Origin of the sequence: Vibrio sp. YYF0003 (assembly GCF_036350715.1) — a bacterium.
In the GTDB taxonomy this organism is placed as follows: domain Bacteria; phylum Pseudomonadota; class Gammaproteobacteria; order Enterobacterales; family Vibrionaceae; genus Vibrio; species Vibrio natriegens.
Map to the genome: position 1 here is coordinate 490,575 of NZ_JAZDWA010000003.1, position 53,257 is coordinate 543,831.

The 53,257-nt window shown below is 46.8% G+C and carries 46 protein-coding genes and 5 tRNA genes (1 of these 51 running past the window's edge); 16 read left to right on the forward strand and 35 right to left on the reverse strand.

The genetic code is table 11. The features are described 5' to 3' along the window. The 13 genes in view from V1U08_RS12550 to V1U08_RS12610 are tightly spaced (at most 12 nt apart) and all read right to left on the reverse strand, a layout consistent with a single transcriptional unit that may run on beyond the window. Nucleotides 1-994, reverse strand: the 5' portion of a protein-coding gene (locus V1U08_RS12550) for a VWA domain-containing protein (protein ID WP_330470714.1). Its footprint begins 410 nt before the window's first position; 994 of the gene's 1,404 nt are visible here — the first part of the coding sequence; the start codon lies at nucleotides 992-994; its stop codon lies beyond the left edge, outside the window. Then, nucleotides 994-1,497 carry a hypothetical protein gene (locus tag V1U08_RS12555; RefSeq protein ID WP_014230488.1) on the reverse strand — a complete coding sequence of 168 codons (504 nt, stop codon included), beginning with the start codon at nucleotides 1,495-1,497 and terminating at the stop codon, nucleotides 994-996. Before V1U08_RS12555 ends, V1U08_RS12550 begins: the two co-directional genes overlap by 1 nt. 2 nt (nucleotides 1,498-1,499) lie before the next feature. Next, nucleotides 1,500-1,976, reverse strand: coding sequence for a TadE/TadG family type IV pilus assembly protein (locus V1U08_RS12560; RefSeq protein ID WP_014230487.1), 477 nt, complete (start codon nucleotides 1,974-1,976; stop codon nucleotides 1,500-1,502). Further along, nucleotides 1,973-2,743, reverse strand: a complete 771-nt coding sequence (locus V1U08_RS12565) for a tetratricopeptide repeat protein (RefSeq protein WP_330470715.1) — start codon at nucleotides 2,741-2,743, stop codon at nucleotides 1,973-1,975. The genes V1U08_RS12560 and V1U08_RS12565 overlap by 4 nt, the downstream gene beginning before the upstream one ends. Beyond that, nucleotides 2,740-3,660 (reverse strand): type II secretion system F family protein, encoded by a 921-nt coding sequence (locus V1U08_RS12570; protein WP_330470716.1) that lies wholly within the window; start codon nucleotides 3,658-3,660, stop codon nucleotides 2,740-2,742. Before V1U08_RS12570 ends, V1U08_RS12565 begins: the two co-directional genes overlap by 4 nt. A gap of 3 nt (nucleotides 3,661-3,663) precedes the next feature. Continuing rightward, nucleotides 3,664-4,563 carry a type II secretion system F family protein gene (locus V1U08_RS12575; RefSeq protein WP_065296093.1) on the reverse strand — a complete coding sequence of 300 codons (900 nt, stop codon included), beginning with the start codon at nucleotides 4,561-4,563 and terminating at the stop codon, nucleotides 3,664-3,666. Continuing rightward, complete coding sequence (locus tag V1U08_RS12580; RefSeq protein ID WP_330470731.1) at nucleotides 4,560-5,861, reverse strand: CpaF family protein; 1,302 nt, start codon at nucleotides 5,859-5,861, stop codon at nucleotides 4,560-4,562. Before V1U08_RS12580 ends, V1U08_RS12575 begins: the two co-directional genes overlap by 4 nt. 4 nt (nucleotides 5,862-5,865) lie before the next feature. After that, nucleotides 5,866-6,993 (reverse strand): AAA family ATPase, encoded by a 1,128-nt coding sequence (locus V1U08_RS12585; protein WP_330470717.1) that lies wholly within the window; start codon nucleotides 6,991-6,993, stop codon nucleotides 5,866-5,868. 3 nt (nucleotides 6,994-6,996) lie between these two features. Continuing rightward, nucleotides 6,997-7,554, reverse strand: coding sequence for a pilus assembly protein FlpD (locus V1U08_RS12590; RefSeq protein WP_330470718.1), 558 nt, complete (start codon nucleotides 7,552-7,554; stop codon nucleotides 6,997-6,999). An 8-nt stretch (nucleotides 7,555-7,562) separates the two neighbouring features. After that, complete coding sequence (locus V1U08_RS12595) at nucleotides 7,563-8,987, reverse strand: type II and III secretion system protein family protein (RefSeq protein ID WP_330470719.1); 1,425 nt, start codon at nucleotides 8,985-8,987, stop codon at nucleotides 7,563-7,565. 3 nt (nucleotides 8,988-8,990) lie between these two features. Next, nucleotides 8,991-9,881 carry a Flp pilus assembly protein CpaB gene (gene cpaB, locus V1U08_RS12600; protein ID WP_330470720.1) on the reverse strand — a complete coding sequence of 297 codons (891 nt, stop codon included), beginning with the start codon at nucleotides 9,879-9,881 and terminating at the stop codon, nucleotides 8,991-8,993. 12 nt (nucleotides 9,882-9,893) lie between these two features. Next, complete coding sequence (locus V1U08_RS12605; RefSeq protein WP_330470721.1) at nucleotides 9,894-10,334, reverse strand: A24 family peptidase; 441 nt, start codon at nucleotides 10,332-10,334, stop codon at nucleotides 9,894-9,896. Then, nucleotides 10,324-10,524, reverse strand: a complete 201-nt coding sequence (locus V1U08_RS12610; protein WP_020336259.1) for a Flp family type IVb pilin — start codon at nucleotides 10,522-10,524, stop codon at nucleotides 10,324-10,326. Before V1U08_RS12610 ends, V1U08_RS12605 begins: the two co-directional genes overlap by 11 nt. Nucleotides 10,525-10,791: 267 nt before the next feature. On the opposite strand from V1U08_RS12610, the gene V1U08_RS12615 reads away from it, so the two are divergent. Continuing rightward, complete coding sequence (locus V1U08_RS12615) at nucleotides 10,792-14,316, forward strand: hypothetical protein (protein ID WP_330470722.1); 3,525 nt, start codon at nucleotides 10,792-10,794, stop codon at nucleotides 14,314-14,316. Nucleotides 14,317-14,329: 13 nt separating this feature from the next. Beyond that, nucleotides 14,330-15,028, forward strand: a complete 699-nt coding sequence (locus tag V1U08_RS12620; protein WP_020336257.1) for a DUF1566 domain-containing protein — start codon at nucleotides 14,330-14,332, stop codon at nucleotides 15,026-15,028. An 87-nt stretch (nucleotides 15,029-15,115) separates the two neighbouring features. Here V1U08_RS12620 and V1U08_RS12625 read toward each other — a convergent pair whose 3' ends face one another. From V1U08_RS12625 to ftnA, 3 genes are all read right to left on the reverse strand, one after another. Next, nucleotides 15,116-16,309 carry an NAD(P)/FAD-dependent oxidoreductase gene (locus V1U08_RS12625; protein ID WP_020336256.1) on the reverse strand — a complete coding sequence of 398 codons (1,194 nt, stop codon included), beginning with the start codon at nucleotides 16,307-16,309 and terminating at the stop codon, nucleotides 15,116-15,118. Nucleotides 16,310-16,466: 157 nt separating this feature from the next. Further along, nucleotides 16,467-16,790, reverse strand: coding sequence for a universal stress protein UspB (gene uspB, locus V1U08_RS12630; protein ID WP_014230473.1), 324 nt, complete (start codon nucleotides 16,788-16,790; stop codon nucleotides 16,467-16,469). A 91-nt stretch (nucleotides 16,791-16,881) separates the two neighbouring features. Beyond that, nucleotides 16,882-17,409, reverse strand: a complete 528-nt coding sequence (gene ftnA, locus V1U08_RS12635) for a non-heme ferritin (protein WP_014230472.1) — start codon at nucleotides 17,407-17,409, stop codon at nucleotides 16,882-16,884. Between the two features lie 227 nt (nucleotides 17,410-17,636). On the opposite strand from ftnA, the gene uspA reads away from it, so the two are divergent. Together uspA and V1U08_RS12645 are read left to right on the forward strand one after the other, a co-directional pair. Further along, complete coding sequence (uspA, locus tag V1U08_RS12640) at nucleotides 17,637-18,062, forward strand: universal stress protein UspA (RefSeq protein WP_014230471.1); 426 nt, start codon at nucleotides 17,637-17,639, stop codon at nucleotides 18,060-18,062. Nucleotides 18,063-18,126: 64 nt separating this feature from the next. Next, complete coding sequence (locus V1U08_RS12645; RefSeq protein ID WP_014230470.1) at nucleotides 18,127-19,005, forward strand: carboxylate/amino acid/amine transporter; 879 nt, start codon at nucleotides 18,127-18,129, stop codon at nucleotides 19,003-19,005. 57 nt (nucleotides 19,006-19,062) lie between these two features. Here V1U08_RS12645 and V1U08_RS12650 read toward each other — a convergent pair whose 3' ends face one another. Both V1U08_RS12650 and V1U08_RS12655 read right to left on the reverse strand, forming a co-directional pair. Further along, entirely contained in the window at nucleotides 19,063-19,635 is a 573-nt protein-coding gene (locus V1U08_RS12650) for a hypothetical protein (protein ID WP_330470723.1), read from the reverse strand. Nucleotides 19,636-19,818: 183 nt separating this feature from the next. Next, on the reverse strand, nucleotides 19,819-20,598 hold the full coding sequence (locus tag V1U08_RS12655) for a class I SAM-dependent methyltransferase (protein ID WP_024372757.1): 780 nt from the start codon (nucleotides 20,596-20,598) through the stop codon (nucleotides 19,819-19,821). Between the two features lie 121 nt (nucleotides 20,599-20,719). On the opposite strand from V1U08_RS12655, the gene asnC reads away from it, so the two are divergent. Next, on the forward strand, nucleotides 20,720-21,184 hold the full coding sequence (asnC, locus tag V1U08_RS12660; RefSeq protein WP_024372756.1) for a transcriptional regulator AsnC: 465 nt from the start codon (nucleotides 20,720-20,722) through the stop codon (nucleotides 21,182-21,184). 75 nt (nucleotides 21,185-21,259) lie between these two features. On the opposite strand, the gene prlC is transcribed toward asnC, so the two are convergent. Continuing rightward, nucleotides 21,260-23,302 (reverse strand): oligopeptidase A, encoded by a 2,043-nt coding sequence (prlC, locus tag V1U08_RS12665; RefSeq protein ID WP_014230466.1) that lies wholly within the window; start codon nucleotides 23,300-23,302, stop codon nucleotides 21,260-21,262. Nucleotides 23,303-23,689: 387 nt separating this feature from the next. On the opposite strand from prlC, the gene V1U08_RS12670 reads away from it, so the two are divergent. Together V1U08_RS12670 and gorA are read left to right on the forward strand one after the other, a co-directional pair. After that, nucleotides 23,690-24,529 carry a 23S rRNA (adenine(2030)-N(6))-methyltransferase RlmJ gene (locus V1U08_RS12670; protein ID WP_330470724.1) on the forward strand — a complete coding sequence of 280 codons (840 nt, stop codon included), beginning with the start codon at nucleotides 23,690-23,692 and terminating at the stop codon, nucleotides 24,527-24,529. Nucleotides 24,530-24,791: 262 nt separating this feature from the next. Further along, nucleotides 24,792-26,147 (forward strand): glutathione-disulfide reductase, encoded by a 1,356-nt coding sequence (gene gorA / locus V1U08_RS12675; RefSeq protein WP_020336250.1) that lies wholly within the window; start codon nucleotides 24,792-24,794, stop codon nucleotides 26,145-26,147. A 191-nt stretch (nucleotides 26,148-26,338) separates the two neighbouring features. On the opposite strand, the gene hutX is transcribed toward gorA, so the two are convergent. The 3 genes from hutX to V1U08_RS12690 form a co-directional block, all read right to left on the reverse strand. After that, nucleotides 26,339-26,863 (reverse strand): heme utilization cystosolic carrier protein HutX, encoded by a 525-nt coding sequence (gene hutX, locus V1U08_RS12680; RefSeq protein WP_330470725.1) that lies wholly within the window; start codon nucleotides 26,861-26,863, stop codon nucleotides 26,339-26,341. Nucleotides 26,864-27,211: 348 nt separating this feature from the next. Next, nucleotides 27,212-27,826: a bifunctional 4-hydroxy-2-oxoglutarate aldolase/2-dehydro-3-deoxy-phosphogluconate aldolase gene (locus V1U08_RS12685; RefSeq protein WP_020336248.1), complete on the reverse strand. Its 615-nt coding sequence runs from the start codon at nucleotides 27,824-27,826 to the stop codon at nucleotides 27,212-27,214. A 9-nt stretch (nucleotides 27,827-27,835) separates the two neighbouring features. Then, nucleotides 27,836-29,212 (reverse strand): GntP family permease, encoded by a 1,377-nt coding sequence (locus V1U08_RS12690; protein ID WP_014230461.1) that lies wholly within the window; start codon nucleotides 29,210-29,212, stop codon nucleotides 27,836-27,838. Nucleotides 29,213-29,365: 153 nt separating this feature from the next. On the opposite strand from V1U08_RS12690, the gene V1U08_RS12695 reads away from it, so the two are divergent. Next, nucleotides 29,366-29,893 carry a gluconokinase gene (locus V1U08_RS12695; RefSeq protein WP_014230460.1) on the forward strand — a complete coding sequence of 176 codons (528 nt, stop codon included), beginning with the start codon at nucleotides 29,366-29,368 and terminating at the stop codon, nucleotides 29,891-29,893. Then, nucleotides 29,890-31,686 (forward strand): phosphogluconate dehydratase, encoded by a 1,797-nt coding sequence (gene edd, locus V1U08_RS12700; protein WP_330470726.1) that lies wholly within the window; start codon nucleotides 29,890-29,892, stop codon nucleotides 31,684-31,686. The genes V1U08_RS12695 and edd overlap by 4 nt, the downstream gene beginning before the upstream one ends. Nucleotides 31,687-31,748: 62 nt before the next feature. On the opposite strand, the gene V1U08_RS12705 is transcribed toward edd, so the two are convergent. The 6 genes from V1U08_RS12705 to V1U08_RS12730 form a co-directional block, all read right to left on the reverse strand. Further along, a complete protein-coding gene (locus V1U08_RS12705) occupies nucleotides 31,749-32,756 on the reverse strand; it encodes a LacI family DNA-binding transcriptional regulator (RefSeq protein WP_065297607.1) in 1,008 nt (335 codons plus the stop codon). Between the two features lie 226 nt (nucleotides 32,757-32,982). Further along, nucleotides 32,983-33,957, reverse strand: coding sequence for an SPOR domain-containing protein (locus V1U08_RS12710; protein ID WP_330470727.1), 975 nt, complete (start codon nucleotides 33,955-33,957; stop codon nucleotides 32,983-32,985). Nucleotides 33,958-34,113: 156 nt separating this feature from the next. Next, the gene (locus tag V1U08_RS12715) at nucleotides 34,114-35,058 is read right to left on the reverse strand and encodes an ABC transporter permease (protein ID WP_014230456.1); all 945 of its coding nucleotides are present in this window, start codon (nucleotides 35,056-35,058) and stop codon (nucleotides 34,114-34,116) included. A 2-nt stretch (nucleotides 35,059-35,060) separates the two neighbouring features. Further along, nucleotides 35,061-36,038: an ABC transporter permease gene (locus V1U08_RS12720; RefSeq protein WP_014230455.1), complete on the reverse strand. Its 978-nt coding sequence runs from the start codon at nucleotides 36,036-36,038 to the stop codon at nucleotides 35,061-35,063. Between the two features lie 176 nt (nucleotides 36,039-36,214). After that, nucleotides 36,215-37,768 carry an ABC transporter substrate-binding protein gene (locus tag V1U08_RS12725; protein WP_014230454.1) on the reverse strand — a complete coding sequence of 518 codons (1,554 nt, stop codon included), beginning with the start codon at nucleotides 37,766-37,768 and terminating at the stop codon, nucleotides 36,215-36,217. Between the two features lie 88 nt (nucleotides 37,769-37,856). Next, on the reverse strand, nucleotides 37,857-39,572 hold the full coding sequence (locus tag V1U08_RS12730; protein WP_020336243.1) for an ABC transporter ATP-binding protein: 1,716 nt from the start codon (nucleotides 39,570-39,572) through the stop codon (nucleotides 37,857-37,859). Between the two features lie 684 nt (nucleotides 39,573-40,256). On the opposite strand from V1U08_RS12730, the gene V1U08_RS12735 reads away from it, so the two are divergent. Further along, on the forward strand, nucleotides 40,257-40,982 hold the full coding sequence (locus V1U08_RS12735; protein WP_014230451.1) for an HAD family hydrolase: 726 nt from the start codon (nucleotides 40,257-40,259) through the stop codon (nucleotides 40,980-40,982). Between the two features lie 270 nt (nucleotides 40,983-41,252). On the opposite strand, the gene V1U08_RS12740 is transcribed toward V1U08_RS12735, so the two are convergent. The 5 genes from V1U08_RS12740 to V1U08_RS12760 all read right to left on the reverse strand — a co-directional run bounded on the left by V1U08_RS12740 (nucleotide 41,253) and on the right by V1U08_RS12760 (nucleotide 41,813). Further along, nucleotides 41,253-41,329: transfer RNA gene (locus V1U08_RS12740), tRNA-Pro, on the reverse strand. Between the two features lie 24 nt (nucleotides 41,330-41,353). Then, a tRNA-His gene (locus V1U08_RS12745) sits at nucleotides 41,354-41,429 on the reverse strand. 49 nt (nucleotides 41,430-41,478) lie between these two features. Continuing rightward, nucleotides 41,479-41,555 (reverse strand) — tRNA-Pro (locus V1U08_RS12750). A gap of 72 nt (nucleotides 41,556-41,627) precedes the next feature. Then, a tRNA-His gene (locus tag V1U08_RS12755) sits at nucleotides 41,628-41,703 on the reverse strand. Nucleotides 41,704-41,736: 33 nt separating this feature from the next. Then, nucleotides 41,737-41,813, reverse strand: a tRNA-Arg gene (locus V1U08_RS12760). A 336-nt stretch (nucleotides 41,814-42,149) separates the two neighbouring features. On the opposite strand from V1U08_RS12760, the gene V1U08_RS12765 reads away from it, so the two are divergent. Then, the gene (locus tag V1U08_RS12765; RefSeq protein WP_014230450.1) at nucleotides 42,150-42,563 is read left to right on the forward strand and encodes a c-type cytochrome; all 414 of its coding nucleotides are present in this window, start codon (nucleotides 42,150-42,152) and stop codon (nucleotides 42,561-42,563) included. Nucleotides 42,564-42,646: 83 nt separating this feature from the next. Here V1U08_RS12765 and rep read toward each other — a convergent pair whose 3' ends face one another. Further along, a complete protein-coding gene (gene rep / locus V1U08_RS12770) occupies nucleotides 42,647-44,662 on the reverse strand; it encodes a DNA helicase Rep (RefSeq protein ID WP_014230449.1) in 2,016 nt (671 codons plus the stop codon). Between the two features lie 197 nt (nucleotides 44,663-44,859). On the opposite strand from rep, the gene V1U08_RS12775 reads away from it, so the two are divergent. The 4 genes from V1U08_RS12775 to ubiK all read left to right on the forward strand — a co-directional run bounded on the left by V1U08_RS12775 (nucleotide 44,860) and on the right by ubiK (nucleotide 50,099). Beyond that, on the forward strand, nucleotides 44,860-45,441 hold the full coding sequence (locus V1U08_RS12775; RefSeq protein WP_014230448.1) for a TetR/AcrR family transcriptional regulator: 582 nt from the start codon (nucleotides 44,860-44,862) through the stop codon (nucleotides 45,439-45,441). Between the two features lie 17 nt (nucleotides 45,442-45,458). Then, a complete protein-coding gene (locus V1U08_RS12780) occupies nucleotides 45,459-46,565 on the forward strand; it encodes an efflux RND transporter periplasmic adaptor subunit (RefSeq protein WP_014230447.1) in 1,107 nt (368 codons plus the stop codon). 11 nt (nucleotides 46,566-46,576) lie between these two features. Continuing rightward, entirely contained in the window at nucleotides 46,577-49,699 is a 3,123-nt protein-coding gene (locus tag V1U08_RS12785) for a multidrug efflux RND transporter permease subunit (protein ID WP_065298935.1), read from the forward strand. A 148-nt stretch (nucleotides 49,700-49,847) separates the two neighbouring features. Continuing rightward, nucleotides 49,848-50,099 carry a ubiquinone biosynthesis accessory factor UbiK gene (gene ubiK, locus V1U08_RS12790; protein WP_014230445.1) on the forward strand — a complete coding sequence of 84 codons (252 nt, stop codon included), beginning with the start codon at nucleotides 49,848-49,850 and terminating at the stop codon, nucleotides 50,097-50,099. Nucleotides 50,100-50,388: 289 nt separating this feature from the next. Here ubiK and ilvC read toward each other — a convergent pair whose 3' ends face one another. After that, nucleotides 50,389-51,873 carry a ketol-acid reductoisomerase gene (ilvC, locus tag V1U08_RS12795; RefSeq protein WP_014230444.1) on the reverse strand — a complete coding sequence of 495 codons (1,485 nt, stop codon included), beginning with the start codon at nucleotides 51,871-51,873 and terminating at the stop codon, nucleotides 50,389-50,391. A gap of 137 nt (nucleotides 51,874-52,010) precedes the next feature. Between ilvC and ilvY the strand changes: the two genes are divergently transcribed. Next, the gene (gene ilvY / locus V1U08_RS12800; protein ID WP_330470728.1) at nucleotides 52,011-52,901 is read left to right on the forward strand and encodes an HTH-type transcriptional activator IlvY; all 891 of its coding nucleotides are present in this window, start codon (nucleotides 52,011-52,013) and stop codon (nucleotides 52,899-52,901) included. Nucleotides 52,902-53,257 lie beyond the last annotated feature (356 nt).

The following is a 53,257-nucleotide window of genomic DNA, read 5'->3' on the forward strand; positions in this document are numbered from 1 at the left end:
CACGATAATTGGACATGTATGACTGAACACTGCTGACACCACAGTCAAGTGTGTCAAACAGCGCATGCATGTGCTTCCACTCTGGGTTATATGGTGAGTTCTTAGTTGGAATATAGGAATGCAACGGCATGCCATTTTTGTAAGTCGCGCCTAGTGGTGGCTTCTTGTGAGTTTCGAGATAGAAGCGAATGTTTTGCTGCTTAGGCCCGAGCTCCAAACTGCGTATCCAGCTTGGGTTTAACATTCCAGGGCTGGTTAAATCCGACTGAATCTCGGGCAACTGCATGCACATCGCTTCACGCCAACGCCCCGGCACCGATGGACTCAGCAGGTTTTTCCAACCCTGCTCTTTTGCCAAAGTGCGTAATGAGCGGGGAATCGCTATCGCACCAGGTTTAAGAAAATTAGGACGCCAACCGACATTAACCAATCCAGTTGCCGGTACTATGCTGATGGTTTTACTCAGATTTCGTCTTTCTTCGGCGTATAAGATGTCAGCAAAATCCCGTAATCCGTCCATCGCCTGAGTCATTGGAGCCCCCTCCATCGAACCAGAAACATCCAACATGATGACAATTTCTAGTGTCATCTGGTGTAATCGGGAGGTAGCCTGGTGACGAATAATCAAGTCTTCGGTCACTAACTCTTCATTGAGTACTAACTCACTCGCCTTAACTTTTCCGGTCACTGTCGCTGTGGTGAAGTCATCACGCTTATCTAACCTCGATTGAGGTGTCGATAATCCCGTTGCATCGTCGCTAACGTTAGCATTCAACAGTTGGTTGGCATCTTGATCTGCGCTTACGCTGTCAGACGAAGAGTACAGCACGGCATCCGCCAGCATAGATAACCGGCTGTCTGTGGTACTGGTGACGACCACTAACAACACAAAACTAAAGAAAGTCAGCATACCGGCTAGAAATATCGCCGCCGACACCGACACCACGCCAACCTGATGGCGACGAGACACAGAATATGTAGATAGCGCCATCATCAGTTCGTTTCCCTGATCATATGAGAGTGGAAGCGACCATTTGGCCATAGTTTCCAGATTGCGTTACTACTAACACTGTCGTCAGGCTGGAAGCAGATCGCGACTTCTACTAAGCTACCGACGTCAAAATCAGGCCATTTTCCACTCAACATACAAGCAGAACTCACCATCACTGGCGTGGTTTCCTTAGTCGCTGCATTGTGCATTGCGATAGACAAACTCACGTTGCCTTTGGCAATGTTCGAGAGTTGCTGCTCGGCAAAACCACTAAAATATGGGAGCTGGGCAATATTATTTTCAATCGTCAACGTCCGGCGATTGCCCACCATTTCAAGAATGTTGTAGTTAAGGTTCACCAAGCGTTGCTCCACACGGAGGATGGTCAGAATTTCTGACGCCGCAACAATCACGGTCAGCAACATCGGCAAGATCAGAGCAACTTCCATACTGACACTGCCTTGTAAACGACGTTTACGCGCGGAAAAAATCGGGTATCGAAACATAGTTAATCGAACAACAAGTCCTGTGAAGCAATCAAAGTGCTAGTAAACACCAAGGGTTCTGGATATAGCGTGGCTAAAGGGCTGATTTCCATTTGTGTCGAGAGCGTCGCGGTCACCTGAAAAACCGGGTCTCTCGGGCGAAAGAACGCGCTGGCCTCTACTTCTTCCTGCTCTTTCCCCACTCGAAGCATCTCTTCCAACGAGTCATAACGAATGATGCTGACCTCGACCTGGTCGATAAAACCGTAGCTGTTGTCATCGAGCATTTGTTTGATAACAGAGGGATTCAACGGTTTAACGCGCCAGTCTTCTGCTAACAGCACCCGCAATGAGCTACGCATCGCGTGTTCCAATAATCCGTATTGCAAATGAACACGGGTAATATCAAAAAAGGCTAACAACACCGCTAAGACCGCAGGAAATAGCAGTGCGGTTTCTAAACTGATGACACCTCGCTGACGAGAACGACACCGACTCATTGGGCATTCCGCATCGCCGTCAAACGCGCGTTGAGGATAGCTAGATCGCGCTCAACTTCGCTCGCGGGTAAATGACGAGTAAGTAACGCTCGCGCTTGGTCTTCATTACCTTCTGCCAGTAACAACAGCGCGAAATTCAGCTCTACCTGCGGAGGTAACTGCTGATACGCCAAGAGCGGAGAAAATGTTGTTCGAGCTCTCTCGACCTGATTGTCATGCAGATAGCTGATCGCCAAGTTAGAACGAAAATGAGGGTTATCTGGTGAAAGGATCATCGCTTGTTGTAACGCCGTTCGTGCTTGTAAGGCATCACTGCCCAACAATGCGATACCAAGGCCGTTATGCAGCTGCGCTTCAACCTGTGGACCGTCCGCTTTCGGTAGCCCTAACTTATACACCTCGATAGCTTCGGTCACACGACTGTTGCTAAGCAAGTAACGGCCAAGATACATGCACGCCTGCGCAGAGACAGACTCCGGATTCGCGCACACATAACGCAGTTTCGCCATCGCGGTTTCTTTCTTGTCCTGACGGTACTGACTACGAGCCAACATCATTTGGTAAGTGAGATTGTCTGGTGAGAGCTCGAGCAACTTAAGATACTGCTGCTCCGCTTTACCATACTGACCATAATTGAATGCTGCTTCGGCTAGTGCTTGAGTATTATTTTCAGTCTGCTTTTTCACTTTGCTCGCCGTCGCGCAGCCTAATAGCAGAGGGCTTAGACAGACCAACAACAGCCATTTGGTCGGGTTTGTCGTCATCATTTTAAACTCTCCAATAACAAGTTCATGGTCGGTGCGACGATCAGCACCATCAATGGCAACATAATGAAAGCCATTTGAATCAGCGTAATGCGTCCCGGCAGTTTTCCAGCTTGCTCCTGCAACGCCATTTTGCGTAGTTGTCTGGCATCGGCGCTGATGGTGCGCATGGTTTCCGCTAAAGGAGAGCCATATCGCTCGGCCATCGCTAGCGTACTGGCGAGACGTTCTATCTCTTTCAGCCCCGTGCGCCACGCCAGCTTTTTCAGACAATGTGCAGACTCTCCCCGCACCTGAATCTCTGCGTGAGTGCGCAATAACTGTCGCGCCAACATCGGCTCAACATCGAGTAAATACAGACCGACTTTCTCCAATGCACGCTCCAGCGACAGCCCGGCTTCCACACTGATCACCATCAAGTCGATGGCGTCAGGCACGACTTGCTGCTGCTTCTGTTGAGCCTGATTGGCTTGGCGGCGTAACCAGTATTCCGGTAAGTTTGACCCCAGCACATAACCGATTAACGTCATCATTAGGGTGTATGCATCGAGCAGTTCTCCAGATACCGCCTGCCAAATCAGAGCGGCACTCGCACTAAACAAACCGAGCACAAGCTTGGCGCCGCGCACCGAATTTAAGGCAGTCGAAGACGCAATACCGGCATGCTCCAGCATTTGCTGCAGGCGCTGTTTCTCTTTGTCAGAAGTGGGATACAACACACCTAACCCGGCGAGAAATGACGATGACGAAGTCTCAATCACAGCATTATCATTACCAGGGTTTAAATAACGCTTACACTGCGCCTGCCAACAACTTTGCGACTGCTGTGATAAGAACAACCACAGCAACACAGACATAAACACCACACCCGCGACCAACAGAGCGGCAAGCGAGGTTGACGAAACGAACCATTGCCCCATGAATTATCCCTTTAGCTGAGTCATACGGCGGATCAGGTACAACCCACCCAAAATGCTGCCCACGACATAGGCCATGACGATTTGCCCACCATTCGAGGTCATCAGAAAATCAAAATGCTCGCGTCCAGTGGTAAACAGCACCAGACACACCAAAACTGGCAGTGCAGCGAGGACTTTGGCAGAGTTGCGCGACTCGGACGTAATGCTTTGAATACTGGCATTAAGCTCCGCGCGCGATCTCAGTGTAAGCCCTAGTCGCTCCAGCACTCCGGTTAAACGGCCACCCGTTTCCTGCTGTAGGCTAAGAACGATGGTCAGAAAACGAAACTCAGCAATCGGCATACGCTGCGCGGCATTTTTCATTACTTCGTCCAGCGTCTGGCCGACCTTCAACTCATCATGCATGTTGTCAAACAAGCGAGCAGTCACGCCCTGATGTTGCTGGGCCATCTCATGAAACACATCCGCCATCGGTGCACCAACGCGCAACGCGCGGATTAAGCCATCAATGACATCCGGTAATTCATCGCGAAACTGGTCTTTGGCTTTCTGCTGCAATTGTTGATAGGCGAACCACACCACCAGCAATGCCGTACTCAGACTGAGCGGTATGGACACGTACCAGTCCATACCGTTAAAACAAAGTACTGTCGGTGCTAGCAAAATGGACGCAACCAAACCAAGCTGCCACTGCTTTAATTTGGCTGGGCTGACAAAAGTTTGCAGGTTTTGATACCAGATCCAGTGACACCAGAATGGTTGGCGCTGGTCGGCGTCAGTATCCAGGTTCAACAAGGTGTAGCGCTTAAGCTGACCTTGCCAATGTTCCTGACGTTGGATGGTGAGCCAGACCAGCCTGCCTGCAACCAACCAGAAAACAATCAAGACAATCAGTAGGTTCACGAAGACTTCTCCACGCACTGACGTAATGCATCTTCCTTGGCAAAATGAGCCGCTTTTTCAAGCAAAGCAGAGGAAACGGACTGAGCGCTAAATCGACCATAGATATGCTGCTGTTCAGCACGAATAAGCTCAAAACGGAACACTGGACTGAGTTCGATTTGTTCACCGTTTATTCCAACCACTTCGCTGATGGCGGTGATCCGGCGACGCCCGTCACGCATACGTTCAAGTTGCACTACTAAATCAATCGCACTCACAATCTGGCTACGAATAATATGGCCGGACAAACGTTCTCCGCCCATTTGCAGCATATTGGTTAAGCGCACAATCGCATCTTGTGGATTGTTGGCATGCAAAGTACACAGCGAGCCGTCGTGACCGGTATTCATCGCTTGCAACATATCGAATGCTTCTGCGCCACGAACTTCACCCAGTACAATTCTATCCGGACGCATACGTAGGGCGTTTTTCACCAGATCGCGTACCGTCACTTCGCCGTTACCTTCAGTGCTGGCATTACGGGTTTCAAGCGGCACCCAATGGGGCTGCGCCAAAGACAACTCAGCAGCGTCTTCGATGGTCAGAATACGTTCGTCTTCGCTTATGTGCCGACTCAGCGCATTCAACAAGGTCGTTTTACCCGAACCCGTACCGCCGGAAATCAAGATGTTACAGCGGCAATAGGTCGCCAACGCGAGAAACTCCGCCATTTGCTCGGACAGGCTGTCGTTGTCGACCAGATTCGACAGCATCAACTTACTCGCAGGGAACTTACGGATCGAGATGCAGGTCCCATGTAACGCTAAAGGTGGCGCGATGACGTTGACCCGACTGCCGTCTTTTAGTCGCGCATCCACCATCGGATTGGATTCATCTACCCGACGGCCGATCGCGTTTACAATCCGCTGAGCAACGTTGAGTACATGTTTGGCATCACGGAAGCGAATATCGGTTTTTTCTAACTTGCCACGTCGTTCGACGTAAATTGTTTCAGGTCCATTAACCAAGATATCGGAGACTTCTGGGTCTTCGAGCAAAGGTTGAATGGGTCCAATGCCAACCATTTCATCGACCAGTTGCAAACCTAAGACCGCCAATTCCTGACGGTTATAGGGCAACATTTTCCGCCCTGAAATGACGTTGAGTGCGTCTTTGACACGCGGCAGCAGCTCATCACGGGATAAGCTCGCGGCGATCGATGGGTCGACCAGTTCGTAAAATGCGCTTTTGGCGTCATCCGTCATCGAAAGCAGTTCGTGGCTGCGGGTCTTGTGGGTTAACACATCTTGCTTAAACATCGACTTACCCTTTCTGCTCCGCCGAAGCGGCACCCAGCACTTGCCCTAATTGATGGATTTTTTTGCTGAACTTCGAACGCTCAGCCAACAGCGGTTTGCCTTCTCTTTCCGCTTTATCAAACGCCTTGGCGTCAAACGGCAGTTCAACGATCAATTCCAGTCCCAGCGCTTTGGTGATTTCCTGCTTAGGTACTCTACCTTTTGCATGACGGCACAAGTTGCCGACCAAGATTTGTCGCTGGTGTTTCAGCGGTGTATTGGCGCGCAGCTTTGCCAGATAACGGAAGCTATTCAGGCTGTAGTCGGTGACGAAAATGCAGTTATCTGCCTGTTCTACAATTGCAGGCATCGCTGGGTGGTTAAGATTCGGCACATCCACAATCACCGTCGCGTAGTGCTCAGCCAGCGCTTGGATTGTCTCTGCCGGTTGCTGTACGTCGTCGTGCGGCAGCTGGCTGTCCTGACCGTAAAACAGATGCAGATGCTTTGTCAGTTGCTGGCTACTGTGCGCCAGCAAGGTTTCGTCGATACGATCTGCATCAACAATGATGTGCTCCAAATGTGGGTCATAATCAGCGCCCAATAGGATCGGGTGTTGGCTGTGGAACAGGTCAAAATCCACCAAGGCAACAAACTGATGTTGTTTCTCAGCTAAGAAGTAACCCAGGTTGGCTGCGATGGTGCTTGCGCCGCACCCACCAGTGCTTCCCAACACACAAATAACGCGCCCATGACGCAATGGCTTAGTCACTTGGTGCCCTTGAAGGTGCAGTAAGCTCAGTCGGATCGCGTCGGCATCTAGCGGTGTAGTATGGTAATCGTTCACACCCGCGAACATTAGGCTTCGGTATAATGAAACTTCTTGTTTTTTACCTAATACGATCAGCTTCATCTGCGGTGGACAATACTCCGCCAGCTTACGCAGCGCAGCTTCCAATCCCAGACAGTCACCACCATCAACGATAAGTAAATCAGGCGCTCCCTGTTTGACGCACCAAAGTCTTGCGGCTTCGATATCGCCTTTTTTCACCTGAATATCTTGCGTAGTTAAATCGCTTTTTAGGCTCTCAAGGACTTGTTGGCTCTGGCTATCGAGAACAAACGCGACAACATTAAATACTCTTTCAGTCACGATTTACTCTCCTGTCACCGGCTGTCTTTCTGCCGATTTAAGTTGGCTATTAAACAAACGTTGTACCGCCCCTGTTGTCAGAGCGCTGTTGTGCTCCTGATACTCTTCTCCATGGTGCCAGGTCGATTTGTTAACCACACTCAGGTAATGATTACGTAGCTGCTGGCAGGCGTACGCTGAAATAGGCAGAGACTGACGGTTGTATCGGCACGTGTTTGGCTTTAACACCACTTCAAGCTCAGCAACAATCTGACTCTGCTTGTCCGAGTGGTAAATCATCTCCACTGGTAATTGCAGATAGGTCATCAACTGATTACGCAGATTTTTCTGGGATTGCAGATCCAAATCACCGCCTTGTAACACGAGACGAATCTGTCCCTTTTCTTCACGTTTGTTCACCTGGCTAAGAATATTTTTCAGGTCTAACTCAATGTTGGCAGTGGTTGTCGTAAATGAGGTTTTGTCCTGAAAGGTTGCATGCGTTCCTGTTTGATACGGACGCTGACAACCGACCACCAGAAAAAGGGTCAATGTGGTCAAAGCTAATTTCGCGAATTTCATCATCATCCTTAATAGTTGTATCCATAGTTACCAAACAAACGCTGGCTATCATCGTGGTCATCACCCATGTCGCGTAAGAACAAACGTTCAAATCGATTCGCAGGACGGAAGCGATCTAATGGCGTGGTCAATTCACTTGGGTCGCTGGTTGGCTCGACTAAATGTGCTGTCGCGATAATCACTAACTCGCTTTCCGAGTTTTTAAAGCTGTTGCTGCTGAAAAGCGGTGCAAGGAAAGGAATTTCCCCAAGAAACGGCAGCGCCTCGATTTTGTGGTCTTGATAGGTTCTCACCAGACCTGCCAGCGCAAAGCTCTGACCGTCTGCCAATTCAATCGTTGTGGTGGCACGGCGGCTTTCAATGCCTGGAACTTCGACACCCGCAATAGAAACGCTGTGCTCGCGGCTCAAAGTAGAAACTTCGGGAGCAACCGTGAGACTGATCTGTTTATTACTCAAGACTGTAGGCGTCAGCTCTAATGAAATACCAAAGCGTTTAAACTCAATACTCACACCGTCATCACTGTTGTCGACGGGAAAAGGAAACTCACCACCAGACATAAAGGTCGCCGCCTCGCCAGACTTAGCCGTCAGATTCGGCTCAGCAAGAACGTTTACTAAACTGTCCTCAACTAATGCATCGATGATGACATTAAGACCATGCTGACCAGGGCCTGATGGCAGATTATTGGTTGGGAATTTATTACCAGGCGTTACACCCAGTGCCGTCTGTAACGTGTCCCATGTACCCCAGCGCATATTACCGATAGAACTCCAACGCAAACCAAGTTGTTCGCTGGTCGAGCGCTCCATTTCAACAATACGCACGGAAATATTCACTTGAGCGCTACCCGCGGTTTTAAGCTGGTTAACAACCAAAGGGTAGACGCCCATGCCACCGCCCGGTTTTGCCATACCTTCACCGCGACCAGAGCTACTGCTACTTTCGCTTGTTGGCGCAGCTAAGGTTTGTTCGTCTACCTCTTGTAGCCCTTTGGCAAACCCAGATGCCATACTCAGGATCTCATGTGCCTGAAGTGCATTGGCCACTTCACCCATAGCAACGATCGCTCCCTTACTATGAACAAACGTCACTTGAACATCGGGAAACGCGTGTTGTACGGCTCGTTCCAGTTGAGACAGATCAGCAGCAACCACAACCTTGTAATGCGCGAGTGTGCGAGCATTGTCCCCAAGTACCAGAATGTCGGTTTCTCCTAACGCTTTACCAGAGACCATCACGTGACGGTTGGAAGGTGCGTGAACCACGACTAAGTTGGGGTCAGAAACAAAAATATCTTTCACATCATCTTTCACCGTAATCAAACGGTTTTGATTGATAGTAAGGTTCAAGGTATGACTTGCTGCTACCGCCCACGGAGAGATAGACAAAACCAGCGATACGCAAAGTATAAAATTTCGAAGCAAGGACATGATTTATCTCGTTGTGCTCTTTTCTTGAGTGCGGATATCTTCACCACTGAAAATGCGAATGGTGTGCTCAGGTTTACGATCCGGATGATGGTTATCCGACAACTGCTCATCCCAGAGCGTAGCTATGGTTGTTGTTGTCATAGACTGTTCGTCCTGTTGATAACCACGCAGGATAAGAGATAAATCCCCCAACGTTTTTGCTAGCAGTAAACGTTGCGCCCCTTCTGGAGTAACCTCAAAGGTAATCGGTAAGGTGTCACCACCAGCCATCGACATGTCACTTTCATTTTGATGTTTTGGGCCGCTCACAATATCTGTCAGAGTGTTATTGATCGCGAGCAGGCGCGTATTTTCTAGAATCACGCTGGTTGCACGCTTGGTGATTTCCCCAAAGCCCTTTTCTGAGGTGTGCTCGTTCTCACTGGTTAAGACGACATCAACGTAATTACCCGGCCTTAGTAGGTCATAATTCATTCCTGCTAAGCTCATCTCCAGAGTAACCGCTCGCATGCCTGGTGAGAGCATCGCGGACATATATTGGTTCTGCTCTGGGCGAATAATGTCTGATACCGCAAGTGGTTGATTCGCAGCCAAACGGCGGGTTAATAAGCTGCCTTTCAACACATCAGGTTTGATAAAACCTTCAAGAAACACGTCGTTAAGTTGCGTGTTGCTATCAGATGGCATTGGCGCCCAGCGAAAATCTTCCGCTCTCAACAAAGCACCTGCTTGAATGCCGTATTTCGCGACTAAGATTCTTGGTACGACGGCCTTTTCTTCTAACGCCACTTCGACTGGCTTATCTGGTTGGGTTGGAGTTGTACTCAACCATGCCACCACCAGCATTGCGACCAAGGTCGCTCCTCCGAGTAGCACAAAAATTAACTTTTTCATGATGGGTATAAACTACATATAGTGAATAGTGGTGGTTGCAGCGATACATATAGCGACCGCATAAGGCACGGTAGTTCGCGGCTTAGCCGCAATTACTCCCCTTATTGCGAAGTGGTTAAACAACAAATACGCGACACTTAACACTCCACCTAACAAAGCCGTTTTTAATAGCAACCAGTACCACTGTTCCAAAGAGGCGTAGGCGCATATTGCTAACAACTTACTGTCACCAGCCCCAAGCCAACGGTAGTGGAAAGCCACTAATCCAAAGACCACTATCGCGATCCCGGCCAAAAACGAGTGAAGATAAAAAGGCGTAACCGTAACGCCAACGAATAACAACAAAAGCAAACATATATTGGGAACCTTGCGCTGAAAAACATCGTTCAATGCAATAACAAGCAACAAGAACACCGTAATAATTTGCAACAATAAAAAAGAGTCACTCGCCACCAGATCCCATGTTCATACCATCAATGATTGTTTGAAACTTATCTTTTAAGGCACTGATAAATAAGCCATCAGAACCAAAAATTGCCAATATTCCAGCAGCTAACCCTGCGGCCAAAATACCGTATTCTATTGCGGTTGCTCCTTCCTCATCATGCATGTAACGCTTAACTAGCGACATAAAACCATTCATACAATCAATTCCTTCATAAAAAACATTCACACTTATTTTGATGTGAGAATTATTATCAATACTGTTGTAAAAATCAATCTCATTTATATAATAAATGCCAGTTTATTGATCATATTTAGATCCATTGATCGTATAAATGTATTTTTTTAGCATTAACCTCTTTTACTAAGCGAAATAACGAAGGATTTCACAGTCCAACCAATAAGCACCACATTGCGTATATGCGTTATTTCTTGTTTGCTTTGATTTTCGTATAAAGGAATATTCATGCTCTTTAGACAGCTTGTTTTGTCTGCAACAATCGTGCTAGCGATCAGCGGTTGTAGTGACCAACCACAGGGATCAGCGCCAGCCCCCTCTAATGTAGATAATGGTTCTGGCAGCAGTAATCCCTCAGATTCAGATGCCGATTCGGGTACGTCGACCCAGTCAGGCACCGGCGGTACTATCACACCGCCAACGCTACCCAACGGTCGGTCAACTATGACTATTTCCGGCCCTGTATCAGGCAGCCATGAAAACGATGTATACGCATTTAAAGTTTGTTCTGGCCAGGTTTGTGAGCAGTGGCAAAGCACGATGGCTGAAGGGGGGTTCGAATACACATTTCAGTTATCGCAATGGCCACTAGACAAAATTGTGACCATAGAAAGCAGCAAATTGGCGCAAGTAGACCCGAATGCGAGCGTTGACGTTCAAGCTGCATCGTACTTTCAAGCGGAACTGGATACGCTGACCAACATTTTGAAAATGGACAGCAACGACGATGGCTATATCGATGAAAAAGAACTACCAACAATCTCACTAGACCCAGTGACAATTGCATTCAATACCGTCGCCAAACACCTGCTGCAAGGTGAGCTCAGTCATTATGGCAACCTACCATATGCGGAAAAAAATGAAGCGGTTCGCCGTTACTTGTCAGACAGTAGCAGGACGACATTAGTTGAGCTCAATGATGAGCAAAAAAGCGCAATAAAGAGCCATATTTCTGATCAATCAACAGAGTGGTCCCCGCGCTTTTTTGGCACCTTTACGTTAGCGCTGACAGATGAACAATGGGCTGGAATCAATGGACCGTTGAGTACGCCACAAGAGCAGCGTGTTGTCGTGCTCAATACTGCCCAACTTCGTACTTTATTCATCCAGGATGGTAATCGTGTCGCGACAAACAATCAGTTCAACCTGAGTGTTGAGCAAGCTTTCGCCGTGCATGGAAAACTTGTTTACAACCAACGTTTGGTGCTTGAGTTGGCTGCGCTATACCAGATGCTTAGCGAACAAAGCGATATAGCGCTACCCATCAGCGGCGCACAAAAACAGGCGCTTGATGAGCAAATCGCATTACTTAATCCCGACCAACAAGAAGCCACAAGATTTGAAGGCAGCTACAGCATCGACGTCGAATCTGACACTCTCGACGAGTTAGGTGTTTTTGACCACCCTAACGGTGAAAAAGCCGTATTGACCTTTAGTGCAGAACAGATGCGTCGCGCGTATCAAGCTTATCAATTAGAGCTAGAAACCAATGATTATCCCAACTACGTCTTTGCGGTTGCGCCAATGCAATGGTCACGGGCTGAACTTTCATTAGAGGAAATAGGTACAAAAATTCTAGAGAAAGCTAAAACCGCTCCTTCTTATACGTTATGGCAGCATTATGAAAACGAAATACTGTCAGCGGATGAGCAACCTGGCATATACAAAGAGCTCACAAAATCCATCCCTGCACAACTGCAAAAATCTTATCGCTATCAATGGCGGGTGAATGAGTTGGTGATGGCGAATCACAACCATCCACTGAAGCACTCAATTTTGGCGATAGCACCAGAACGTCAGCTTCAAATCAGTGGCCGTTTTCCGAAAGAGTTGGAGCAAGTATCACTGAGTATAATTCTAGGTAGCCGCCACTCTCCAGGTAAAGATTCTGTTTTATACGACGATTCCGGTCGTTACCCTCTTCGCCACCAGCCGGTGAGCTTGATCAGCAGTACTGGACAGCGTCACCACAGCTTAGACTTAAGCGCTGAAAGTAGCTTTGTTACCACCATTGCCTTGCGCGATATCGATAATAACTATGCACGCTGTGCCCCAGGAAAGTTAGACGAGTTTGGCTATGAGTACACTGCCGATGAAATGCAAGACACTCTGACTATCCATCTTCGTGATGAGAAAACGAGTGTAGAACTGCGTTCTGTACTAGGCTCCTTCTGTGAAATTGCCAATCTGGATACACAACAAGGTAACAGTAACGGTGTGCTTGAACACGATGAGTTTCAGCGCCTTAATGTCGGGTATATCAGCACTGCGCAATCCGCAATGCTATTAAAGTCTGGAATATCCTCCGCGGGGAGCCTGGCCTACCTTGTTCCTCAAACCAATGAACAAATCATTGAAAAATATAATCAAATGCCACGCCAGCAAGTTGAGCTTTTAGCTTCATTTTTAGCTCTGCAGGCCAAAGGCGAACTGTTTAGTTCACTGGTTAATTTATCTGAACGGGCAAATCTATACGAAGATTTACTTGCACTCCTCAATATTGACCTAAGTAAATACCGCGTCAGTGACAGTAATGCCTATCCCACAATAGAAACGCTGTTAAACCGTATTGCTTCAAACTACGCTATCGGCCAGGTTCTGATTGAGAATATCGACGTCAATATTTCTCATATAGTTCAAGCAATGACCTCTCTGTTAGGGGATTCAGAACCGGATCAACATTATTTTCCAAGTGGGGTTCGACCAGGTAACTGGGTAACGGTGTATCCAGTCAATAGGTTAGATGCGAGTTGCCAATCGCTAGTCGACGAGAATCAACTACTGGGGTTGCGAATTGAAGGAAGAGGAGAAGATGCGTCAGGTTCTTGGGTGACGATTGGCTGGGATTCTCAACCGGGCGCGTCAAGCTATACATTAGCTTGGGGAGAAGACAGCTTTACTCAGCTTGCTTACGCTCAGAATACTCTACCAACTGAAAAACAACGTGCCACTATATCTGGCCTGGATTTAAACACACAATATTACCTCCGTGTGCAAAGTAACATTGGTAGCCCTAGTGCACAGATGACTTACTCTCCTCGCCGAATCCACACCGCTGATTCAAGAGCAACAAAAGGCTTAGTTGGAGACGATAGTTCACGTGGTCGAGACAATAGTTTTGCTTGTGACCCACTCACGGGAAAAGATGAGAATAGCAACAAGGATGGTTTACTTGGTGCGCGTTACGTCAAGCTCGATCAACAAGGAAAACCTCTTGCTCGTCAGGATTTGAGTTACAACACTCAGCCTTTTGCTTGTGTTTTGGATGCTCACACCGGACTTGTTTGGGAAACAAAACATCGCCGTAAAGAAGAAGATCCGTACTCAGTATACGACAGCGACAACCAGTTCATCATCCAGCCTGTAGAAGAGGCAACCGAATTCAGCGCCACATGCACGGAGCACGGAAGTAACGAAGTTTCTACCAACCCTCATCAGTGTACAGTAGCCAATCAAATCCAGTGGTTCGATAAAGAGAAACGTTGTGGACTAAGTAACTGGCGCTTACCTACTTTGCAGGAGTCCGTCTCCATACTCAATTTCGGTAATCCACGTAAGTTTGGCAAGAATTTACCGGCTAACGTCGACACCCAATACTTTCCAAACATGCAAACCATGTGGCTGGATGCAGAAAACTTAAATAGCACCGAAAACCTAGTATTAAACACCGTCAATTTCGGTACTTATCACAAAAGTATTGGACTTTCTAACTCGCTAATTCTGGTCAGTGATGGCTTTTATCTCGAACAGTAACAAGGACTATAGTGTGAAATATTTAAGTTTAAGCCTAACGTTTTTCGTCGCGTCTGCATTCGCCGCTGAGCCAGAACTACAATGTGGGGCCGACACTGATCTCAACCCAAATAATCGCTTTTCCCACGACGTCTTAGCAACGGATATTGGTGACTATAAGGTAATTAACGACGCAACAACGGGATTGCAATGGAGCTACTGCTTCGTCGGTCAAACATTCGATAGCCAACAAGATGTGTGTTTAGGCGTTCCTACCGTACCTTATGAGCTAAGCGATAGTAATTATAACTCGAACATCCGCCAAGCGAGCATGGACGCCGTTGAGAGTGAAAACCAACAGCTAGGTACACTCGAGCATCCTTGGCGACTGCCAAATATCAAAGAGTTAATAGGGATTTACAACGAGCAGTGCGTACCAGCAAACTATCCAGCGTTCAGTTACGCAATCAACGTATCTCAAAGTGAAATTGAGGATTTAGGCAATACGCCCTATTCAACAGATGAAACGATAATAGGATATCACACGGCAATTTCAGCCAGACAAAAGAGTGCGGTATACCAGAATATGACAATCACGTCGGATACCGTTTTATTGGACCGCGACTATTTACACTACTATACGGTCGACTTCAGCGGATGGGGTTCCTTACTAAACCAATTACGCAGAACAAGCGGTATGTTGAGATTGGTACGAGAAATACCGAAAGAATAATTCAGCGCAGTTAACACCGCCAAATGATTGAGAAACGAATATTGTGACATGCTCAGCCAGCGCGGCTGAGCATTTTTTGTATTGAGACTACACCCACTGGCCAGCGACAAAGCCGCTCGACCAACACCACTGGAAGTTGTAGCCTCCTAACCAACCTGTCACGTCCATCACTTCGCCGATAAAGTACAAGCCTTGGATATTTTTGCACTCCATCGTTTTAGAAGAGAGGTGATCAGTATCCACGCCACCTAGTGTCACTTCCGCCGTGCGGTAACCTTCGGTTCCGTTCGGAGCCACGTTCCAGTTTTCTAAACGCGCGACAATGTCAGCCAGCTCTTTCGGGTTAAATTGCTTCAGTGGCTTGTCGGTTAACTCTTTACGTTCGATCAACACTTCCACCAAGCGCTTTGGCAGGACTTTCGCCAGTGTATTTTTCAGTGATTGATTTGGATGTTTCTCGCGGCTGCGCTCCAGCAGTACGGCAATATCATCATTCGGTACGAGATTGATAGAAACCTTTTGTCCTGCTCGCCAGAATGAAGAGATTTGTAAAACAGAAGGACCAGACAAGCCTCGGTGAGTGAAAAGCAGCGCTTCTTTGAACATAGTGCCGTCTTCAGCCGTGATTTCTGCTGGCACCGCAATCCCAGACAGGTCAGCGAAATCTTCTTTGTCTTCTTTATGCAGCGTAAATGGCACCAAGCCTGCCGTGGTTGAAATGACAGGAAGTCCGAACTGCTCCGCGACTTTATAGCCAAACGGCGTTGCACCCAGTTTTGGCATCGATAGACCACCGGTGGCGATGACCAATGATTCACACTCAACCACTTCTGTACCTGCATGCAGTCGGAACCCTGCATCCAGTTTTTCGATAGAGTGAACATCGCACTGATAACGCTGCTGAATATTTGGCATATCGCACTCTGCGAGTAACATTTTTACAATGTCTTTGGCTGTGAATGCATCCACACAGAACAGCTGCCCATGGTCACGTTCTTCAAACTCGATACCGTGCTTGCTGACCATAGCGATGAAATCCCAATTGGTGTATTGAGACAATGCCGATTTTACGAAATGAGGGTTTTGGCATAGGTAGTTATTTGCCGATACGTCATAGTTAGTGAAGTTACAACGACCACCGCCAGAAATAAGAATTTTACGCCCAGGCTTTTTCGCGTGGTCGAGCACTAATACGCTGCGGCCTCGCTTACCGGCTTCTGCAGCACACATCAAACCCGCAGCGCCTGCGCCAATTACTACTACATCAAATTTCTTACTCATCGGTAACTCTTAGGCTCTATCCAAAATCCAAAACAATAAAAAAAGGATGTGCTCAATGCACATCCTTGCTTTGTTCGGGCGACATTCTACCGAGAAATGTTTACCGGGAAAAGCGCTTAAATTCCAAGCACCGAACGAAGGCCTTTTCTTATCCCATTTACAGGATAAAAGCCGCGAGCAGCGTAACGCCAAGTAATGCAGTTGAAAGGACAAACAGCTCTCTCACACGCTCACACTTGCTCGTGAATACCTCGTCATGGTGATGATGGTACTCTTTGCTTTTGATGTAGTGGAACAAACGCACTTGTTTAGTGACATTTCCATGGGTCGTAAAAAACCCATTACCATCCACTTGCTGGTACAACAACGGATGGGCTTCACGCATGATGTGAATTAAAGAACGAAGAGTGGTCAGATACCGGACCATATTAACTCCGGTTACTACCATTAGCGCAAATAAGATTGTGTCTCCACTGATCATCTTTTCCTCCCTACATCTTCAACAATGCTCAAGAGAAAAAGACGATCACTGCTTTGTCTTTTAACCGCTACTTATCGCGCTGGGGAACGCTTTATGCAGCTGGAGCATCCATGATTGAAGATGAACCTTCTTTCGCCATTTGTGCTAGATCTTTATCGATGAAGAACAACGCTTTACCATCTTCACCAACGAGTTCGATCTTATCTAAGATCCCTTTAAACAACTTCTCTTCTTCGTGCTGTTCAGCTACGTACCACTGTAGGAAGTTAAATGTTGAGTAGTCTTGGCTTGTAAATGCTACATGCGCCAACTTATTGATTTGTTCTGTGATCATTTGTTCATGTTCATAAGTCTCACGGAACACATCACCCAAGCTTGCAAAATCATGCTTTGGTGCATCAATCGCGCCTAGAATTGGCATTGAGCCGGTTTCACTTACATAGGTGAATAGGCGTTGCATGTGCTCCATCTCTTCTACCGCATGCTTGCGTAGAAATTCAGCAGCGCCCTCAAAACCTTTATCTTCACACCAAGCACTCATTTGTAAGTATAGATTGGATGAGAAAAATTCTAGATTAATTTGCTCATTCAATTGTTCGACCATAGTTTGAGACAGCATGTTAGCTCCTGTTTATATTCCTGCATTTCATACAACTATAACATGATTAACACATTAAGACTTTCTACCTAGAATATTGATATGAGATCACTTTAGCAAAATTTATTGGGGGTTAGTGCTAATCTGAAACTATACCCAAGTGACTTCAAGATACATTAAGTCAGAGCCTTAGCCCTGGGGTCAGTTCGAGGTTACTTGGGTATATGACCTTACAAGGAGATAGCAATATGAGTTACAAACACATACTTGTGGCAGTAGACCTGTCAGACGACAGTAAAGTGTTGATTAAGAAAGCCGTATCTCTGGCTAAACCTCTGGATGCGAAAGTCTCTTTCATTCACATCGATGTGAACTATGCCGAGCTCTACACCGGGCTTATCGATATCAACATGGCGGAAGCACAGCACCAAGCCATGGAAGCCTCGCGTACTCAACTCGCCAATTTTGCGGAATACGCTGAATACCCGATCACCCATACTTTAGTCGGTAGTGGTGATTTAAGTAATGAGCTTTGCGATACCATTCAGGACTTCAACATTGATTTGGTGGTTTGTGGTCATCATCAGGATTTCTGGAGTAAGATTCTGTCTGCGACACGCCAACTAATTAATCGCTCACCCGTCGATATGCTGGTCATACCGCTAAAAGACTGATTGGCGCGTTAAGAAAACTTGGTTAGACTGCGGACATATTTGTTATTGATAAAAGTTCTCATCCATGGCTTATCTATCTGCAGTCACCCTGCTCTGGGCATTTTCATTTAGCCTGATCGGCGTATATCTCGCTGGTCAGGTTGATTCTTGGTTTTCGGTATTTATGCGTGTGGCGCTCGCCAGCATCGTATTTATTCCGTTTCTAAAATTCCGTGGCGTACCTAAATCGCTGATCGCCAAATTGATGATTGTCGGCGGATTTCAGCTCGGTTTGATGTACTGCTTCTACTATCAGTCTTTCCTGCTCCTTTCGGTACCAGAAGTCCTGCTGTTCACGGTTTTCACCCCTATTTACGTCACGCTGATTTATGATTTACTTAAAGGCCGTTTTTCGCCTTGGTATTTAGTCACGGCATTGATTGCGGTTGTGGGAGCTGCATGGATTAAGTTTGCAGGCATCAACGAAAACTTCCTGCTCGGCTTTTTGGTCGTCCAGGGCGCGAACCTCTGCTTTGCCATCGGTCAGGTAGGTTACAAATACATCATGGAAAGTGAGCCAGTCGACCTGCCTCAGCATACCGTATTTGGTTACTTCTACTTGGGTGCATTGTGCGTGGCAACGGTCGCATTTGCATTGATGGGGAACGTAGACAAGCTGCCAACCACCGCTACTCAGTGGGGTATTCTGACCTACCTTGGTTTGATCGCATCAGGCTTTGGTTACTTCGCATGGAACAAAGGCGCCACCTTAGTCAACGCTGGCGCGCTTGCAGTAATGAATAATGCGCTCGTCCCAGCAGGCCTGATTGTCAACATCGTGATTTGGAACCGAGATGTCGACATTGTGCGGCTGGCCATCGGCGGAGCCATCATTATGTTCTCGCTTTGGGTTAATGAGACCTGGGTTAAAAAACGCGTTGAGATGAGTTACGCAAATAAGTAACAAACCACAGACAATAAAAAACGCTCTCCAAATGGAGAGCGTTTTTTATTTATTCGATTAATGCACTTTCGCTTGCTGGCTTTCACTCATCACAGCCGTTAATGACGTGGGCAACAGCACTTCTAATTTGGCATTGCGTGCCTCTAACTTGCGCTGGCGTTTAAGCAGTTTTTGCTGCTTCTTAGCCAATTTAAGCAACTTCTTCTGTTGCTTGTAATGCTTCTTCAGCGTCTTCTTGGCTTTCTTGAGTGATTTTTTGTCGGCTAAGTCGAATAGGTCTGGCGCTTTGAGAGCGACCGGCGGTGTCACTTGAGCAGCCAGTTTTTTCTCTTTTACTCTTTCGACCACACGTTTAACGATCGCCGCTTTTTCTGCGCTTTGCTTTGGCGTCACTACAATAGGCTCTGCTGGAAGCGCTTCAGCCAACAGCCCACAAGCTTGCTGCTCGTGAAGTGGCTTATCTTGGCATGCTTGCGGCGGAATAGCAGCGGGCTTGCACAAGGTATTTTTAGAAGCAGAAGAACGCGCGCACGAGCGACAGACAAATTTTGGCGCGACCACCAAGCTGTGGATGTCACCCAGATTGGTTGCGATCTGTTTGCGATTCATTTTACATAAGCGTTTAGCCATACGACGACTCCAAATAGCTAATCATTATTTCATCGACGTGTGAAATAATAATAATTCTTACTTAGATATACCGTCAGTATGCCGAATTAGCAAGTGGAAAATGTCGTTCGTTGTCACGAAAGAAAAGCGGGGTCACAGCGCGAAATTTCGCGCTATGGAGTGAAAGAGTTAGGAGTCAAAAAGTTACGCCATTGAGGCTTTAACATAAACGTCGAAGCGGTTCTTTTTTGTTTCTATCGCCATGCTCGGTTTTTCATCATGCAACCAGTTGGCATAATCTGGACGCTTAACGACTACGCGCTTGGTAGCCAGTGCCATTGCGGGCTCTAGCAAATCATCCGCATCTAAATCAGCGCCAACCAAAGACTGGAATACGCGCATCTCTTTTTTCACTAATGCGGATTTCTTTTTATTCTCCGGATGCGGGTACATAGGGTCGAGGTACACCACATCTGGCTTTACAAAATCACTGTCCTGCGCCAGTTTTTCTAGCGCATCATGGCTTGAAGCGTGGATCAACGACATTCGCTCCGAAACCCAAGCTCCGATTTCTGGGTCTTGTTTTGCACGAGCCAAACCATCATCCAACAGCGCGGCAACCACTGGATGACGCTCTACCATCTGTACCTTACAACCTAGAGAAGCCAGAACGAACGCATCTCGGCCTAAGCCAGCCGTTCCATCCAGAACCGTTGGCGTTGCGCCTTTGTTTAAGCCAGCCGCTTTTGCGATTGCCTGACCTTTGCCGCCACCGAATTTACGACGATGCCCGACCGCTCCACCAATCAAATCGACAAAAATCGCGCCCAACTTTGGCTCATCCACTTTACGCAGCTCTAAACGTTCATCAGTCAGTACTAAAGCAAAGTCACTGTCGTCAGAATGGGTCAACTGCCAGCGAGCAGCAAGCTCATCAAGATGGGACTGTTGAGATGGGTCTTCACAAATCAATTGCAGTTGCAAAAGGAGGCTCCAATAAAAAATCGCGATAACTGGCGCTGAGTTTACCTCACTACTGGCTTTCTTGCAGTAAATGCGAAGCTGGTTAAAATAAACCCATAACAAAAACCATGGAACGAATCGTATGAATACGAGCATGCCGAAACTCGATGACCTCGATCGCGCAATTTTAAAAACCCTGATGGCCGATGCCAGAACGCCTTATGCGGAAATGGCCAAGCAGTTCGATGTCAGCCCCGCCACGATTCACGTGCGGATTGAGAAAATGAAGTCGGCGGAGATCATCGAGGGAACCGAGGTCATCGTTAATACCAAGAAGCTTGGCTACGATGTGTGTTGTTTTATCGGTATCAACCTTAATGCGGCTCGTGACTATCACTCCGCACTAGAGAAGCTCAACGCGCTCGATGAGGTGGTTGAAGCTTACTACACCACAGGGGCGTACAATATTTTCGTTAAACTGATGTGTAAGTCGATTGAAGAGCTGCAATTTGTCTTGATCGATAAGTTGCAGGCGATTGATGAAGTTCAGTCCACCGAGACGTTAATCTCGTTACAAAACCCTATCAACCGCAACGTAAACCCTTAATTAACTCTAATATCCAAAAAGTATTTCGCACAAAAAGGCCAACCGGATGGTTGGCCTTTTTGTTAGTTTTTGCGTTTATGCAGCAATGCCTGAATGGCGCAGAAGCGCATCAATTTGTGGTTCACGACCACGGAAGCGTTTGAACAGCTCCATCGGCTCTTCACTGCCGCCCATCTCAAGGATGTTATTCAGGAAGCTTTGGCCTGTGTCTTTGTTGAAGATTCCTTCTTCTTCAAAGCGTGAGAAAGCATCTGAAGACAACACTTCTGCCCACAAGTAGCTGTAGTAGCCTGCACTGTAACCACCAGCAAAAATATGCGCGAAACTGTGCGAGAAACGCGCCCACTCTACCGCAGGAACAACCGCCACTTTCTGCTTCACTTCCGCTAGAGTTTCTAACACACGCGCGCCCACTTCTGGGTCGTATTCCGTGTGAAGAGTGAAGTCGAACAAACCGAACTCAAGCTGGCGTAGGATACCCATCGCCGACTGGAAGTTCTTCGCTGCCAGCATCTTGTCCAGCATTGCTTTTGGTAAAGGCTCACCCGTTTCGTAATGACCAGAAATAAACGCCAGTGCCTCTTCTTCCCAACACCAGTTTTCCAGGAACTGGCTAGGCAACTCAACCGCATCCCAAGGCACACCGTTGATGCCCGATACCGCACCAGTGTCCACTTGCGTCAGCATGTGGTGAATACCATGGCCGAACTCGTGGAATAACGTCACCACTTCATTGTGAGTGAACAGTGCAGGCTTATCGCCAACTGGGCGGTTGAAGTTACAAGTCAGGTAAGCGACCGGCGTTTGCAGTTCGCCAGACAGCGTAATGCGACGACCACGGCAATCATCCATCCAAGCGCCGCCACGTTTGTGTTCACGCGCGTAAAGGTCCAGGTAGAAGCTGCCGCGCAGTGTGCCTTGTGCATCAAAGATATCGAAGAATCGAACCGACTCGTGCCAGGTATCCACACCTTCGCGCTCTTCGACTTTCATACCAAACACACGGTTTAGGACTTCAAACAGACCACTTACGACCTTAGATTCTGGGAAGTAAGGACGCAGCTCTTCATCTGAGATTTGGAACAGGTGCTGTTTTTGCTTCTCGCTGTAGTATGCGATATCCCACACGTTTAGTTCTTCAACGCCAAACTCGCTCTTCGTGAATTGACGCAGTTCTTCCACCTCACGCTCACCTTGAGGCTTAGCGCGAGTGGCCAAATCGTTCAGGAAGCCTAGCACCTGCTCTGGCGTTTCTGCCATTTTGGTTGCCAGCGACTTCTCACTAAAGGTGTTGAAACCCAACATGCGCGCAATTTCATGGCGCAGTTTCAGCTGTTCGATAATGATTTCAGTGTTATCCCACTGGCCTGCATTTGGGCCACGATCCGACGCGCGAGTCACGTACGCTTCGTACACTTCTCTGCGCAGTTCCTGATTGTCACAGTAAGTCATCACTGGCAGGTAAGATGGGATATCCAGTGTGATCAGGTAGCCTTCCAGCTCTTTCGCTTCCGCCGCTGCTTTGGCTGCTGCCAGCGCAGACTCCGGCATACCTGCTAATTCTTTTTCATCAGTAATATGTTTGGTCCAGCCCATTGTCGCATCTAACACGTTGTTAGAGAATTTTGAGCTCAACTCCGACATACGCTTGCTGATTTCACCGTAGCGGTGCTGTTCGTCAGATGGCAGGCCGATACCTGACAACTCAAAATCACGCAGTGCATCAGTAATAGTTTTTTGCTGGGCACGAGTCAGCGTGGCAAATTCGTCGCTGGCTTTGATTGATTTGTACGCTTCGTACAGACCTTTGTGTTGACCCACCCACGTACCGTATTCCGACAAGATTGGCAGACAACTTTCGTACGCTTCACGCAGTGCTTCGCTGTTTACCACTGAATTCATGTGGCCGACAGGTGACCAGATACGGCTTAAACGGTCATCCGTTTCTTCCATCGGTGCAATGATGCTTTCCCAAGTTGGATGCGTGCTTTCTTTTAACACCGCTTCAACTTTGGCGCGGCAATCCGCTATCGCCTGCTCCACCGCAGGTTTAATGTGTTCTGGTTTAATTTGCGAAAACGGAGGCAGGTCCGTAAACGTCAGAAGTGGGTTAGACATGAATAATTCCTTTTGTGTTTTGGCTGTGTGACTACCTATAAAATAGGTTCACTCAAGGTACAGGAATGCCAACAACATGGATGGAGGGATATCCGTTCCCTTTCTCTATGCAGCGATGACCAATGTGATCAGCGAGAGCAACTCTGTCCTTGAGTTTCGTTATGCCTAAATGAGGCTAACTCTATTGGAGTACTGGCATTCACTTAGGTTCAATATGTTTACTAAGTATGGGTGACTTAAAGATATTTCAATAGTGATGAGTTCATTAGTTATGCAAAGCCGAAAGCATAGTCTGCATATTGGCTTTAGTTGGGTATATAATGCGCTTAATTATTTTATCTGACATCACAGACCACACTCAGTTACAGAGTGTTTCGAGAGTTTAATTTGTTAAGTTACCGCCACAGCTTCCACGCAGGCAACCATGCTGACGTGGTCAAACACATCGTTCAAAGCCTCATTCTTGATGCGCTGAAACAAAAAGATAAGCCATTCGTTTATCACGATACCCACTCGGGTGTGGGCCGTTACGATCTGACTCACGAGTGGTCTGAAAAAACGGGTGAATACAAACAAGGCATCGCTCGCATTTGGGATAACCCGAACCTTCCGGAAGACATCAAAAGCTACATCGACTCTATCAAAGCACTGAACAAAGGTGAGAACCTGCGTTACTACCCAGGTTCACCTCGAGTGGCACGTGCCCAAATCCGCCCACAAGACCGCATGGTACTGACGGAACTTCACCCTGCCGACCATCCGCTATTGGAGCAAGAGTTCCATCGCGATCGTCAGGTGAGCATCTACAAAGAGGATGGCTTTCAGCGCCTAAAAGCGAGCCTACCGCCGCAAGAACGTCGTGGCTTGGTGCTGATTGACCCACCATACGAGCTAGCAAAAGAGTATCGTGATGTAGTACGCGCTATTCACCAGAGTCACAAGCGCTGGGCAACGGGCATCTACGCTATCTGGTATCCGGTGGTTAACCGCATCGACATTGATGACATGATCGAAGGATTGGAAGCGCTAGGGGTTCGTAAGATTCTGCAAATTGAACTTGGCGTCTCTCCTGACACCAATGAGCGCGGCATGACCGCATCAGGCATGATTGTGATTAACCCGCCATGGAAGCTGGAAAGCCAGATGAAAGAGATTCTGCCGTTCCTTCAAGAAGCGATTGCACCTGCGACTGGACACTGGAAAGTCGACTGGGTCGTACCAGAATAAGACGCTTTGCGTATGAAAGCTCGAAGCGCAACGACGACCTCGTTGCGCTTTTCTTTTGCTCCTCGCAATCCATCAATCCTCATTTTTGTGCCTCTCATCGCTATTTGTCATAAGCATTGTCACTTTTTCCCATTTAGGTATTGGTCAGATTCGATTTATCATAGGCAGACTTCTTAACAAAATGTTGCGGCGATATTGAGTTAACATCTCATCACCCCAATGTATTTGTTAACCAGAAATTCATACGCTCTTGGAGAAAGTAATGGCGACTCATTTTGACTATATCTGTATCGGTGGCGGCAGTGGCGGCATCGCATCTGCAAACCGTGCAGCCATGTACGGCGCGAAAGTAGCGCTAATTGAAGCACAAGACCTTGGTGGCACCTGTGTAAACGTAGGTTGTGTACCAAAGAAAGTGATGTGGCATGGCGCGCAAATCGCAGAAGCAATGAACCTGTACGCGGAAGATTATGGGTTTGATGTCGACGTGAAAGGTTTCGACTGGAGCAAGCTGGTAGAAAGTCGTCAGGCGTACATTGGTCGTATTCACCAATCTTACGACCGTGTTCTAGGCAACAACAAAGTAAATGTAATCAAAGGATTCGCTAAGTTTGTTGACGAAAAAACCGTTGAAGTAAACGGTGAACACTACACGGCCGATCATATCCTGATCGCTGTTGGTGGCCGTCCAACTATTCCAAACATCCCGGGCGCAGAATACGGCATCGATTCAAACGGCTTCTTCGACCTGGCTGAGCAACCAAAACGCGTAGCGGTTGTTGGTGCAGGCTACATCGCAGTTGAAATCGCGGGCGTACTACACGCACTAGGTACAGAAACGCACCTGTTCGTACGTAAAGAATCGCCACTGCGTAGCTTCGATCCAATGATCATCGAAACGTTGGTTGAAGTGATGGACGCAGAAGGTCCAAAACTGCACACCCATTCTGTACCAAAAGAAATCATTAAAGAAGCAGATGGCACCCTGACTCTGCACCTGGAAAATGGTGAAAGCCAAAACGTTGACCAGCTAATCTGGGCAATCGGCCGTCACCCAACAACAGACGCTATCAACCTGGCATCAACTGGCGTTGCAACCAACGACAAAGGCTACATCAAGGTAGACGAATACCAAGAAACCAACGTGAAAGGCATCTACTGTGTAGGTGACATCATGGAAGGTGGTATCGAGCTAACACCAGTAGCAGTGAAAGCAGGTCGTCAGCTTTCTGAGCGCCTGTTCAACAACAAGCCAAACGCAAAAATGGATTACGACCTCGTTCCGACTGTCGTATTCAGCCACCCTCCAATCGGCACCATCGGTCTGACTGAACCAGAAGCGATCGCGAAGTACGGCGAAGACAACGTGAAAGTGTACACATCAGGCTTCACAGCAATGTACACCGCCGTAACGAAACACCGCCAGCCATGTAAGATGAAGCTAGTATGTGCTGGTGAAGAAGAAACGGTAGTCGGCCTGCACGGCATCGGTTTCACGGTAGACGAAATGATTCAGGGCTTTGGCGTAGCAATGAAGATGGGAGCAACTAAAGCAGACTTCGACTCTGTTGTAGCAATCCACCCAACGGGCTCGGAAGAGTTCGTGACCATGAGATAGTGTAAAAGCCTTTTACAACATCTATGCCTAACATAATTATCCCCGAGCTTGCTCGGGGATAATTGTTTAGAACGTTAGCGCATAAAAGAGGCTCAGCTTAATTATTAATTTGTCCGTTTGTAAATGTGACACTCTTCCAGTCGTTGACGACAAATTCGTCAACTTATCACTATTCAATAGATAACTTGCTGTTATAAGGCAGCAAACTCCTTTTTTAGCTGCGTAAACGCTTCTACCTGATTCGGGAAAAGTTGACGCTTGTTATCTCTTCCTAAGTACACTTTAAAAACACAATTACCTTCCGCATCAAAAAAACCAATATAGTGACTTTCCAAGCCACGGAGTGATTTACTAACTAATGCGATATGTTCCATTAGATCCAAACGTAAATGACCATGCAGTTCGCCTTCTCTGCCCATCAAGTTATAGTAACCGTGTGCTTGTTTACCTTTAGGGAAATTAGCTTTGGTTTCAAATATTGAACCGAAGGAGTGAACAATCGTAGTAACGCTCCCCCATTCCGGTAACTGTTCTAAAATGACTTGGGCATGTTCTCCAGCAACGCGTGTGACCATCTCTTCAGGTAGGGCAAACGTAATCGCTCCCTCATTCAAGCCCAAGTGCTCAGACATACTTGATACTGGGATTGTTGCATCTTCTAACAATGCGGCGGCAACTTTTTGTTTTACTTCTGCTTCAGAACAAGTGGTGTACATGTTTATTCCTAATTACTTCTCTATATTCAATAACACTCAAAGGAGTAATGAATGCTCAATTGATAAAATTTCAATACAAAACCACTCAGAATGATAACCACCAAAAATATAAACACAAATAACATTCAGTATCATTATATTTCAATTTTAGAGCAATGAAGAGGTTGATTAATTGGTGAAAGGGAGTGGTATCTTTGCGGATACAGTTAACGTAATGACAGCCGGCAATGGCGGAGAAAAAGAGTTTTTGAGAGAAAGATCTTGTCGAGGAGAGGTTTGATAAAAAGGGCCACTCAAGGCCCTTTCGCATTACCGATACACAGTAAAGAGTGATAGAACGAAGCTCGCTTATGAATTAACCGCGCGAACCAATTCAGCCAAGCCTTCCCAGTCGCCATCATCCATCAGTTTCGTTGGTACCATCCAAGTACCGCCACATGCGATAACCGACTTAAGTGCAAGGTAATCTTCTACGTTAGCAGGGCTAACACCACCCGTTGGCATGAAGTTTACCGGGTAAACCGCAGTCAGTGCTTTTAGCATGTTCACGCCACCCGATGGTTCTGCCGGGAAAAACTTCAGAGTACGCAGGCCCATTTCCATCGCTTGCTCAACCAAGCTTGGGTTGTTCACACCCGGTACAATCGCGATATTACGCTGCTGACAGTATTTCACTGTCGTTGGGTTAAAGCCCGGGCTAACGATAAAGTCCGCACCCGCATCAATAGCAAGATCAACCTGCTCGGTCGTCAGTACTGTGCCTGCACCAATTAGCAGGTCTGGATACGCTTCGCGCATAATACGAATTGATTCTGCCGCCGCTTCGGTACGGAAAGTCACTTCGGCACATGGCAGGCCGTTTTCTACTAACACTTTCGCCAGTGGCAGTGCGTGAGCGACATCGTTAATAGCGATAACTGGGACGATTTTGATTTCTTTTAATCGTTGTTCAAGAGTTGTCATGGGTAACCTCTAAAGAATAAAGCTTAATGTTGCGACGATAATAAACGCGATACCGCCAAGTAACGTTTCCATTACCGTCCAAGTTTTTAATGTGGTTTTTTCATCCATCTCCAGCAAGCGAGAAACCAACCAGAAACCAGAGTCGTTGAAGTGTGAAAGCACTGTTGCACCACCAGCAATTGCAATCACGATAAAGCATAGATCAAGCTCGCTTAAACCAGTGGACGCAGCCACAACAGGCGAAATAAGAGCGGCAGTTGTCGTCAGTGCCACGGTTGCAGAGCCTTGAGCAACGCGCAGACAGGTTGAGATAACAAATGCCGCAACAATAACAGGCATACCTGTATTGGTTAATACACCAGCAAGTGCATCACCAATCCCACTTGAACGCAATACACCGCCGAACATGCCGCCTGCGCCTGTCACCAGAATAACACCACAAATCGGTGCCAGTGACTCACCACACAGTTTTTCTAGCTTCGCCATACCGTAGTCTTTAGCAAATACAACAAGACAAACCGTCAGCGTGATCAGTAGCGCTACCGGGGTTTTACCCAGCATACGCAGGAACGAAACCAGTGATGAATCGCCATCAATAACTCCAGCAACCGCAAGCGTGTTAAGAACCGTGTCTAAACAGATGAGCAAAACTGGCAGGATAAGCAGCGTCATTACCGTCGCAAATTTTGGCGCTTTGCTTTCATCTGCGAACGCATCACGGTCAAAGAATGCTGTGGAAAGTGGAATCTCAAACTTCTTACCAGCATAAAGGCCAAATAAGTAAGCACCAAGATACCAAGTCGGAATCGCGACTAAAATACCGACCACTAACAGCAGGCCAATGTTGGCACCAAGAAAGTCTGCTGCGGCAACCGGACCTGGGTGCGGAGGAACAAACGCATGCATAACGGCAAACGCACCTGCGGCTGGTAAAGCGTATTTAAGTGGTGAGCCACCGAATCGAGCCGCGACGCTCAGGATGATTGGCATCATCACAACTAAACCCGCATCGAAAAAGATTGGGAAGCCAAACATCAACGACGCCACGCCGAGTGCAAGTGGTGCACGCTTTTCACCAAAGCGGCCAATCAAAGTGTCTGCCAGTACTTTCGCACCACCAGTCACTTCTAAAATTTTACCGATCATCGCACCAAGACCAACCAGCAAAGCAACCGAAGCTAACGTGCCTCCGAAGCCACTCATCATGGTGGGTACGACTTTGTCAGTCGATACGCCCGTGGCGATTGCCGTCCCCAAACTCACCATAGTCAGGGACGCAAAAGCATGGACTTTTAATTTAATGATTAGAACAAGTAACGCTGCAATAGCAAGGCCTGCAATCGTTAGTAAGTATGTAGGATCTGGGGCTTGGGCTAGCTGCTCCATAGGTTCACCTTTAAGAATTATAGTTTGTGTTTTGGTTCACATTTATTTAAGTTACCGGTAACATGTTACCGATAACATGAATAAGATAAACCCATATTTTCAAGTGAATTCAAAAATTGAGATCACGCGCAACTTTAGTTATGAGGATAAGTTATGGCTGGTAGTAGTGTCATCGTTATGGGCGTTTGTGCGAGTGGAAAAAGTACAATCGGCGAGCAACTAGCGAAAAAGCTGGGACGAAAATTCATTGATGGTGATGATCTTCACCCACGAGCGAACATCCAGAAAATGGCATCAGGCCAGCCTCTGAACGATGACGATCGCAAGCCATGGCTAGAACGTATCCGTGATGCCGCATACAGCCTGGAAAGTAAAAACGAACACGGCGTGATCGTCTGTTCGGCTCTGAAAAAGATCTACCGCGATCAAATCCGAGAAGGCAACAACAACGTGACTTTCCTGTTTTTGGATGGCGACATGGAATTGATCCTTAATCGCATGCGTCTTCGTCAAGGCCACTTCATGAAAGAAAACATGGTGAAAAGCCAGTTTGAAACCCTTGAGCGCCCAGATAATGAACCGCAAACCCTAGTGGTAAGCATTGAAGGTGACATCAGTGGTGTTGTGGAGCGCTCTGCAGCAGAACTCTTAAAACAGCAACCGGTTGAGGAGGCATCATGACCCACTCCGTTATTCTCAATGTAACCGAACGTCTTATCGAACGAAGCCGTGAAGCTCGCGCCGAATTTTTAGCACATACTCGTATTCAGTCGGAAGCGGGTAAAGGTCGTACCGGTTTATCCTGTGGGAACCTAGCGCATGCGGTGGCTGCGTCATGTTCTTCCGAGAAAGAAAATATTCTCAACTTTACACAGTCTAATATCGCGCTCATCAGTGCCTACAATGACATGTTGAGTGCCCACCAGCCTTACCAAGAATACCCGACGCAAATTAAACAAGTACTGGCGCAATATGGGCACACCGCTCAAGTAGCAGGCTGCGTACCCGCCATGTGCGACGGCGTGACTCAAGGTCAGCCTGGCATGGATATGTCGCTATTTTCTCGTGACTTGATTGCTCAATCGACGGCGTTATCTCTGAGTCATAATGTTTTTGACGCTACCCTGCTGCTTGGTATCTGCGACAAAATCGCACCAGGACAACTAATGGGCGCTCTCTCTTACGCTCACCTGCCAACGGCCTTTGTACCTGCTGGTTTAATGGCAACCGGCATCAGCAACGAAGAAAAAGTCGATGTACGCCAAAAATACGCGGCAGGCGAAGTAGGCAAAGAAGCGCTGCTGGACATGGAGTGCCGTGCTTATCACTCTCCTGGCACCTGCACTTTCTACGGCACCGCAAATACCAACCAACTGGTCTTTGAAGCCATGGGTCTAATGCTACCGGGCTCTGCGTTTATCCACCCGCATAGTGAACTACGTAAAGCGCTAACAGACCATGCGGCACTGAAGATAGCGTCCATGACTGCAGGATCCAGCAATTTCCGTCCTCTGGCTGAGGTCGTGACAGAAAAGAGCCTAATCAACGGTATCATTGCGCTGCTGGCATCTGGCGGCAGTACTAACCACACCATTCATATGGTCGCCGTCGCTCGCGCAGCAGGCATCTTGCTCACCTGGCAAGACATCAGTGACTTGTCCGAAGTGGTGCCTCTGCTGGCGCGTGTTTATCCGAATGGTCCGGCGGATATGAATGCATTCCAGGCCGCTGGCGGCGTCCCAGCCTTGTTGCATCGACTGAATGAATCCGAGCTACTGCACCGCGATGTAAAACCAGTTTTTGGTGAGTTCTCTGATCAGATGACGATTCCATCTTTGAACGATGGTCAATTAGTATGGACAGCCTGTCAACGAAGCCTAGATGGCGATGTCATCGCTGCCCCGGAAGCAGTATTCCAAAACACTGGTGGTACACGTGTTTTAGATGGCAATTTAGGTAAAGCTGTCGTGAAAGTCTCGGCAGTAAAAGAAGAACAGCGCATTATCGAAGCACCTGCTGTGGTTTTCCAGTGTCAGCATGAAGTAGAAGCGGCATACAAACGAGGTGAACTCAATAAAGACTGCATTGTCGTTGTGACGCACAACGGTCCAGCTGCGAACGGCATGCCAGAGCTGCATAAGTTGATGCCAATATTAGGTAATGTGCAAAAAATGGGCTTTAAAGTTGCGTTGGTAACCGATGGCCGTTTGTCAGGCGCATCCGGCAAAATTCCATCCGCGATCCATGTATCACCTGAAGCGATTCGCGGTGGTGCAATAGGTTTAGTCCGTGATGGTGATGTTATTCGCGTGGATTGCCAAACGGGTGAGCTGAACAACTTAACCGACACCAGTAGACGTGAAGTCATTCAGCTTGATACTGAGTCAACCCAGAAAACATGGGGACGTGGATTTTTCGAAGTGATCCGCCACAACGTTTCCAGTGCCGATCAGGGCGCGAGCTTTATTGTTTAGGGCGTAAAAATAGACAAGCGGAGTACTGATCACTCCGCTTGTCTGCATTATTCAACAAAGTATTACACACTCTCACCCGCAGTAATGTCATAGCCCATATCGACCACTAGCTCTGGCTGCTCTTCGCCTTTTAATCGCGCTATCAGCAGCTCTGCACTCTTCTTGCCAATCTCAAAACGTGGCGTATCCACACTGGTTAATTTCGGACTGATCGTCTGGCCGATGTCTAATGCGTTGTAGCCAACCACTGCCAGTTGCTCAGGGACGTTAATCCCGCGCTGCTGGGCGCTGAGGATGGTACCAATCGCGATATCATCGTTGGTACAGAACACACCGTCCAGATCAGGGTAAGTCTCCAATGCACGCTCAAGTAACTCATGCGCAAGAGAGAAGCTGGAGTGTTCACCGGTTAATACATGTTTCGCTTCTAAGCCTGCTTCCGACATCGCACGGCCATAGCCTTGCATACGTAGCTTAGTTCGCGTATCCAAACGGGCACCAAAGTAAACAATGGTACGCTTGCCAGAATCCAACATACGTTTTACTGCGCTATACGATGCATCTTCGTGGTCCAAGCCTACCGCCATATCAATGGGTTGTTCCGGCAATTCCATGGTCTCTACCACCGGTACACCGGCATTTTTGATCATCTGCAATGTACGTGGAGTATGGTTGCTTTCCGTTAAGATCAACCCATCAACTTGATAAGAGAGTAATGAGGCGATCTTGCGCTCTTCTTCTTCTACATCATAACTAAAGTGGGCCAAAAGCGTCTCATAGCCATTCGCTTTGGTGACCATCTCAATGCCCTGAACAAAAGAAGCAAAAATTTGGTTAGATAGCGAAGGAAGTAATATACCGATCGCTTTACTGGAGGATTTGGACAACATCGCCGGAGCGCGGTTTTCAATATAACCCAGCTTTTCTATCGCAGCGGCGATTTTAACCCGCGTCTTTTCAGCAACGGATTCCGGATTACGCATGTAACGCGAAACCGTCATCTTTGTTACGCCAACCTGGTCAGCAACATCCTGTAATGTCGCACGTGTTTTCTTATTCTTTTGAGTCATAAATATGTGAATTATCAGCAATGTTACTAGTAACATTATGACGAATACATTGCATAGCGGCAAGTAAACTAAGAGAGTTCCTCATACCGTTCACAAAATCATGCGCTTAGGAGCTCTTTCAACGCAGATCGAGAAGCTTCAGTAAACTAAACATCACGCAACAAAGCAGAATTCTTTCATACAAATAAGCCCCGAATGACCGGGGCTTTTTCTTTAGTACTCGAAATCACTTCACACACATCACATTCAGCAACGAAGTACCGGTTAATTGATTGGGTTCGCGATCGGTAAACAAACCTTTCTTGCCTTTACCCCAATACGGGAGTTGTAGCGGCCAGTTATTCTTTTCCATCACTCCGGAAGATCTCAAGGTCTTGAACTCGTCCGAGCCTGCCAACGACATTCCCAATTGCTGGCAAATCCGTGTTGCGCTTTTATAGTTGAGTCGGTTCCATGGTTTGCCATATTCCATGTAGAACTGGTTATTATTCTCTATCAGATATGGCACGACATAAGTTTTGCCCTGAAGTGCTGTTTTTAAGCGAACAACAATGCCATCTTGATTGGAGATTCTCTTTTCTTGCTGAGCTTTTGCGACGGGTTTCGCGTCAACGTGTTTAGCTGTGACAGGCTTTGGTTGAGAAGCCGTAGTTGAAGGTTTAAACGCATCGGTGTTAGGTCGCACATTCGGAGCCGTTGGTGTTGTCCCAACCATTGCCTTCTTCACTGCTTTGGGTTGTTTCGAAGCTGAGGACCCACCTTTGCCAACCACACGAATAAACGCTTCTCGGTAACTCGGTAAGGTTTTCACCCCACGCAAATCAGCTGCGGCTTTCGCGGGATCTGTATACGGACCAATCAGACAGCGATAGCCGTTAGGTTCAGATTTCATCCAAACATCAGTGGTGATTTGGTTATAGAGGGGCTTGGATTTGGCCAGTGACATCGGCTTTGGCAGCAAACCACATTGAATCCAGTAAAAGTCACTGCCATCCTGCGGCACTTTCTTTCCCCATACTCCGGTTCCAATAGGACAAGTTTGCTCAAGCCTTGGTAACTCTTTGGCGCTGGCCTGCGTCGCCTGACAAAGAAATTCTTCAGCCAACACGGCTGGAGAAAACTGAGCGCAACCCAAGACTAAACCTAGGCTGAGGCTTAATTGGATATGTCGAGATGAGTGTTGTGCCTTCTTCAATTCCATACGCTTCATTCTAAACTAGTGGGTAAGGTCATTATGGCGAAAGACCGCCAAAAATCGGTGAACAAGGAATAACTAGCAAAAAAAGAGCCGGAAATTCATCCGGCTCTTAGTTTAGGAAGGAATTAAGCGATTTAACAACACTTAATGTTTAGATTCTTAACCTTTATACAGTTTCGGGTTAAATACATCACGTAACCAGTCACCCAATAGGTTGATGACCAGTACCAATGTCACCAACACAATGCCAGGGAAAGCAGTAATCCACCAAGCGCCTGAGAAGATGTAGTTAAAGCCGATACTGATCAGCGCACCCAAAGACGGCTGATCCACTGGCAGACCTAAGCCAAGGAATGACAGCGCCGCTTCCGACATGATCGCGTTTGCGACCTGAACTGTCGAGATAACCAAGATTGGTGACAAACAGTTAGGCAGAATATGACGGAACATAATACGTGGTGCTTTAAAGCCCATGACACGTGCTGCTTCTACGTACTCTTTTTTCTTCTCTGCCAGAACCGATGCACGAATAGTACGTGCGTACTGCGGCCATTCTGCCACACCGATGATCACCACCAGCATGACTACCGCATATTGGCTATAGAAGTCACTACCAAAGCTGGCTTTGAAAATCGCCGAAACGATGATAGCCACCATCATGGTTGAGAACGAAAGCTGAACATCGGCAAAACGCATTAGGAAGCTGTCAATACGGCCGCCGAAGTAGCCTGCTGACAGACCAATGATGATCCCAAGAATCAGCTGCAGACCCACTGCCAGAAAACCGATGGTCAAAGATAAGCGAGAACCGTAAAGAATCGTCGATAAAATGTCACGACCTTGCTCATCGGTACCCAAAACAAAGCGCTCATCGCCGTCTTCCATCCATGAAGGAGGAAGTTCCGAGTCCATAATGTCGATAGACGTCAGGTCATACGGATCTGTTGGTGCCAGAATAGGCGCAGCAAGTGCTAGCACCAAAAAGACCATGAATACCGTAAAACTCGCCATCGCAACTTTGTCGCGCTTAAAGTAATACAAAAAGTCCGAGTTTTTAAAGCGCTCCCATGCAGAAGGAGCTGCCGCTGCATTTGATTGGCTCATGATTAAGCTCCTTTTCCAGTTAGGTTCACAGTTGGGTTGATGATGCCGTACAGCAAGTCAACGATGGTATTGGTTACCACGAAGATCAAACCAACAAAGATAACGTAGGCAGTGATTAGCGGTGTATCTACACGGTTAATCGCCTCTAGGAAAAGGAAACCCGTACCCGGCCATTGGAATACAGTTTCGGTTAGGATGGTGTATGCCACCATAGTACCAATTTGCACACCACCCACTGTCAGTACTGGCAGCATGGTATTTTTCAGTGCATGTTGGTAATAGATTTTTTGTAAGTTCAAACCTTTCGCTTTTGCGAACTTGATGTACTCAGAGCTCAATACTTCCAGCATTTCTGAACGAACCAGACGAATGAACAGCGGCAACATGATAGAAGCCAGCGCAATACATGGCAGGATCAGGTGCTTGATACCATCAATGGTAAAGAAGCCAGATTCCCAACCAAGAAGGTTCGATGTTTCACCCCGCCCGTAGGAAGGCAGCCAGCCGAGCTCAATGGAGAAGACGTACATCAGCATGATTGCGGTCAGGAAAACCGGAATCGAAATGCCGACACTACTCATCGCCATAACAAATTTGGTAAAGATACTTTTTGGGTGAATCGCGGAGTACACCCCAAGTGGTATTGAGAAAGCAATAATAATGAGCGTCGCGCCAAACACGAGCTCTAGCGTCGCCACCAGCTTGTCAAGAATGACATCAACCGCTGGGCGCTTGAAAAAGTATGAAGTACCTAAATCACCTTGCAGTGCATTACCAACAAAGCGAGTGTACTTTGTGATAAAGGGATCGTTCAGGCCCAGTTCATCACGCAGCGCTTGACGCTCCGACTCCGAAACCGATTGACCTACAAGCTCACGCAGCGGGTCACCCAGGTTGTCCTGAATGGCAAACGCCACCAAACTGATCACAAACATCACTATCAGTGCCTGAAACAGGCGCTTGACCAGAAACGAAAACATTCCTTGCCCCTTAACTATCCATAGATCTCTAAATTTAGAGAGAAAATTCAGTCTTTAAAACGGGCTCAGTCCGACTGAAATAAAACTGAGCCTGGTATTGAGCCCCACAATAATTCACTTGTTATGGGGCTCATTCAGGAGGGAACGAATTCCCTCCTAAGCACTACTCAATGTGATTATTCAACCACTAGGTCGCCAAAGTAAGGCATAACCATTGGGTTCACGATGTCTGCTGCTTTCACGTTAGACTTCGCGCCCCACGCTTCACTTTGCCAGTGTAGCGGTACGAATGCTGCATCGTTGTATAGCGTTGCTTCTACACCTTGTAGCATTTCTGCACGTTTCGCTGGGTCTGTTTCAACGTTAGCTGCTTCTACTACTTTGTCCATTTCTGGGTTTGAGTAGTGACCACAGTTGTACTGACCACGGCCTGTCTCTTCGTTACGAGTCATGGTTAGGAATTCGTTGAAGTTTGCAGAATCTTCAGTATCTGAGTGCCAACCGATCATCAGCATGTCAGCAGAACATAAATCAAACTCAGGCCAGTATTGCGCTTTAGGCATTGTCTTCAGATCAACCTTGATACCGATCTTAGACAGCATAGCCGCCGCTGCTTGTGCAACTTTTGCATCGTTCACGTAACGGTTGTTTGGCGCAATCATGGTTAGCGTCAAGCCGTCTTCGTAGCCCGCTTCTTTCATCAGCTCTTTTGCTTTCTTCAGATCGTAGCGAGGAACTAGCTTGTCGTTATGACCAACGTAACCTGCTGGGCTTTGCTGACCAGCTGCCGTTGCGAAGCCTTTCATGATTTTCTTCACGATGCCTTCGTTGTTGATGGCATGTACAATCGCCTGACGAACGCGAACGTCTTTCAACGCTTCGTTGCTGTTTTGGTTCATTTGTAGCGTGATGATACGAGTACCCGGCAGAGTTACCAGATCGATACCTTCAGCATCTTTCACACGTTGGTGATCGTTTGGCGCAACTGGGTGAATCATATCTACGCCGCCAGAAAGTAGCGCTGCAACACGAGTCGCATCTTCTTTGATCGGTACTAGCGTTAGCTTATCAACGTTACCTTTTGACTCTTTGTCCCAGTAGTCTTTGAAGCGTTCAAATTCTACTTTTACGCCCTGCTCACGTGATGTCACGATGAATGGACCAGTACCAGAAACGTGAGTTGATGCAAATGAGTTACCGTGCTTCACTAGCTCAGATTTGTCTTTGCCGTCTTCAGTCTTACCAGTGTAGAACTTGCTGTCCATTGGGAAGATGTACGTTGCAGTTTGTAGAACAAGTGGGTATGGACCTTTAGTCACAAGATCAACCGTATTGTCATCAACTTTAACGATTTTTTCGTATGGGTCGAAGATAGCTTTAAAGTCTGGAGAGTTTTGCAGACGTTCGAATGTCCATACAACGTCATCTGCAGTCATTGTGTTACCAGAGTGGAATTTCACACCTTCACGTAGTTTGAAGCGCACTGTCGTATCGTTAATACGCTCCCAGCTTTCTGCTAGGCGAGGTTCAAAATCCATTTCCTGAGTGAAACGAACTAGTGGGTCAAATACCATGTGTGACATTTGCAGTGTACCACCAGATAGCTGCTCGTGCGGGTCAAGCGATACCGGGTCAGCAGCGTAGCCAACTTTAATGTCTGCTGCCAACGAGTTAAAACTTAGTCCCGCAGCGATTAGCGCCACTGCTAATTTGCTTTTCATGGTTTTCATTTGCATAACTCCTTCATGCTGGGATCAAAGTCCCTTGTTGTGTTTGCGTCTGTTTTTATTTCAAGATCAGCCAAGCAAAAAACTTGGTTTATGCCGATTTAATCTCTTCTCTTAGCCCAGTAAATTCTGGCATCAGAGAGATCAGTTTCTTACTGTATTCATGCTGAGGATCGGTAAACAACTGCTCAGTTGGTGCCACTTCAAGTAGCGTACCCATCTGCATTACACCGACTCGGTCACACATCTGACGAATTACCGGTAAGTCGTGACTGATAAACAACATAGTCAAGTTCAGCTCACTTTGCAGATCTTTCAGCAAGTTAAGGATCTGTGCCTGTACCGAAACATCCAACGCTGATGTTGGTTCGTCACAGATCAAAAGACGGGGCCTCGTTGCCAGTGCACGCGCAATAGAAATACGCTGACGCTGACCACCTGAGAATTCGTGTGGATATTTAAGACCAGCCATACGACCCAAACCAACGTGATCAAGCAAGTCATTCACGATTTGGCGTGTTTCTGACTCGTTTTTAGTTAGCTTATGGAAACGAATAGGCTCGGCAATGATATCCGCCACCTTCATACGAGGGTTCATCGACGTATATGGGTTCTGGAACACCATCTGCATTTGACGACGAACTGGGCGACGCTCTTTTTCTGACTTCATTGCAGTCAGGTCCAGACCTTCAAATTTTACCTGACCAGAGTTTGGTTCATACAAGCCTGCGATCACACGTGCGATTGTCGACTTACCAGAGCCAGATTCACCCACCAGACCAAAAGTTTCACCTTCATGGACTTCAAAGCTGACATTATTCGACGCTTGTACGTACTCACGACGGCTTTCAAACAGAGAGTCTTTGGTTACGAATCTTAGGTTTACGTTTTTCACGTCCAACAACGGACCAGTGTACTCGCGTTGATCCTGACTTTGTCCTAACCAGTGATTCTTAATGTCTAGCGACTTCATTTCTGTCGCTTCTTCGATGTAACTTACCAGTGGGAAGCGATCGAGCTTTCTGTCTGAGCGAGGAACCGCTGAGATCAAGCTGCGAGTATATGGATGATCAGGGTTGCCCAGAACTTTTGCAGTCGGACCAAATTCAACCAGGTCACCACGATACATAACTGCCACACGGTCAGTGACGTTCGAAACCACACCCATATCGTGCGTCACCAACATACAACCTACGTTGTTTTTGATGCACAACTCACGAATCAGGCTCAGGATTTGGTCTTGGATTGAAACATCCAATGCCGTCGTTGGCTCATCGGCAATGATCAGATCAGGTTCACCTGCTAGCGCGATGGCAATAACCACACGCTGACGCATACCACCTGAGAATTGGTGAGGATATTGTTTGAGACGGTTTTCCGGTTGAGGGATGCCCACTTGCTGCATCAGAGAAAGCGCACGTTGATAAGCCTCTTCATCCGACACTTTCATGTTGGCATGAATGGTTTCTTTAAGCTGCTGCTCAACCGTAAACAAAGGGTTAAGAGAGGTCATTGGGTCTTGGAAAATAAAGCCTATCTTCGAACCACGAACCTTACGCATCGCTTCCGGAGATAAACCGGAAATCTTTTCTCCATCCAGAAATACATCGCCACTGGCAACGCGACCCGGAGGACTAAGCAAATCAATAACAGCGTTACCAACGGTGGATTTACCCGCACCTGATTCGCCGACAACACCCACAATCTCACCACGTTCAATTTGGAACGAAAGAGATTTCACGGCTGCGTGAACACCGTGTCGGGATGGATACTCAATACGAAGGTTTTTCACTTCTAATAGTGACATTTCAGACCTCTACTACCTTGTCTGTGTGGTATTGAATCTCGCCCACCTAGGGCGCTATTCATCACCTGAATGAATCCGTTCAAATTCAGAATAATGCTCTGAAATTTTAATGCGGACACAATTTGGCAAAAATCACACAAAAAAGCAACAATTAAAGTATATTCCGCCATGAAAATGTTAATTAAACGCATATTTGGCGAATAAAAATGCATTAACAAGTATTTAACCATTTTCATATCAACCTATTTTTGTGCGATATGCACCAATAAAAGCAGAAAAATGCTCTAAATTTAGGCAGAAACCCAACATTACAAATAGCCACATTATTCACAGGTCATTGTTAACATTTAGCAAACAATATCTGGCATGAAATCGATCTCTTAGGCATAAAATTTCATCTAAAAATAGTAGAGAGAAATAAAAAACCAAGTATCAATAACAATAGGCTGAAGTAAAACGTGAGCGGTCCTGCAAAAAAGATTAATATTCTATTTTAGGTCAGTTATTCGAATTTGGTGGCCAAACGTACAATGAATGGCACTGAAATCGTCCACTCGGTTTGAATCGATTGATAGCAGCCGGCTCTGCCATACTTTGGTTTTAAGGCTTTACGATACTATCGAGCATGAGATAATAGATTAAATAGAAGCCCCAGTAGCAAAGTTGTAAATGATAGGAGCCCCTGTGCTTAAAGCGATTTTTTTTGATATGGACGAGACTTTATGTGGCACATCTCAAGCCGATAAAGTGGCAGGGCAAGAATTTGCAAATTGGATGAAAGAAACCTATCCACAGCTCGCGGATTCTAATGCCTTCTTACAACGCTACTTACAAGGCGTGTATAAAAAGCTCAATGCAGAGTTCCCTCAGCTTGTAGCCTTGCTACCGGATGAAAATGCATTCCGTTGTGGCCTGATAAAAACCATCCTTGCGGAACAAGGTATCGAAATAAGCGCAGAGCAAGCTCAACAGGCGCAAAGTTTTTTTGATTCTGCACGCATGAATGCATTCTCCTTTCTACCAGGAGTAAAGGAAATGCTGGTTGAACTGCGTCAACACTACACTCTCGTTGTCATTACTAACGGTCCGATCTTCTCTCAACATCCAAAACTGGCGGCAACAGAGATGAGTGAATGGGTCGATCACATTATTGTTGGTGGTGAAGAACCGGAAGAAAAACCTGCGGCAAGCATATTCCATAAGGCTCTTAAGCTAGCAGACGTTAAACCAGAAGAAGCGCTTCATATCGGTGACTCTTTAGCAGCAGATATTGCGGGCGCTAACGATATGGATATTCTCAGCGTTTGGGTGAATCCAAAAGGTACCGATAATCAGACGGATATTGAGCCAGACTACGAAGTAAAAGACACCGTAGAGCTAAAAGAAATCCTCAAAACGCTCGCTCAGTAGAATGGATTGAATGGTAAAAACACAAAACCCCAGCCACTGCGCTGGGGTTTGTTTTATCGGCTGAGAAAGCTTTTGGGTTACTGGTGGTCAAAAGCTCTTTGACCTGACAGTTAAGACTTTTTGAATGATGGTCGGTGAAGAGGCAGAGTTTGAACATCAGGCCCCTTTGGTCCGCTATATTTCAAAGAATGAGATGCGCTACCAAGCTGCTTTATTCACGATCTTCAGACGTAAAAAAGCCCCGATATTTCTATCGAGGCTTTCTAATAGTGGTCGGTGAAGAGGGATTCGAACCCCCGACCCTCTGGTCCCAAACCAGATGCGCTACCAAGCTGCGCTATTCACCGAGCATGTATTCTTTAGAGAAAGAATGGGGTGGCTAACGAGACTTGAACTCGCGACAACCGGAATCACAATCCGGGGCTCTACCGACTGAGCTATAGCCACCATCAAATTGTCATGTTTACCGCTTACTTTAAGCCATAAACTTTAATAGTGGTCGGTGAAGAGGGATTCGAACCCCCGACCCTCTGGTCCCAAACCAGATGCGCTACCAAGCTGCGCTATTCACCGACTTATGTTTTATCTCGACTCTAAATCAAGACAGGAAGCAATGCTACCTTGTTCTTCCTAAAAAAGAAAGAATGGGGTGGCTAACGAGACTTGAACTCGCGACAACCGGAATCACAATCCGGGGCTCTACCAACTGAGCTATAGCCACCACTGAGTTTTACCGACTTTTCCTCCGGGGTAATGGTACGCCCGAAAGGATTCGAACCTTCGACCTTTGGCTCCGGAGGCCAACGCTCTATCCAACTGAGCTACGGGCGCATGCCCTATCGGCGGAGTGGAATAATACGGATATCACACTATGCCGTCTAGTACTTTTTTTACTTTTTTTATCGTTTGGTCTCTTTTTCGACAGTTATATGCCTTTAAAGAGAATTTTTGATGTGATTCACGCCCTGTCATCGATAACTTGTTGTTTAATGCAACAAGCTATCGGGATATAATCACTCATTATTTACATTGATTTAACAGCTGCAACCAAGTTGTCTAATCATTCTATGCCATTGAAGTGGTTTTATCGGGCTTCTTTAATCGGTATCAATACTCTAACTATATAAATAGGTAAGTCACTTACCTCGGGAATGTGAAGTGGGTTTAATGGATATGTCTCGACAAATGATTAGCGTTTTGTTCGCTGCCTTAACGTTTTCTACGGCAGCTTTAGCTTCTGACATCAGCCAAAGTGAATACGATGCGATCGCAGAACGCATCAAACCTGTCGGCGATGTTTATCTAGCAGGCTCTGAGCCTGTAAAAGCAGAACCAACCGGTCCTCGTGATGGCGCAACAGTTTACGGTACTTTTTGTATTGCTTGTCACGCATCTGGTGTAAACGGTGCTCCAAAGATTGGCAATGCTGACGAATGGGCGCCTCGTATCGCTCAAGGTAAAGATGTACTGATCAAACATGCACTTGAAGGCTTCAACGCGATGCCAGCTAAAGGTACGTGTATGGACTGTTCTGACGACGAGATCACAGCCGCTATCGATCATATGATTGCAGGTCTGTAATTCGTCTTGAATCAAAGCTTTAAAAGAGAAAGGCTTGCCACTTGGCAAGCCTTTTTATTTGCTGTTTGATGATTTGGATGATGCTACTTCTTAAACATCGAGCGTAAGTTGGCAATGTGAGCCTGGCCTTTTGCCATTCTCTCCTCTTGCGAAACGGGCTTTTTGTTGACTTCCCATTCCACATCATCGAAAGGCAATTCATCAAGAAAGCGACTTTGTGTCGGCTTGATTAACTCACCATACTGACGGCGCTCTTTACACATCGTAAAAGTCAGCTCTCTTTGGGCACGAGTAATCCCCACGTACATCAGGCGACGTTCTTCTTCTACGTTGTCTTCATCAATGCTGGTTTGATGTGGCAAAATGCCTTCTTCTGAACCAATCAGATAAACGTACGGGAATTCCAGACCCTTTGACGCATGCAGTGTCATCAATTGTACCGCATCGCTGTCTTCGTCCTCTTCCCCGCGCTCCATCATGTCACGCAAGGTTAAACGCTGAACCACCTCTTTTAATGTCTTCTCTTCCTGATCGTAATTATCGCCTTCTAAATCAGCCACAATCCAGGAATAGAGATCTGACACGTTCTTCATGCGCATCTCAGCCGCTTTCGGGCTCGCGGAGGTTTCGTATAACCAGTCTTCGTAATTGATGTCACGAACCAGTGAACGGACCGCAGCCACGGTATCGCCTCTTTCCGCCTGATCAGCAATAGCGACTAACCACTGAGTGAAGCGGCGTAAATTCTCCAGACCACGCCCTGTTAAATGCTGTTCGAGCCCCATTTCAAAGCTGGCTTCAAACAGGCTTTTGCCACGCATATTGGCGTAACTGCCCAGTTTTTCTAGTGTAACCGGTCCAATTTCACGTCGGGGCGTGTTTACGATGCGCAGAAAGGCATTGTCATCGTCCGGGTTCACCAGAACTCGAAGATACGCCATGATGTCTTTGATCTCTGAACGAGCAAAGAAAGAGGTACCACCCGAAATTTTGTATGGTACGCGGTTTTGCATCAGCGACTTTTCTATTAAGCGTGATTGATGGTTACCACGATACAAAATCGAGTAGTCTCGGTATTCGGTGCGATTGAGGAACTTGTGTGCGATCAGCTCTCCCGTAACACGCTCCGCTTCATGCTCTTCATTTTTTGCTAGCAGTACTTTGAGTTTTTCACCGTCAGGGATCTCAGAGAATAGCGTCTTCTCATACACGTGCGGGTTGTTAGCAATGAGAATATTGGCAGCACGAAGAATACGACTGGTAGAGCGATAGTTTTGCTCTAGTTTAATCAGGCGCAAGTTCGGGTAGTCTTCACCCAATAGCACCAGGTTCTGAGGCTTCGCACCACGCCATGAGTAGATAGACTGATCGTCATCCCCTACTACGGTTAGGCGGCCCCGCTCACCGACAATGTGTTTTACCAGCTCGTATTGGCTGGTATTGGTATCTTGATATTCGTCCACCAGTAGGTAGCGGATGCGGCTCTGCCAACGCTGACGTACGTCTTCATTAGTACGTAACAACAGTACTGGCATCAGAATCAAATCATCAAAATCGAGTGCGTTGTACGCTTTCATCTGCTTCTGGTACATGTCGAAGCAGAAGGCAAACAACTGTTGTTGCTCACCTTTCGCCTGAGCTTTCACCTGCTCTGGCGTTAACATGTCGTTCTTCCAGTTAGAGATCGAACTCATCAGCTGACGCAGCAGATCTTTATCACCGTCGAGCTGCTTTTCCGTTAGCTCTTTTAATAACGCGAGTTGGTCTTGGTCATCAAACAATGAGAAGCCTGCTTTTAAACCAAGCTGCTTGTACTCGCGCTTAATGATGTTCAAGCCCAAGGTGTGGAAGGTCGACACCATCAAACCTTTAGATTCCGCTTTACCTAATGTCTGACCCACCCGCTCTTTCATTTCTCGTGCGGCTTTATTGGTAAAGGTTACCGCTGCAATATTTCGCGCTTTGTAGCCACATTGCTGAACCAAATAAGCAATTTTATTGGTGATAACACGAGTTTTACCCGAGCCAGCACCTGCCAGCACCAAACACGGACCAGATACGTACTTTACGGCTTCATCTTGACTAGGGTTCAGCTTCATAGAATTTCTCAGCGGGCAATAAACGTGGCGCCTATGATAATAGTGAGTATGAACGATTACCACGTTTATCAGCCCTCAGTTTGTCAGTGTTTGCTAACTCCATTTATACCAAAGTAAAAATTTAATTATTTTTTATTGCACACTCGTATAGCTTTAGATCTATAATGAATGAACGTTCATTCACTAGAAGTGGAACTATGTCGAGTAATACAACTTTAGATAAAAAAGCTCAGATTCTTTGTGCGGCGGAAAAACTGATTGCTGAGCTGGGTTTTCAGGGATTTTCGATGCAAAAGCTAGCCAAAGAAGCGGGTGTGGCGGCTGGCACTATCTATCGTTACTTTTCCGATAAGAACCACCTTTTAGACGAAGTTAGATTAAACGTCGCAAAGCGCATTGCAATAGAAGTGCAAGCCGGCGTGAGCGACGATATGCCTTTAAAAGAACGTTATACAAAAATGTGGCTTAACATTTGGTGTTTAGCTGGCTCAAATGTGGACACATTGAACAATAGAGTTCAATATCAATCCCTACCCTATGCAAGCAATAGAGTAACGCTGGAACTTGAGCGTAAAATGTTTGATCAGGTAGACCGACTATTTGACCAAGGTAAAGAGCAAGGAGTGTTTAAGCCACTCGACAATATGATCCTTTCAGGACTGAGTTTCGAGGCGACCGTTGCACTCGCCCGACATCATGCTCTGGGGTTTTATCAACTGGACGAAGCAGCCATAGAAGCTGCCATTGAAGCCAGTTGGGACGCAATCATTCAACACTAATTGGAGTTCTGACCAGAATGAAAAAGTGGACTTTTTTTATGTTACTTATCGCAATCTTGCTGTTCGGCAGTGTGATAGGTTTCAACTTATTCAAGCAACAGAAGATTGCCGAATACATGGCGAATCGCCCGGAACCTGAATTTCCCGTAACCGTAACTGACGTACAGTCAGTTGATTGGGTACCGGTGATTGAGGCAATTGGCTTTATCGAGCCTAACCAAGGGGTAACGGTAGCGAACGAGACAAGTGGCGTCATTGACCAAATCGCTTTTGAATCTGGAACTCAAGTGAAAGAAGGCCAGGATTTGGTACTTCTTGATTCAGCTGTTGAGAAAGCCAACCTGAAAAGTGCACAAGCGAAGCTGCCAGCTGCTGAAGCAAAATACAAGCGTTACCAAGGCCTGTACAAAAAAGGGTCGATTTCTAAAGAGTCTTATGATGAAGCAGAAGCGAATTACTTTTCTCTTAGCGCTGACATCGAGAGCTTGAAAGCGGCGATCGACCGTCGTGAAATCAAAGCACCGTTTTCAGGCGTGGTTGGTATCCGTAATGTTTACCTAGGTCAGTACCTGCAAGCGGGTACCGATATCGTGCGTCTTGAAGATACCAGCGTTATGCGTCTACGTTTCACCGTGCCGCAGACCGATATTTCTCGTATCCACATCAGCCAAGCTGTCGATATTTTTGTCGATGCGTACCCAGAAATCGCCTTCAAAGGTTCAATTACAGCCATTGAGCCAGCGGTTAATGTACAGAGTGGTCTGATCCAGGTACAAGCAGATATTCCAAATAACGACGGAAAACTACGTAGTGGTATGTTCGCTCGAGCGAATATCATCCTGCCTAAACTTGAAAACCAGGTGACTCTGCCACAAACCGCGATTACTTACACACTTTACGGTGACAGCATTTACATCGTATCTGAAGAAGATGGCGAAAAGCGTGTAACACAGCAAGTGGTTAAAGTGGGTGAGCGTACAAAAGACATCGTACACATTCTTGAAGGCGTTAAGCCAGGTGATGTAGTAGTGACCTCAGGTCAGATTCGTCTGAGTAACCACGCTAAAGTCCGTGTCGTAGAAAGCGATGCAACGACTCCACCAACTGAAACACCAATGCTGTAATCGGAGGCTTCATGCGCTTTACTGATGTTTTTATTAAACGTCCAGTTTTAGCGGTATCAATCAGCTTTTTGATCGCATTGCTTGGTCTACAAGCAATCTTCAAAATGCAGGTTCGTGAATACCCTGAAATGACGAATACGGAAGTAACGGTTTCGACCAGTTACTACGGTGCCAGTGCCGACCTAATCCAGGGCTTTATTACTCAGCCATTGGAACAAGCGGTCGCACAGGCTGATAATATCGATTATATGACTTCTCAATCGGTGCTGGGTAAATCCACCATCACCGTGAAAATGAAGTTGAACACTGACCCGAATGCGGCACTCTCGGACATTCTGGCAAAAACCAACTCGGTTCGCTCGCAACTACCGAAAGAAGCCGAAGACCCTACCGTTACTATGTCGACTGGCTCGACAACAGCGGTACTGTATATTGGTTTTACCAGTGATGAGTTGTCTTCAAGTCAGATCACCGACTACCTTGAGCGTGTAATCAACCCACAGTTGTTTACCGTTAACGGTGTATCGAAAGTCGACCTATACGGTGGTATGAAATACGCGCTACGTGTTTGGCTAGACCCTGCAAAAATGGCAGCGTTTAACTTAACCGCGACTGACGTGATGGGTGTGTTAAGTGCCAACAACTATCAGTCTGCTACGGGTCAGGCTATCGGTGAGTTTGTACTTTACAACGGCAGCGCGGATACTCAGGTATCCAATGTTGATGAGTTGAAGAACCTTGTTGTTAGCAACGACGATGGCAATGTCACTCGCTTAAGCGATATTGCTAAAGTGACGCTAGAAAAGAGCCACGACTCATATCGAGCGAGTGCAAATGGTCAGGAGGCGGTTGTTGCTGCAATTAATGCTGCACCAAGTGCCAACCCAATCAATATAGCAGCAGACGTACTTGATCTATTACCTCAGCTAGAGCGCAACTTGCCTAGCACGATCAAGATGAATGTGCTTTATGATTCGACTATCGCAATTAACGAATCCATTAACGAAGTAATCAAAACCATCGCTGAAGCTGCAGTGATCGTACTGATTGTTATCACTATATTCCTTGGTTCATTCCGTGCCGTAGTGATCCCTATTGTAACTATCCCACTCTCTTTGATCGGTGTGGCGATGGTAATGCAATCCATGGGTTTCTCGTGGAACCTGATGACCCTACTGGCAATGGTTCTCGCCATTGGTCTGGTGGTAGATGATGCGATCGTTGTACTGGAAAACGTTGACCGACATATCAAGCTTGGTGAATCACCATTCCGAGCGGCCATTATCGGTACGCGCGAAATTGCGGTTCCAGTTATCGCGATGACACTAACGTTGGGTGCGGTATACGCGCCGATCGCGTTGATGGGTGGTATCACGGGCTCGCTATTTAAAGAGTTCGCGTTAACTCTGGCGGGTGCGGTATTTGTATCAGGTATCGTGGCACTGACATTATCACCAATGATGTGTTCAAAAATGCTGAAAGCTCATCAGGCACCAAGCAAGTTTGAACAGAAAGTGCATAGCGTGTTAGAGCGCATGACCAGCCGATACGCCAAAATGTTGGGTGCTGTCATGCAACACCGTCCAGTTGTAATTGGTTTTGCACTGATTGTATTTGCCAGCTTACCGATGCTGTTCAAGTTCATCCCAAGTGAACTGGCTCCGTCTGAAGATAAAGGCGTGGTTGTATTGATGGGTACTGCTCCATCAAATTCGAACTTAGACTTTATCCAGAACACCATGAACCAGGTAAACAACATTCTGTCTGAACAGCCAGAAGTTCAGTTTGCACAGGTTTTCTCAGGTGTACCAAACTCTCACCAAGCGTTCGGTATTGCCTCTATGGTGCCTTGGAGTGAGCGTGAAGCAAGCCAGGCAGACGTAACGGGCCGTGTAGGCGGATTGGTTGCGGACGTACCGGGAATGGCGGTAACAGCGTTCCAAATGCCAGAGTTGCCAGGTGCAGGTAGTGGTCTTCCAATTCAGTTTGTTCTGACCACACCAAACGCATTTGAGAGTTTATTCTCTATCGCTACAGACGTATTAACGGAAGTGAAATCTAGCCCAATGTTCGTTTATTCGGATCTTGATCTGAACTACGACTCGGCGACGATGAAAATCAACATCGACAAAGACAAAGCGGGCGCATACGGCGTAACCATGCAAGACATCGGTGTGACTTTAAGCACCATGATGGCAGATGGCTACGTAAACCGTATCGACCTTAATGGCCGCTCTTACGAAGTTATCCCTCAGGTAGAGCGTAAGTGGCGTCTAAACCCAGAGTCGATGAACAACTACTACGTACGTGCAGCTGACGGTAACGCGGTTCCACTGAGTAACCTAGTGACGATTGACGTGATTGCAGAGCCACGCTCACTACCTCACTTCAACCAGCTGAACTCAGCAACGGTAGGTGCGGTACCAGCTCCAGGCACGGCAATGGGCGATGCGATTAACTGGTTTGAGAACATCGCTGAAACGAAACTGCCAAGCGGCTACAACCATGATTACATGGGTGAAGCTCGTCAGTTTGTGACTGAAGGTAGTGCGTTATACGCGACATTTGGTTTAGCACTAGCGATCATCTTCTTGGTTCTGGCGATTCAGTTTGAATCTGTGAAAGATCCGCTGGTTATCATGGTGTCTGTGCCACTGGCAATTTGTGGCGCGTTGATTGCGCTTGCCTGGGGCGCGGCATCGATGAACATTTACTCTCAGGTTGGTTTGATTACTCTGGTTGGCCTTATCACCAAGCACGGTATCTTAATTTGTGAAGTAGCGAAAGAAGAGCAGCTGCACAACAAACTGGGTAAAACAGAAGCAGTAATGGAAGCGGCGAAAGTTCGTCTGCGTCCTATTCTGATGACAACTGCAGCGATGATCGCGGGTCTTATCCCACTGATGTACGCGACTGGTGCAGGTGCGGCTCAGCGCTTTAGTATCGGTATCGTAATCGTTGCTGGTCTGGCGATTGGTACTCTGTTTACCCTATTCGTACTGCCTGTTATCTACAGCTACTTAGCTGAGAAACACAAACCACTTCCAGTGTTTGTTGAAGACAAAGATCTGGAAAAGTTGGCCCGTGTTGATGAAGCAAAAGCGGCGCAACGAGGATTAGCGGACAACCACTAATTCCCTGCCAAGCTAAAAAGGTCACTTCGGTGGCCTTTTTTATTGCCTTGCGTTTGCCGTACCTATCTCGATTTTTTGCATTCCAACTAGCGACTTTCCCGTATCAATTACTTAAAATGAGCACAAATCAAAAGGAGTTTTAACCACTATGTTTGATCCAAAGAAACTAGAGCAAATCGCCAAGCAGATTCATGACTCTATGCCAGCACCAGTGAAAGAGCTAGGTGCAGATGTTGATCAGAAAGTTCGCCAAGTGATTCAAGGTCAGCTGAACAAGCTTGATGTTGTTAGCCGTGAAGAGTTTGATGTTCAGACTCAGGTTCTGCTTCGTACTCGTCAGAAGCTCACTGAGATGGAAGCGAAACTGGCCGAGCTTGAAGCTAAGCTAGCAGACAAATAAGCATCGTCTTCCGATAAGATTCAAAGGCTGACACTCAGGTGTCAGCCTTTTTTGTACTCCAACCAAACGAGCCATAAATAAAAAAGGCTTGGTCAACGGCGACCAAGCCTTTTGATTAGATGTTGTGTTTTGTATTTATTGACCCCAGTCTGCCTGGAGTTCTTTTACTGCGTTACTTTAGAGTATGTAAATTACGCAGTATTAAGATTTCATTTCTAGAAGAAGGCGCGGAGTTTACGATAGTAAATGAGCACCTTCGACACCGAAATGGAGCCTTAAGGCCAGTAATTTAGCCGCCTACAGCGATACGCTTCATATCAGTCATATACCCGCGTAGCTCTTCACCGATGTACTCAACTGGGTGGTTGCGAAGCTTCTCGTTAACAGCGATAAGTGTTGCGTTATCAACTTGGTTTGAAGTCTCACCTAGGCCTTTACCGATAACATCAGTACCTACTGAAGGCATGAACTTCTCACGTAGTAGCGGCGTTGCTACGTTTGCGAATAGGTAGTTACCGTATTCTGCAGTGTCAGAGATTACTACGTTCATCTCGTATAGGCGCTTACGTGCAATTGTGTTTGCGATTAGCGGTAGTTCGTGTAGTGACTCGTAGTACGCTGACTCATCGATGATGCCTGATGCAGTCATTGCTTCAAACGCTAGCTCAACCCCTGCGCGAACCATCGCAATCATTAGAATACCGTTGTCGAAGTACTCTTGCTCAGAGATTTCAACGTCAGTTTCTGGGTAGTTTTCAAATGCTGTTTGACCAGTCTCTTCACGCCAGCCTAGTAGGTTCACGTCGTCGTTCGCCCAGTCAGCCATCATCGTGCTAGAGAAGTGACCAGAAATGATGTCATCCATGTGCTTGTTGTAAAGTGGACGCATTAGATCTTTTAGCTCTTCAGAAAGCTCAAACGCTTTGATTTTCGCTGGGTTAGACAGACGGTCCATCATGTGCGTGATGCCACCGAATTTCAGTGCTTCTGTTACTGTTTCCCAACCGTACTGAAGTAGTTTACCTGCGTAACCTGGGTCGATACCTTCCGCAACCATCTTCTCGTAACATACGATAGAACCAGCTTGAAGCATGCCACATAGGATAGTTTGCTCACCCATTAGGTCAGATTTTACTTCTGCAACGAAAGATGACTCTAGACAACCTGCGCGGTGACCGCCAGTTGCTGCTGCCCATGCTTTCGCGATTTCCAGACCATCGCCTTTAGGGTCATTCTCTGGGTGAACCGCAATTAGAGTTGGAACACCGAAACCACGTTTGTATTCTTCACGAACCTCAGTACCAGGACACTTAGGTGCAACCATTACAACCGTTAGGTCTTTACGGATTTGCATGCCTTCTTCAACAACGTTGAAACCGTGTGAGTAACCTAGTGCAGCGCCTTCTTTCATTAGAGGCATTACTGTCTCAACAACGTTAGAGTGCTGCTTGTCTGGAGTTAGGTTAACAACTAGATCCGCTTGAGGGATTAGAGTCTCGTAGCTACCTACTTCAAAACCGTTGTCTTTTGCATTTTTAAATGACTGACGTTGCTCGTCGATTGCAGCCTGACGAAGTGCGTATGACACATCCAGACCAGAATCACGCATGTTTAGACCTTGGTTCAGGCCTTGAGCACCACAACCTACGATGACAACCTTCTTACCTTTTAGGTAGTCTGCTTCTGAAGCAAACTCACTGCGGTCCATAAAACGACAACGACCTAGTTGGTCCAATTGCTCACGCAAGTTTAGAGTATTGAAATAGTTAGCCATTAGGGTGCTCCTTTAAGATTCTTCCGTAGAGGTCGGTATTAGTCTTACCGAATGAGTTCATACTAGAACAGACATTTAATTGCTTAAAGTGATATATTCACAATTAGTAATTGCAAAAAATGCAACACGGTAATTTCATGAATATAAAAACCATCCGACTGTTCCTTGATATCTGTGACAGCAAGAATTTTAGTAAGACAGCAGCCACTATGCACGTGAGTCCATCTGCTTTGAGTCGTCAGATTCAAAAATTAGAAGAAGAGATAGGCCACCCGCTTTTTGTCAGGGACAACCGGAGTGTGGAGTTGACGCCCGCTGGTGAAAAATTTCAGCCAGTAGCGATGAAGATGGTTCACGACTGGACACAATTCCAATCTCAAATAAATGTGCAAGACGACGTTCTGAAAGGTGAGGTCCGTTTATTCTGCTCCGTCACGGCCAGTTATAGCCACCTACCTCAACTTCTTAACTCATTTCGCTTAAAACACCCCTTTATTGAGTTCAAGTTACTGACAGGGGATCCGGCTCAGGCCATCGATAAGATAATGAATGATGAGGCCGATATCGCCATTTCTGCCATGCCAGAGCACCTTTCATCTAAAGTGGAGTTCACCACCATCACTGAAATTCCACTCTCCGTAATAGCCCCCATAGGCATCAGTTCTTGGGTTGAAGAGCTACACAAAGAACATCCCGACTGGAATAAGATTCCTTTCATTGTGCCTGAATCCGGTACCGCTCGGGACCGAGCCAATGCCTGGTTTAAAAAAATGAAAATTAAACCGAATATCTACGCGCAAATTTCTGGTCATGAAGCCATTGTCAGTATGGTGGCTTTAGGTTGTGGTGTCGGAATCGCGCCAGATGTTGTGATTAATAACAGTCCTGTACGAGATAGCATTCAGCGTCTTTCGTTTGCCCCAATCAAACCATTCCAACTAGGTGTGTGTTGTAAAAGATCGCAACTGGAAAACTCATTAGTCAAAGCGTTGTGGGAGTTAGCCGAGGGAAGCTTTATTGCTCAGTAGTCGCTCCAAATACCCTGGAGTTTATCTCTACAGTCACTGTCGAAAAAACCAAGCATTAAACCTCCGACCGGCAGTACGACGATTGGCACCATAAGCGTTCTGTAAATATCCTAAAATGTTCACGTTGTATCCTCTTACTTTTTGATTCTAGAGAGAGGATACGTGATTGATAATTAAGGAGTGGTTGTGCGTAGATTAAGTTTTATTAATCTTATGAAGCATATTTTGGAAAGCGTAAATAACAAAAAAGCCCGCTATTTCTAGCGGGCTTTTTTGCAAATTTAAAGCCTGGCGATGTCCTACTCTCACATGGGGAAACCCCACACTACCATCGGCGCTATTTCGTTTCACTTCTG

Bases quoted from the DNA above. Each gene is read 5' to 3' on its own strand.
- V1U08_RS12715 (WP_014230456.1), bottom strand. From the start codon at position 35,058: ATGAGCCAATCAAATGCAGCGGCAGCTCCTTCTGCATGGGAGCGCTTT.
- hutX (WP_330470725.1), bottom strand. From the start codon at position 26,863: ATGTACACCACTTGTTCTGAAGCAGAAGTAAAACAAAAAGTTGCCGCC.
- V1U08_RS12780 (WP_014230447.1), top strand. From the start codon at position 45,459: ATGAAAAAGTGGACTTTTTTTATGTTACTTATCGCAATCTTGCTGTTC.
- V1U08_RS12645 (WP_014230470.1), top strand. From the start codon at position 18,127: ATGGCTTATCTATCTGCAGTCACCCTGCTCTGGGCATTTTCATTTAGC.
- V1U08_RS12695 (WP_014230460.1), top strand. From the start codon at position 29,366: ATGGCTGGTAGTAGTGTCATCGTTATGGGCGTTTGTGCGAGTGGAAAA.
- uspB (WP_014230473.1), bottom strand. From the start codon at position 16,790: ATGATCAGTGGAGACACAATCTTATTTGCGCTAATGGTAGTAACCGGA.
- V1U08_RS12595 (WP_330470719.1), bottom strand. From the start codon at position 8,987: ATGTCCTTGCTTCGAAATTTTATACTTTGCGTATCGCTGGTTTTGTCT.
- edd (WP_330470726.1), top strand. From the start codon at position 29,890: ATGACCCACTCCGTTATTCTCAATGTAACCGAACGTCTTATCGAACGA.
- V1U08_RS12565 (WP_330470715.1), bottom strand. From the start codon at position 2,743: ATGATGACGACAAACCCGACCAAATGGCTGTTGTTGGTCTGTCTAAGC.
- cpaB (WP_330470720.1), bottom strand. From the start codon at position 9,881: ATGAAAAAGTTAATTTTTGTGCTACTCGGAGGAGCGACCTTGGTCGCA.
- V1U08_RS12775 (WP_014230448.1), top strand. From the start codon at position 44,860: ATGTCGAGTAATACAACTTTAGATAAAAAAGCTCAGATTCTTTGTGCG.
- ilvC (WP_014230444.1), bottom strand. From the start codon at position 51,873: ATGGCTAACTATTTCAATACTCTAAACTTGCGTGAGCAATTGGACCAA.
- ftnA (WP_014230472.1), bottom strand. From the start codon at position 17,409: ATGCTGTCTCAAACTATGGTCGAACAATTGAATGAGCAAATTAATCTA.
- asnC (WP_024372756.1), top strand. From the start codon at position 20,720: ATGAATACGAGCATGCCGAAACTCGATGACCTCGATCGCGCAATTTTA.
- V1U08_RS12720 (WP_014230455.1), bottom strand. From the start codon at position 36,038: ATGTTTTCGTTTCTGGTCAAGCGCCTGTTTCAGGCACTGATAGTGATG.
- V1U08_RS12570 (WP_330470716.1), bottom strand. From the start codon at position 3,660: ATGGGGCAATGGTTCGTTTCGTCAACCTCGCTTGCCGCTCTGTTGGTC.
- gorA (WP_020336250.1), top strand. From the start codon at position 24,792: ATGGCGACTCATTTTGACTATATCTGTATCGGTGGCGGCAGTGGCGGC.
- V1U08_RS12685 (WP_020336248.1), bottom strand. From the start codon at position 27,826: ATGACAACTCTTGAACAACGATTAAAAGAAATCAAAATCGTCCCAGTT.
- V1U08_RS12590 (WP_330470718.1), bottom strand. From the start codon at position 7,554: ATGAAATTCGCGAAATTAGCTTTGACCACATTGACCCTTTTTCTGGTG.
- V1U08_RS12730 (WP_020336243.1), bottom strand. From the start codon at position 39,572: ATGTCACTATTAGAAGTGAAAAACCTTCGTATTGAGTATCCATCCCGA.
- V1U08_RS12765 (WP_014230450.1), top strand. From the start codon at position 42,150: ATGGATATGTCTCGACAAATGATTAGCGTTTTGTTCGCTGCCTTAACG.
- V1U08_RS12710 (WP_330470727.1), bottom strand. From the start codon at position 33,957: ATGGAATTGAAGAAGGCACAACACTCATCTCGACATATCCAATTAAGC.
- V1U08_RS12785 (WP_065298935.1), top strand. From the start codon at position 46,577: ATGCGCTTTACTGATGTTTTTATTAAACGTCCAGTTTTAGCGGTATCA.
- V1U08_RS12690 (WP_014230461.1), bottom strand. From the start codon at position 29,212: ATGGAGCAGCTAGCCCAAGCCCCAGATCCTACATACTTACTAACGATT.
- V1U08_RS12615 (WP_330470722.1), top strand. From the start codon at position 10,792: ATGCTCTTTAGACAGCTTGTTTTGTCTGCAACAATCGTGCTAGCGATC.
- V1U08_RS12610 (WP_020336259.1), bottom strand. From the start codon at position 10,524: ATGAATGGTTTTATGTCGCTAGTTAAGCGTTACATGCATGATGAGGAA.
- V1U08_RS12650 (WP_330470723.1), bottom strand. From the start codon at position 19,635: ATGGCTAAACGCTTATGTAAAATGAATCGCAAACAGATCGCAACCAAT.
- V1U08_RS12580 (WP_330470731.1), bottom strand. From the start codon at position 5,861: ATGTTTAAGCAAGATGTGTTAACCCACAAGACCCGCAGCCACGAACTG.
- V1U08_RS12705 (WP_065297607.1), bottom strand. From the start codon at position 32,756: ATGACTCAAAAGAATAAGAAAACACGTGCGACATTACAGGATGTTGCT.
- ilvY (WP_330470728.1), top strand. From the start codon at position 52,011: ATGAATATAAAAACCATCCGACTGTTCCTTGATATCTGTGACAGCAAG.
- V1U08_RS12625 (WP_020336256.1), bottom strand. From the start codon at position 16,309: ATGAGTAAGAAATTTGATGTAGTAGTAATTGGCGCAGGCGCTGCGGGT.
- V1U08_RS12560 (WP_014230487.1), bottom strand. From the start codon at position 1,976: ATGAGTCGGTGTCGTTCTCGTCAGCGAGGTGTCATCAGTTTAGAAACC.
- V1U08_RS12555 (WP_014230488.1), bottom strand. From the start codon at position 1,497: ATGTTTCGATACCCGATTTTTTCCGCGCGTAAACGTCGTTTACAAGGC.
- rep (WP_014230449.1), bottom strand. From the start codon at position 44,662: ATGAAGCTGAACCCTAGTCAAGATGAAGCCGTAAAGTACGTATCTGGT.
- ubiK (WP_014230445.1), top strand. From the start codon at position 49,848: ATGTTTGATCCAAAGAAACTAGAGCAAATCGCCAAGCAGATTCATGAC.
- prlC (WP_014230466.1), bottom strand. From the start codon at position 23,302: ATGTCTAACCCACTTCTGACGTTTACGGACCTGCCTCCGTTTTCGCAA.
- V1U08_RS12725 (WP_014230454.1), bottom strand. From the start codon at position 37,768: ATGAAAACCATGAAAAGCAAATTAGCAGTGGCGCTAATCGCTGCGGGA.
- uspA (WP_014230471.1), top strand. From the start codon at position 17,637: ATGAGTTACAAACACATACTTGTGGCAGTAGACCTGTCAGACGACAGT.